Origin of the sequence: Sphingomicrobium sp. XHP0239 (assembly GCF_039555325.1) — a bacterium.
GTDB lineage: Bacteria > Pseudomonadota > Alphaproteobacteria > Sphingomonadales > Sphingomonadaceae > Sphingomicrobium > Sphingomicrobium maritimum.
In genome coordinates, this window is sequence record NZ_CP154608.1 from 893721 (window position 1) to 950268 (window position 56548).

At 64.2% G+C, this 56548-nt stretch carries 55 protein-coding genes, 2 tRNA genes and 1 other RNA gene (2 of these 58 only partly in view); 28 read left to right on the top strand and 30 right to left on the bottom strand.

Annotated features, from left to right (window positions below; all coding sequences use genetic code 11):
• The 4 genes from trmFO to WJT74_RS04550 form a co-directional block, all read right to left on the bottom strand.
• A protein-coding gene (trmFO, locus tag WJT74_RS04535) for a methylenetetrahydrofolate--tRNA-(uracil(54)-C(5))-methyltransferase (FADH(2)-oxidizing) TrmFO (protein ID WP_343347374.1) crosses the window boundary here: on the bottom strand, positions 1 to 1240 show its 5' portion. The gene continues 128 nt to the left of window position 1, outside the view; only the first 1240 of its 1368 coding nucleotides appear in the window; the start codon lies at positions 1238 to 1240; the stop codon falls past the left edge of the window.
• An 80-nt stretch (positions 1241 to 1320) separates the two neighbouring features.
• On the bottom strand, positions 1321 to 1794 hold the full coding sequence (locus tag WJT74_RS04540; RefSeq protein ID WP_343347376.1) for a host attachment family protein: 474 nt from the start codon (positions 1792 to 1794) through the stop codon (positions 1321 to 1323).
• 60 nt (positions 1795 to 1854) lie between these two features.
• Positions 1855 to 4641, bottom strand: coding sequence for a DNA gyrase subunit A (gene gyrA / locus WJT74_RS04545; RefSeq protein WP_343347378.1), 2787 nt, complete (start codon positions 4639 to 4641; stop codon positions 1855 to 1857).
• 129 nt (positions 4642 to 4770) lie between these two features.
• Positions 4771 to 5535 (bottom strand): YaaA family protein, encoded by a 765-nt coding sequence (locus WJT74_RS04550; protein ID WP_343347380.1) that lies wholly within the window; start codon positions 5533 to 5535, stop codon positions 4771 to 4773.
• A gap of 180 nt (positions 5536 to 5715) precedes the next feature.
• Here WJT74_RS04550 and WJT74_RS04555 point away from each other — a divergent pair, with 180 nt between their 5' ends.
• From WJT74_RS04555 to WJT74_RS04565, 3 genes are all read left to right on the top strand, one after another.
• A complete protein-coding gene (locus WJT74_RS04555; RefSeq protein ID WP_343347383.1) occupies positions 5716 to 6939 on the top strand; it encodes a tetratricopeptide repeat protein in 1224 nt (407 codons plus the stop codon).
• Between the two features lie 177 nt (positions 6940 to 7116).
• Positions 7117 to 8718 (top strand): sensor histidine kinase, encoded by a 1602-nt coding sequence (locus tag WJT74_RS04560; protein WP_343347385.1) that lies wholly within the window; start codon positions 7117 to 7119, stop codon positions 8716 to 8718.
• Between the two features lie 40 nt (positions 8719 to 8758).
• Positions 8759 to 8835, top strand: a tRNA-Ile gene (locus tag WJT74_RS04565).
• A 32-nt stretch (positions 8836 to 8867) separates the two neighbouring features.
• Here the strand turns inward: WJT74_RS04565 and WJT74_RS04570 are convergent.
• From WJT74_RS04570 to WJT74_RS04595, 6 genes are all read right to left on the bottom strand, one after another.
• A tRNA-Pro gene (locus WJT74_RS04570) sits at positions 8868 to 8944 on the bottom strand.
• 45 nt (positions 8945 to 8989) lie between these two features.
• A complete protein-coding gene (locus WJT74_RS04575) occupies positions 8990 to 9292 on the bottom strand; it encodes a hypothetical protein (protein ID WP_343347388.1) in 303 nt (100 codons plus the stop codon).
• A gap of 70 nt (positions 9293 to 9362) precedes the next feature.
• A complete protein-coding gene (locus WJT74_RS04580; RefSeq protein WP_343347390.1) occupies positions 9363 to 10793 on the bottom strand; it encodes a M28 family peptidase in 1431 nt (476 codons plus the stop codon).
• A 34-nt stretch (positions 10794 to 10827) separates the two neighbouring features.
• Positions 10828 to 11898 carry a PA0069 family radical SAM protein gene (locus WJT74_RS04585; RefSeq protein WP_343347393.1) on the bottom strand — a complete coding sequence of 357 codons (1071 nt, stop codon included), beginning with the start codon at positions 11896 to 11898 and terminating at the stop codon, positions 10828 to 10830.
• Between the two features lie 46 nt (positions 11899 to 11944).
• Entirely contained in the window at positions 11945 to 13663 is a 1719-nt protein-coding gene (locus WJT74_RS04590) for a lytic transglycosylase domain-containing protein (RefSeq protein WP_343347395.1), read from the bottom strand.
• Positions 13660 to 14442 (bottom strand): uracil-DNA glycosylase family protein, encoded by a 783-nt coding sequence (locus tag WJT74_RS04595; protein WP_343347398.1) that lies wholly within the window; start codon positions 14440 to 14442, stop codon positions 13660 to 13662. Before WJT74_RS04595 ends, WJT74_RS04590 begins: the two co-directional genes overlap by 4 nt.
• A 46-nt stretch (positions 14443 to 14488) precedes the next feature.
• Between WJT74_RS04595 and WJT74_RS04600 the strand changes: the two genes are divergently transcribed.
• From WJT74_RS04600 to WJT74_RS04620, 5 genes are read left to right on the top strand one after another with little or no spacing between them, the layout of a single operon-like run.
• The gene (locus tag WJT74_RS04600; protein WP_343347400.1) at positions 14489 to 16141 is read left to right on the top strand and encodes an electron transfer flavoprotein-ubiquinone oxidoreductase; all 1653 of its coding nucleotides are present in this window, start codon (positions 14489 to 14491) and stop codon (positions 16139 to 16141) included.
• Positions 16142 to 16148: 7 nt separating this feature from the next.
• Positions 16149 to 17810, top strand: a complete 1662-nt coding sequence (locus WJT74_RS04605; protein WP_343347402.1) for a tetratricopeptide repeat protein — start codon at positions 16149 to 16151, stop codon at positions 17808 to 17810.
• Positions 17779 to 18636, top strand: coding sequence for a 4-(cytidine 5'-diphospho)-2-C-methyl-D-erythritol kinase (locus WJT74_RS04610; protein WP_343347404.1), 858 nt, complete (start codon positions 17779 to 17781; stop codon positions 18634 to 18636). The genes WJT74_RS04605 and WJT74_RS04610 overlap by 32 nt, the downstream gene beginning before the upstream one ends.
• Positions 18637 to 18646: 10 nt before the next feature.
• Complete coding sequence (locus WJT74_RS04615) at positions 18647 to 19996, top strand: NAD(P)H-hydrate dehydratase (RefSeq protein ID WP_343347407.1); 1350 nt, start codon at positions 18647 to 18649, stop codon at positions 19994 to 19996.
• Complete coding sequence (locus tag WJT74_RS04620; protein WP_343347410.1) at positions 19993 to 21180, top strand: class I SAM-dependent RNA methyltransferase; 1188 nt, start codon at positions 19993 to 19995, stop codon at positions 21178 to 21180. The genes WJT74_RS04615 and WJT74_RS04620 overlap by 4 nt, the downstream gene beginning before the upstream one ends.
• Here the strand turns inward: WJT74_RS04620 and WJT74_RS04625 are convergent.
• Genes WJT74_RS04625 through WJT74_RS04635 form a run of 3 tightly spaced genes read right to left on the bottom strand, consistent with a single transcriptional unit; the run spans position 21177 to position 23973 of the window.
• On the bottom strand, positions 21177 to 21617 hold the full coding sequence (locus WJT74_RS04625; protein ID WP_343347412.1) for an MAPEG family protein: 441 nt from the start codon (positions 21615 to 21617) through the stop codon (positions 21177 to 21179). The two genes, WJT74_RS04620 and WJT74_RS04625, sit on opposite strands and share 4 nt — an antisense overlap.
• Positions 21618 to 21673: 56 nt before the next feature.
• Positions 21674 to 22750 carry a 1,9-bis(guanidino)-5-aza-nonane synthase gene (locus WJT74_RS04630; protein WP_343347414.1) on the bottom strand — a complete coding sequence of 359 codons (1077 nt, stop codon included), beginning with the start codon at positions 22748 to 22750 and terminating at the stop codon, positions 21674 to 21676.
• Positions 22751 to 22785: 35 nt separating this feature from the next.
• On the bottom strand, positions 22786 to 23973 hold the full coding sequence (locus tag WJT74_RS04635; protein ID WP_343347416.1) for a type III PLP-dependent enzyme: 1188 nt from the start codon (positions 23971 to 23973) through the stop codon (positions 22786 to 22788).
• A gap of 190 nt (positions 23974 to 24163) precedes the next feature.
• Here WJT74_RS04635 and WJT74_RS04640 point away from each other — a divergent pair, with 190 nt between their 5' ends.
• Entirely contained in the window at positions 24164 to 25108 is a 945-nt protein-coding gene (locus WJT74_RS04640) for a threonine ammonia-lyase (protein WP_343347418.1), read from the top strand.
• Positions 25109 to 25129: 21 nt separating this feature from the next.
• Here WJT74_RS04640 and WJT74_RS04645 read toward each other — a convergent pair whose 3' ends face one another.
• Positions 25130 to 25381, bottom strand: a complete 252-nt coding sequence (locus WJT74_RS04645; protein WP_343347420.1) for a hypothetical protein — start codon at positions 25379 to 25381, stop codon at positions 25130 to 25132.
• 55 nt (positions 25382 to 25436) lie between these two features.
• On the opposite strand from WJT74_RS04645, the gene WJT74_RS04650 reads away from it, so the two are divergent.
• Entirely contained in the window at positions 25437 to 25610 is a 174-nt protein-coding gene (locus WJT74_RS04650; protein WP_343347422.1) for a hypothetical protein, read from the top strand.
• Positions 25611 to 25614: 4 nt separating this feature from the next.
• Here WJT74_RS04650 and WJT74_RS04655 read toward each other — a convergent pair whose 3' ends face one another.
• Positions 25615 to 26271 carry an alpha/beta hydrolase gene (locus WJT74_RS04655; RefSeq protein ID WP_343347425.1) on the bottom strand — a complete coding sequence of 219 codons (657 nt, stop codon included), beginning with the start codon at positions 26269 to 26271 and terminating at the stop codon, positions 25615 to 25617.
• Between the two features lie 119 nt (positions 26272 to 26390).
• Between WJT74_RS04655 and WJT74_RS04660 the strand changes: the two genes are divergently transcribed.
• The 9 genes from WJT74_RS04660 (at position 26391) to WJT74_RS04700 (ending at position 36098) form a co-directional block, all read left to right on the top strand.
• On the top strand, positions 26391 to 27464 hold the full coding sequence (locus WJT74_RS04660; protein ID WP_343347427.1) for a cysteine desulfurase family protein: 1074 nt from the start codon (positions 26391 to 26393) through the stop codon (positions 27462 to 27464).
• Positions 27461 to 28549 carry a cysteine desulfurase family protein gene (locus WJT74_RS04665; protein WP_343347430.1) on the top strand — a complete coding sequence of 363 codons (1089 nt, stop codon included), beginning with the start codon at positions 27461 to 27463 and terminating at the stop codon, positions 28547 to 28549. Before WJT74_RS04660 ends, WJT74_RS04665 begins: the two co-directional genes overlap by 4 nt.
• Positions 28546 to 28878 (top strand): 2Fe-2S iron-sulfur cluster-binding protein, encoded by a 333-nt coding sequence (locus tag WJT74_RS04670; protein ID WP_343347432.1) that lies wholly within the window; start codon positions 28546 to 28548, stop codon positions 28876 to 28878. Before WJT74_RS04665 ends, WJT74_RS04670 begins: the two co-directional genes overlap by 4 nt.
• 95 nt (positions 28879 to 28973) lie before the next feature.
• An RNA gene (gene ffs / locus WJT74_RS04675) (signal recognition particle sRNA small type) lies at positions 28974 to 29067 on the top strand.
• 118 nt (positions 29068 to 29185) lie between these two features.
• Entirely contained in the window at positions 29186 to 30931 is a 1746-nt protein-coding gene (locus tag WJT74_RS04680; RefSeq protein WP_343347434.1) for a DNA polymerase III subunit gamma/tau, read from the top strand.
• Between the two features lie 8 nt (positions 30932 to 30939).
• On the top strand, positions 30940 to 31260 hold the full coding sequence (locus WJT74_RS04685; protein WP_343348102.1) for a YbaB/EbfC family nucleoid-associated protein: 321 nt from the start codon (positions 30940 to 30942) through the stop codon (positions 31258 to 31260).
• A gap of 48 nt (positions 31261 to 31308) precedes the next feature.
• Positions 31309 to 32943, top strand: coding sequence for a long-chain fatty acid--CoA ligase (locus tag WJT74_RS04690; RefSeq protein ID WP_343347436.1), 1635 nt, complete (start codon positions 31309 to 31311; stop codon positions 32941 to 32943).
• 144 nt (positions 32944 to 33087) lie between these two features.
• Complete coding sequence (gene ettA, locus WJT74_RS04695; RefSeq protein WP_343347438.1) at positions 33088 to 34767, top strand: energy-dependent translational throttle protein EttA; 1680 nt, start codon at positions 33088 to 33090, stop codon at positions 34765 to 34767.
• 125 nt (positions 34768 to 34892) lie between these two features.
• A complete protein-coding gene (locus WJT74_RS04700) occupies positions 34893 to 36098 on the top strand; it encodes a sensor histidine kinase (protein ID WP_343347441.1) in 1206 nt (401 codons plus the stop codon).
• Between the two features lie 50 nt (positions 36099 to 36148).
• Here WJT74_RS04700 and WJT74_RS04705 read toward each other — a convergent pair whose 3' ends face one another.
• The 5 genes from WJT74_RS04705 to WJT74_RS04725 all read right to left on the bottom strand — a co-directional run bounded on the left by WJT74_RS04705 (position 36149) and on the right by WJT74_RS04725 (position 38990).
• On the bottom strand, positions 36149 to 36658 hold the full coding sequence (locus WJT74_RS04705) for a hypothetical protein (RefSeq protein ID WP_343347443.1): 510 nt from the start codon (positions 36656 to 36658) through the stop codon (positions 36149 to 36151).
• A gap of 87 nt (positions 36659 to 36745) precedes the next feature.
• Entirely contained in the window at positions 36746 to 37324 is a 579-nt protein-coding gene (locus WJT74_RS04710) for a pyridoxamine 5'-phosphate oxidase family protein (RefSeq protein WP_343347445.1), read from the bottom strand.
• Between the two features lie 87 nt (positions 37325 to 37411).
• Entirely contained in the window at positions 37412 to 37666 is a 255-nt protein-coding gene (locus WJT74_RS04715) for a hypothetical protein (protein ID WP_343347447.1), read from the bottom strand.
• 13 nt (positions 37667 to 37679) lie between these two features.
• A complete protein-coding gene (locus WJT74_RS04720) occupies positions 37680 to 38210 on the bottom strand; it encodes a pyridoxamine 5'-phosphate oxidase family protein (protein ID WP_343347450.1) in 531 nt (176 codons plus the stop codon).
• Between the two features lie 60 nt (positions 38211 to 38270).
• Positions 38271 to 38990 carry an NYN domain-containing protein gene (locus WJT74_RS04725; protein ID WP_343347453.1) on the bottom strand — a complete coding sequence of 240 codons (720 nt, stop codon included), beginning with the start codon at positions 38988 to 38990 and terminating at the stop codon, positions 38271 to 38273.
• Between the two features lie 101 nt (positions 38991 to 39091).
• On the opposite strand from WJT74_RS04725, the gene WJT74_RS04730 reads away from it, so the two are divergent.
• Entirely contained in the window at positions 39092 to 39430 is a 339-nt protein-coding gene (locus WJT74_RS04730; RefSeq protein ID WP_343347455.1) for a YMGG-like glycine zipper-containing protein, read from the top strand.
• Between the two features lie 6 nt (positions 39431 to 39436).
• Here the strand turns inward: WJT74_RS04730 and WJT74_RS04735 are convergent, their stop codons facing one another.
• Positions 39437 to 40060 (bottom strand): carbonic anhydrase, encoded by a 624-nt coding sequence (locus WJT74_RS04735; RefSeq protein ID WP_343347458.1) that lies wholly within the window; start codon positions 40058 to 40060, stop codon positions 39437 to 39439.
• A 71-nt stretch (positions 40061 to 40131) separates the two neighbouring features.
• Here WJT74_RS04735 and lipA point away from each other — a divergent pair, with 71 nt between their 5' ends.
• Positions 40132 to 41043, top strand: coding sequence for a lipoyl synthase (lipA, locus tag WJT74_RS04740; protein WP_343347460.1), 912 nt, complete (start codon positions 40132 to 40134; stop codon positions 41041 to 41043).
• Complete coding sequence (locus WJT74_RS04745) at positions 41043 to 41504, top strand: type II toxin-antitoxin system RatA family toxin (RefSeq protein ID WP_343347463.1); 462 nt, start codon at positions 41043 to 41045, stop codon at positions 41502 to 41504. Before lipA ends, WJT74_RS04745 begins: the two co-directional genes overlap by 1 nt.
• Here the strand turns inward: WJT74_RS04745 and WJT74_RS04750 are convergent.
• Entirely contained in the window at positions 41465 to 41953 is a 489-nt protein-coding gene (locus WJT74_RS04750; protein ID WP_343347466.1) for a CinA family protein, read from the bottom strand. The two genes, WJT74_RS04745 and WJT74_RS04750, sit on opposite strands and share 40 nt — an antisense overlap.
• Positions 41950 to 43101: a bifunctional 2-C-methyl-D-erythritol 4-phosphate cytidylyltransferase/2-C-methyl-D-erythritol 2,4-cyclodiphosphate synthase gene (locus tag WJT74_RS04755; RefSeq protein WP_343347467.1), complete on the bottom strand. Its 1152-nt coding sequence runs from the start codon at positions 43099 to 43101 to the stop codon at positions 41950 to 41952. Before WJT74_RS04755 ends, WJT74_RS04750 begins: the two co-directional genes overlap by 4 nt.
• Positions 43102 to 43163: 62 nt before the next feature.
• Here WJT74_RS04755 and dusB point away from each other — a divergent pair, with 62 nt between their 5' ends.
• From dusB to hflX, 5 genes are read left to right on the top strand one after another with little or no spacing between them, the layout of a single operon-like run.
• Positions 43164 to 44189, top strand: coding sequence for a tRNA dihydrouridine synthase DusB (gene dusB / locus WJT74_RS04760; RefSeq protein ID WP_343347470.1), 1026 nt, complete (start codon positions 43164 to 43166; stop codon positions 44187 to 44189).
• 44 nt (positions 44190 to 44233) lie between these two features.
• Positions 44234 to 46489: a sensor histidine kinase NtrY-like gene (locus WJT74_RS04765; RefSeq protein WP_343347472.1), complete on the top strand. Its 2256-nt coding sequence runs from the start codon at positions 44234 to 44236 to the stop codon at positions 46487 to 46489.
• Positions 46489 to 47868, top strand: coding sequence for a sigma-54-dependent transcriptional regulator (locus WJT74_RS04770; RefSeq protein WP_343347474.1), 1380 nt, complete (start codon positions 46489 to 46491; stop codon positions 47866 to 47868). The genes WJT74_RS04765 and WJT74_RS04770 overlap by 1 nt, the downstream gene beginning before the upstream one ends.
• Complete coding sequence (gene hfq / locus WJT74_RS04775) at positions 47868 to 48290, top strand: RNA chaperone Hfq (protein WP_343347476.1); 423 nt, start codon at positions 47868 to 47870, stop codon at positions 48288 to 48290. Before WJT74_RS04770 ends, hfq begins: the two co-directional genes overlap by 1 nt.
• The gene (gene hflX, locus WJT74_RS04780; protein WP_343347479.1) at positions 48287 to 49576 is read left to right on the top strand and encodes a GTPase HflX; all 1290 of its coding nucleotides are present in this window, start codon (positions 48287 to 48289) and stop codon (positions 49574 to 49576) included. Before hfq ends, hflX begins: the two co-directional genes overlap by 4 nt.
• A 12-nt stretch (positions 49577 to 49588) precedes the next feature.
• Here hflX and mazG read toward each other — a convergent pair whose 3' ends face one another.
• On the bottom strand, positions 49589 to 50326 hold the full coding sequence (mazG, locus tag WJT74_RS04785) for a nucleoside triphosphate pyrophosphohydrolase (protein WP_343347482.1): 738 nt from the start codon (positions 50324 to 50326) through the stop codon (positions 49589 to 49591).
• A gap of 148 nt (positions 50327 to 50474) precedes the next feature.
• Between mazG and WJT74_RS04790 the strand changes: the two genes are divergently transcribed.
• Entirely contained in the window at positions 50475 to 51533 is a 1059-nt protein-coding gene (locus WJT74_RS04790; protein ID WP_343347484.1) for a serine hydrolase domain-containing protein, read from the top strand.
• A gap of 99 nt (positions 51534 to 51632) precedes the next feature.
• On the opposite strand, the gene WJT74_RS04795 is transcribed toward WJT74_RS04790, so the two are convergent.
• The 6 genes in view from WJT74_RS04795 to tmk are tightly spaced (at most 42 nt apart) and all read right to left on the bottom strand, a layout consistent with a single transcriptional unit that may run on beyond the window.
• Entirely contained in the window at positions 51633 to 52220 is a 588-nt protein-coding gene (locus WJT74_RS04795; RefSeq protein WP_343347486.1) for a retropepsin-like aspartic protease family protein, read from the bottom strand.
• Positions 52217 to 52981, bottom strand: a complete 765-nt coding sequence (locus tag WJT74_RS04800) for an MBL fold metallo-hydrolase (protein WP_432215234.1) — start codon at positions 52979 to 52981, stop codon at positions 52217 to 52219. Before WJT74_RS04800 ends, WJT74_RS04795 begins: the two co-directional genes overlap by 4 nt.
• Positions 52978 to 53766: a TatD family hydrolase gene (locus WJT74_RS04805; protein WP_343347491.1), complete on the bottom strand. Its 789-nt coding sequence runs from the start codon at positions 53764 to 53766 to the stop codon at positions 52978 to 52980. Before WJT74_RS04805 ends, WJT74_RS04800 begins: the two co-directional genes overlap by 4 nt.
• Positions 53763 to 55265 (bottom strand): methionine--tRNA ligase, encoded by a 1503-nt coding sequence (metG, locus tag WJT74_RS04810; protein WP_343347494.1) that lies wholly within the window; start codon positions 55263 to 55265, stop codon positions 53763 to 53765. The genes WJT74_RS04805 and metG overlap by 4 nt, the downstream gene beginning before the upstream one ends.
• Before the next feature lie 42 nt (positions 55266 to 55307).
• Entirely contained in the window at positions 55308 to 56291 is a 984-nt protein-coding gene (locus WJT74_RS04815) for a DNA polymerase III subunit delta' (protein WP_343347497.1), read from the bottom strand.
• On the bottom strand, positions 56288 to 56548 hold the 3' end of the coding sequence (tmk, locus tag WJT74_RS04820) for a dTMP kinase (protein WP_343347499.1). The gene runs 366 nt beyond the window's last position; the window shows 261 of its 627 coding nt (coding positions 367-627); its start codon lies beyond the right edge, outside the window; its stop codon occupies positions 56288 to 56290. The genes WJT74_RS04815 and tmk overlap by 4 nt, the downstream gene beginning before the upstream one ends.

Here is a 56548-nt window from a genome sequence, read left to right on the forward strand (position 1 = left end):
GGGGCATCAGGCCGAAGTTGATGTTCATGGGCTGATAGGTGCTGGCGTCCGCGCCGCCGGTGATATGACCGAGCAGCGCTCCGAAAGCGGTTTCGACGGGCGGGGCAGTGAACCGCTCTCCCTTCATCTCGGCCGCAGCGAAACGGGCTGCCATAAGTCCCACCGCCGCACTTTCGAGATAGCCTTCGCAGCCCGTAATCTGTCCTGCGAACCGGATGTGCGGCGCGGACTTCAGCCGCAACTGATCATCGAGCAATTCGGGCGAACGAATGAAACTGTTGCGATGAATGCCGCCAAGGCGGGCAAACTCGGCCTTCTCCAGACCTGGGATGGTGCGGAAGATTTCCTTTTGAGCACCCCATTTGAGCTTGGTCTGAAATCCCACCATGTTCCAGAGCGTGCCCAACGCATTGTCCTGCCGAAGCTGCACGACCGCGTGAGGCCAGCGACCGGTTCGCGGATCGTCGAGACCGACGGGTTTCATCGGCCCGTGCCGAAGCGTTTCCGGCCCGCGTTCGGCCATCACCTCGATCGGCATGCAGCCCTCGAAATAGGGGGTGTCCTTCTCCCATTCCTTGAACTCGGTCTTTTCCCCTTCGACCAGCGCGGCCACGAACGCGTCGTACTGCGCCTTGTCCATCGGGCAATTGAGGTAATCCTTGTCGCCGCCTGAAGCCGAAGCCTTGTCCCAGCGCGACTGGAACCAGGCGATGTCCATGTCCACGCTGTCGCGATGCACGATCGGCGCGATGGCATCGAAGAAGGCCAGCGCATCCTTGCCGGTCGCCTTGGCAATGCTGTCGGCGAGGGCCGTTCCCGTGAGAGGGCCGGTCGCGATGATCGTGAGGCCCGTTTCGGGAAGCGCGTCGATCCGTTCGCGAACGACCGCGATGTTCGGATGCCCTTCGACCGCATGCGTCACGGCGTCGGCAAACAGGTGGCGATCGACCGCAAGCGCCGATCCTGCGGGAACCGAGTGTGCATCGGCCTTCGCCATGATGACCGAACCCAGGCGCCGCATTTCTTGATGCAACAGGCCGACCGCGTTCGATCCCGCATCGTCGGAACGGAAGCTGTTGGAACAGACCATCTCGGCAAGCCGGTCGGTGTCGTGCGCGGGCGTGCTGTCGCCGCCGCCGCGCATTTCGGACAAGCGCACCTTCACGCCAGCCTCCGCGAGTTGCCAGGCGGCTTCCGATCCGGCGAGACCGCCACCGATGATATGAATTTGATGGGTCATGGCGTCGCGCCTTACCGCTTGATGGCGCGCAAAAAAAGGGCGACCCGCGGGCCGCCCTCTCGATCCGGTTGCAGGTTTACCTAGCTCAACACTTCGGGCGGCGCTTCCTTGGCGGTTTCGCCTTCGATGAGTTCCTCGATGTCCTTAAGCGGCTGGTTCGTCATCTCCTTGTCGATCTGGAGGATCGTGCGCTTCTCGGTCTCCTTGTGGAGCTTGGGACGAAGTTCGCCGAGCGCTTTCGGGGGAGCGATGATGACGAGCTGCTCGAATTCGTTCTTGAGCGCGCGCGAATTGACGAGGTCGGCGGCCTCGTGGACCCAGCGATCCTCCTCGAGCTGATGAAAATCGGTTTCCTCATAGGAGGAACGAGCGTTCGATCCCGAAGAGAAAACGCTGCCCGGCTCGTCGGTGCCAAGATCGCGGTCGGGGCTGTCGTCGCGGCGGCGTTTGGACTCCACCTCGAGGTTCATGTGCTCCGTGTCGCCTTCGTTGCGAAGGAACAGCATCTTGCGGCCGTCGGTGACGAGGACCAGCGTGTCGGTGGCGATACCCATGAAGAACTCCTGATTGTTGATCTTTTCGAACCAACGAGGAGCAGGGGGAAGCCGTTCCGTCTATTCGCCCTGCGGACCGGCCGCGCTATCGTCGCTCGTGTCCGCGCCCTCGGTCGGAGCGACCGTCTTTTCATCTCCTTGCAGATCGTCCGCTGCGGCTTCCTCGGCCACGTTCTCGGGCTCTTCTTCCTCGTCGATCAAGGCCACCGAGACGACTTTCTCGTTCTTGGAGACGTTGAAGATCGTGACACCCTGCGTATTGCGGCCCGCGATGCGGATGTCGGCGACGCTGGTGCGGATCATCTTGCCCTGGTCTGTCACGAGCATCAGTTGCTCGCCCTGCGCCACCGGGAAGCTGGCGACAACACCGCCGTTGCGTTCGCTGGTCACGATGTTCGCCACCCCCTGGCCGCCGCGGTTGGTGACTCGATATTCGAAGGTGCTGGTGCGCTTGCCGTAGCCGTTCTCGGTCACGGTCAGGAGGAATTCCTCCTTGTCGGCGAGACGTGCGTAGCGCTCGGCATCCAGCCCCGCGGCACCGTCATTGTCGCGCCAGACGGGAGAACGCAGATACGCCTCGCGTTCTTCCGCCGTCGAGCCGGTGGACCCCAGGATCGACATCGAAATCACCTTGTCGTCGCCCAGCAATCTGATGCCGCGAACGCCGGTCGAGGCGCGGCTGGCGAACTCGCGTACTTTGGTAGCCTCGAAGCGGATCGCCTTGCCGTCGCGCGTGGCGAGAAGCACGTCGTCGTCCTCGGTCAACAGATCAACGCCCACGAGCCGGTCGCTCGGCCGTCCATCTTCGCCCTCGTCGAACTTCATCGCGATCTTGCCGTTCGAGGGAACGTTGGTGAACGCATCCATGCTGTTGCGGCGGACGGTGCCGCCCTCCGTCGCGAACATCAGGTGCAGGCCGGCCCATTCCGCCTCGTCCTGCGGCAAGGGAAGGACTGTCGTGATCTTCTCGTCTTCGGCCAAGGGAAGCAGGTTGACCATCGGACGGCCCTTCGCCGCCGGACCGCCCTCGGGCAGCTTCCACACCTTCTTGCGGTAGACGATCCCCTTGTTCGAGAAGAACAGGACCGGGTTGTGCGTTGTCGTCACGAACAGGTTCGTGACGACATCCTCGTCCTTGGTGCTCATCCCGGCACGGCCCTTGCCGCCGCGCTTCTGTTCGCGGAACAGGGCGAGAGGAGTGCGCTTGATGTAGCCGGTGTGGGTCACCGTCACGACCATGTCCTCGATCTCGATCAGATCCTCGTCCTCGATGCCATCGGCAGCCGGCGCGAGTTCGGTCCTGCGGGGGGTCGCGTACTGATCCTCGACCTCGTCCAGCTCCTCGCGCAACACTTCGTAGAGCCGCGCGCGGTTGGACAGAATCTCGAGCAATTCCTCGATGGTGACCGACAGCTCCTTCAACTCGTCGCCGATCTCGTCGCGGCCGAGCTGGGTGAGGCGGTGCAGACGCAGTTCGAGGATCGCCTTCACCTGCGCTTCGGAGAGGCGGTAGCTGCCTTCGCCCTGCGTGGAGACGACGCCTTCGACCAGTTCGATGTAGGGGCGGATTTCCTCCATTCCCCACTCGCGCGCCAGCAGCTTTTCGCGGGCTTCGGCAGGCGTGGCCGATCCACGGATGATCGCCACGACCTCGTCCAGATTGGTGACGGCCACGACCAGACCCAGCAACAGGTGCGCCCGCTCGCGTGCCTTGGCGAGCTCGAACTTCGAGCGCTTGGTGATGACCTCTTCGCGGAACTTGACGAACGCCGCGATCATGTCGCGAAGGTCGAGCGTCTCGGGCTTGCCGCCACGGATCGCGAGCATGTTGGCCGCAAAGCTGGATTGCGCGGGCGTATGCCGCCACAGCTGGTTGAGGATCACCTCGGGCGTCGCGTCTCGCTTGCACTCGATGACGATGCGCACGCCCTCGCGGTTCGATTCATCGCGGATGTCCGCGACGCCCTCGATCCGCTTGTCCTTCGCGGCCTCGGCAATCTTCTCGACTAGCCCGGCCTTGCCCACCTGGTAGGGGATTTCGGTCAGCACGATCTGCTGCTTGTCGCCGCGCCCCTCCTCGATATCGTATTTCGACCGCAGCATCATCGACCCGCGACCGGTGGTGTAGGCCGCGCGAATCCCGCTGGCGCCGAGCAAGGAGGCGCCCGTCGGGAAATCGGGACCCTTCACATATTCCATCAGCCCTTCGACACTGATGGCTGGATCCTCGATATAGGCTTTGCAGGCCTGGATCACCTCGCCCAGATTGTGCGGCGGTATGTTGGTTGCCATGCCGACCGCGATACCGCCCGCGCCGTTGACGAGCAGATTCGGGAAGCGCGCCGGAAGCACGGTCGGCTCGCTTTCGGATCCGTCGTAGTTATCCTGGAAGGCGACCGTTTCCTTGTCGATGTCGCCGAGCAGGAAATTCGCGACCTTCGCGAGTCGCGCCTCGGTGTAGCGCATGGCGGCGGGGGGATCGGGGTCCATCGACCCGAAGTTCCCCTGACCGTCGACCAACGGGACCCGCAGACTCCAGTCCTGCGTCATACGCGCGAGCGCGTCGTAGATCGCGCTGTCGCCGTGGGGGTGGTACTTACCCATGACGTCACCGACGATACGGCTGGATTTGCGATACGGCCGACCTGCGACGTAGCCCGCTTCCTGACAGGCATAGAGAATGCGGCGATGGACCGGCTTCAATCCGTCACGTACATCCGGCAAGGCGCGGCTGACGATCACGCTCATCGCGTAGTCGAGATAGCTCGACTTCATCTCGTCCACGATCGAGATTGGTTCGATGTCGCCTGAGGGGACGGGGAGAGTATCGCCGGGGGTGTCGACCATGAGGCATCCTGCTAGATTCGGACCGGTCGCGGCCGAGAACCGGTGCGACTCAATTCAGGCCCGAAATCTAGCAGGGGGCCGCAGAAAGCGCCACGGCGAATGATGCGGTTGCCGTAAACGTAAAGAGTACTAGCCCTCGCGCACGAACAATGGCGCGTTCTCGTCCGAATCCTCTTCAGAGTAGCGCCAGCCATCCCGGTCGAAGTCGCGAAGCGCCTCGACGCTCTCGATCCGTTCGTCGCAGACCCAGCGCGCCATCGCGCCGCGCGCCACCTTGGCGGCAAAGCTCTGGAACTGGAGGCCTTTCGCCGTGCGCACCCGGAAGTCTGGCGCCACGATCGTGAGTTTCGTGGGCAATTGACCGCGAACGACATCGTAATATTCGTTGCTGGCAAGGTTGAGCAGGACGTTCGATCCTTCCTCCCGCAACTGTTTGCGCAATTCCTTGGCGACGGCATCTCCCCAATATTCGGTGAGCTTGCCTTCCTCGCCTTTCTCCGGCGACCATCCCGTTCCCATCTCGAGCCGATAGGGTCGCATTCGGTCGAGCGGACGCAGAAGGCCATAGAGTCCCGACAGGATGCGCACATGGTCCTGGGCATAGTCCATCGCGTCGTCGTCGATACTGGCCGCGTCGAAGCCTCGGTAGACATCGCCGGCGAACGTACGGATGGCGGGCCGCGTGTCGGTATCGAAATAATTAGCGTAACGTTCCTTGTTGAGGGTGGCGAGTTTGTCCGACACCCTCATGATGCGCTTCAGATCGTCGGCATCCAGGGTTTGAGCGGCACGGGCGATTTGCGCCGCCTTGCGCTCGAAGCGGGGAACGCTCGGTTCGTCGTCGTAGGGAGTATCGAGATCGAGGGACTTGGCGGGCGAAAGAATGATCAGCATGTCGGTCTCGCTAGCCGAAGCTGCGCCGAGCGTCAAAACCGCGATAAGACGGTATTTTCCGGCGATTTTCCGCAGCACTTGTCATCCCGTGTTCAGCCCGGCCTTGCTATAAGGGTGACAGACAAAGGGGGCGTGCGGTATGTCCGCCCCAACACCGAACATCGTTTCCAGGAGACCCGAATGAAAGCCGTTTTCACCGCTCTTACGCTTGCTCTGACCGGCACCGCCTTGACGGCGATGCCCGCGACCGCCAACGCGCAGGACGCCGAGCAGTACAAGCCGCAGTTCTCGCAGAAGGGCGGCCAGGCGCTCGCCAAGATCCAGACCGCGATGACTGACGGCCAGATGGATGCGGTCCCGGGTCTGATCACGGCAGCGGAGAATCAGGTCGAAACGGCCGACGATCGCTTCGTGCTGGGTCAGCTGAAGCTGAACTATGCGGTGGAGACGGAGAATCTCGCCGACATGTATGCCGCGCTCAAGATGATGCGCGACAGCAATTCGCCGCAGATCGACCGAGCCCGCCTTGGCGAACAGTTCCTGTCGGTGAGCGACACGGCCTACCGCGTCCCCAACTACGCGCTGTCGGCCGACATCGCGCGTGACGCCGTTGCGCTCGATCCGAACAGCAATCAGGCGGTGCTGTTCCTTGCCGACAGCATCTACAAAAGCGGCGACGCGCCCAAGGCGTTCGCGACGTACAAGCAGTATATCGATCAGCGTAACGCCGCGGGTCAGACGGTACCCGAGGAATGGTATCAGCGCGCGGTCGGCCTGGCCTACAACGAGAAGGTCCCGGGGATGATGCCGCTCGCCGCCCGTTGGGTGAGCGCCTATCCGACCGATGCCAACTGGCGCGAAGTCGTCGCGCTGCTTCAGGATGCCCGTCAGTACAGCGATGCCGAAGTGATCGACGTGCTGCGTTTCCAGCGCGCGGTGGGCGTCATGCCGCAGGCCGGCGATTATGCCTATCTGGCGGACCAGTTGCTGGCTCAGGGTTTCCCCGGCGAAGCCAAGGCGGTGATGGACGACGGCGTTGCCAAGGGTATCGTCGATCCGTCGAACAGCACCTATGCCGAAGTCATCCGTATCGCGAATGAAAAGGCCCGCGGCGATCGTGCCAGCCTCGACAGTGTCGAAGCCGCCACCGCGAACCAGCTGCGAGGGATGATCGCGACCGCCGATGCCTATTATGGCTATGGCGACTACGCCAATGCCGTGGCCATCTATCAGGCCGCTTTGTCGCGCGACGGCGTCGACGCCAATACCGTCAACCTGCGTCTCGGGATGGCCGCCGGCATGAACGGCGACATGGCCACGGCCAACGCTGCCTTCGATCGGGTGGGCGGCAATTACGACGCGCTCGCCGACCTTTGGCAGGCGTGGTTTGCAACGCAGGGCTGATCCGCCCGACGCGACCGATCGAGAAGCGCCGGAGCTCGTTGAGTTCCGGCGCTTTTTCTTTGTCGCACCGGCCTGTCCCGTATCGGGATGGTTAACGGGATCTTACTGTAAAGCGCGTAAGTCTTGTCCCACATCGCACCCTGTCGGATTCCCCGACGCGAGGAGTGATGGATCAGCGTGCGTTTCGACGACCGCCTTGCGACGCTGCTGACCCTGCCGCTGGCGGGGCCGCGCGACCGTGCGGTTCGCTGGCGCCAGTTGGTCGAACTGGCGGCGCGCGTGAGCGAGGCGGGAATGGAGGACGATGCGCCGATGGTCGCGGCGCTTGCGGTCATCCGGTCCGAGCGTGACGAAGTGCCGATCGACGTGCGAAGCGCGACGGGCCGCGCCATCGCGGGCAGGGCGCTCGGTCCGAAGATGCTCGCTCTGTTTGCCGAGGAGGAATTGTCGGTCGCCGCGCCGGTCCTCGCCGCGGCTTCGGTCAAGCCGGAACAGCGTGCCGCCTTGGTCGACGCGGCCGACGGGGCGACGCGGGCGTTCCTGCTCAATCTTTGGCCGGATCAGGACGGCGCCGATGCAGAAAGTCGGCGGTTGGGGGACGTGGTCGAGCGGCTGAAGGCAGCCCGCACCACGATTGGCGATGCGGTGGACGGGGAGACGCCGTCCGTAAAGTCACCACAGCCCGACGGAAATACAGGCACGTCCGACAAAGCAGACGGCGCGAACACCGCAATCCTCGACCGGGAAACCGTGGCGTCGACCACGTCGCGGCCGTCCGCCCGATCGTTTTCGCCTTCGACGAATGTCGATCGCGACGCCATCAAGGCGTTTCGCTGGGAAACGGGCGCGGACGGCGCAATCGACTGGGTCGACGGCGCACCCCGGACCGCGCTGATCGGTCAGTCGCTCGCCGCTGCGCCAGCGCTCGCCCCGCTGATCGGCGCCCGCCAGTCCTTTTCCGCAGTCGACAGCGCGTTCGCGGGGCTGCCCGGCGACTGGCAAGTCACCGGCACACCAGAATATGATCCGGAGAGCGGTCGGTTCCTCGGCTATAGCGGCGCCGCGCTGCGCAAACGGGCCGCGGCGAGCCGCCGGATGTCGCCGCCTCGCGAAACGGCCCTGCCGCTCGATCCCGCAGCGCTTCGTGAACTGGTTCACGAAATCAAAACGCCGCTCAATGCGATCATCGGGTTCGCGGAGATCATCGACGGACAGTATCTGGGCCCCGCGCACCGCCGTTATCGCGAACGGGCAGCACAGATCGTGACGCAGGCGCGTATCCTTCTGGAAGCCATCAAAGATCTCGATTTCGCCGCACGACTTCAGGGCGGGCGCGAAGAGGGAGATGCCGAACCGCTCGGCGACATTCTCAACCATCTTCGTCCCGTGATCGAAGCGCGGGCAGCGCGACGCGGTGTCGACCTCGACATCCCTCGCGACCGCGATCCGGTCTGCTCGACGAACGCTGAATTGTCGGCACGCCTTCTGGAACGCCTGATTGCGGCCCTCATCGACGTGACGCCCCACGGCGAGACCCTCTCGATCGCCATCGGTGCGAAGGAGCGTCACTGCTACGTCGCGATCGAGCGCCCGCGTGGGCTGGATCGCTATGACGAACGCGAGCTGTTCGACCCCGGCTTCTCGATCGACGATGACGATGATGCCCTATTGGGATTGGGATTTTCGCTCCGCTTGGTACGGGGATTGGCGCGCGTGGCCGGGGGCGACCTCGTCATCGACGATAGACATCTCACGCTTAGCCTCGTTCGCGCCGACTGACGCTTGGCGCGGCGACCGTCGCTCGCTAGGGGAGGCGTGGGGGCGCGTAGCTCAATTGGTTAGAGCCGGCCGCTCATAACGGCTTGGTTGCGGGTTCAAGTCCTGCCGCGCCTACCACCTTCTTTGGCCGCGCGCCGAAAGGGAAGGCATGGTCGGGGAGACAGGATTCGAACCTGCGACCCTCTGCTCCCAAAGCAGATGCGCTACCAGGCTGCGCCACTCCCCGAGGTCGCGAAGCCTCTATCAGGTCGAACCGCGACGAACCAGCGGCTTATTGGTCGTTCTGAGAATGGCCCTCGACACCGGACTCGATTTCGTTGGCCTCGGCGTCCAATTCCGCCTCGGCCTCATCGGCTTCCTGGCTGATCTCGGCCTGAGCACGATCGGTGGCGTTCTCGGCGCCTTCCTGAATATCATTGCCGACGTCGCGTGCGATGGTCCCGGCATCGTCGACAGCTTCGTTCACCTCGTCGCCGTCGACGTCGACGGTCAGGCTGTTGTCCTCGTCATCGGTGCTGACGCTGCACGCTCCGAGCAAGAGGAGGGCGGGAAGGGCAAAACTTGTAAGACGCATGGCTCAATCCTTTCATGCAAAGATGATCGCAAGATGTAACGCCGAACCGATCGGAAAGGCTCCGTAACGGCTATTCGACCGGGCCCGCCATGACCGCCAGCATCGCCGTCCACGCGGCGACATTCTGCTTCAGCTGCTCGGGATCGACCTTGTCGAGCGTGTCGTTGGAGGTGTGGTGCAAATCGAAGTAGCGCGTACCGTCCTGTCGCAGCGAGACACCGGGCGCTCCTTCGGCGCGCAGCGGACCGATGTCGGCGCCCCCCGCCTGATCATATTCGCCCGACGCAATCCCGAGCGGTGCCAGCGTTGCCCGCAGCCGGTCTGCCTCGGCACGCCGATCCGCGCCCAGATCGGTCGTGACTTTCCAGACCCGATCGGCACCGAAGTCGCTTTCCGCCGCGACGTGATAGTCGGTACCGTCATGGCGCTCGGCAAAATCGAGCCCGCCCCAGATGCCGACTTCCTCGGCGCCGTACCAGACGATCTCGATGGTCCGCTCCGGCCTCCCGGCGTCCATGATCCGCTTGGCGGCCGCTGCCACGATCGCGCAGCCCGCGCCATCGTCGAACACGCCCGGTGCATTGTCCCAACTGTCGAGGTGACAGGCGACCAGCACCTTTGCGGCATCGGGATCGCGGCCCAGGACCTCGGCGATGACGTTGCCGGATGTCTGCATCCCGATATGGCGCGGCGTCAGCACCAGCTGCATCCGCACCGGCCCGTTCGCGCGATCGAGCGCGCGCATCAACTGCTCCGCATCGGGCGCGGCGAGCGCGGCGGCGGGGATAGGGGCCACACCCTCGTCGAAATTGGTGTTGCCGGTGTGCGGTGTTCGATTGTTGTCGGTGCCGATCGAGCGCACGACGATTGCCGCGGCGCCGCGCTTGGCGGCTTCGTTGGGCCCGACCCAGCGCGGTGCTCCGAAGGGCATGGAATATCCCGACCCGTCCTGGTTGCGCGGCATGTTGTTGGAGATGAAAACGATCTTGCCCGACTGGTTCGCCGGCGCATCGGCGAGGAATGCGGCGTAATCCTCATATCCGACGACTTCGGCGGTCAATCCCTCGGCAGGGGTTGCGCCCGAATTGCCCAGCGCCGTCAACACCAGCTCCTGCGGGAAAGGAGCGACGATCCTTCCGCTCTCGGCACCGCGAACCCACGTCGGCATCTGGAATTCCTCGACCCGGACATTGGCGAAACCGATTTCGTTCAGACGGCGAACCGACCAATCGCGCGCCCGTTGTTCGGCCGGGGTGCCGCCCAGGCGCGGTCCGACTTCGGTCGTCAGTCCTTCTAGGATGTCCCATGCCAGTTCGTCGTCCATCGCGGCTCGGCCCAATTCCAGCGCCCGCGCGTCATAGGGGAGGTCCTGCGAACGCAACTGGTTGGTCGCCGCGGCGACCGCGTCCGACTGCCGTTCGGGCGAGGCTTGCTGCGCAAGGGCGGGGGAGGTGCTGGCGAGAGCGGCGGCGAGCGCGAAGCGCGAGAGCATCTTGGTCATGGCGCGCGACGCTAAACGGCTCTTTCCGGCCTGACTAGAGCAACCGCATCTGGTCGCCCTGCGGCGGGCGGAAAAGCGCGCAGTTCAGACGGAACTTCTCGCGGCTGAGGCCGTGATCGCGACACGCCTTGTCGAACCGTTTGGCGAAAAGTTCCGCCCAGACACCGGTGCCGCGCAGGCGGGAGAAGAAATTGGGATCGTTATCGCGCCCGCCGCGCAGGTCGCGGATGGTCGCCATCACCTTTCGCGACCGGTCGGGATAATGTTCCTTCAGCCATGCCTTGAACAAAGGCGCTACCTCGTGCGGCAAACGAACGGGAAGAAAGAAGGCACTGCGCGCACCGGCCTTCGCGCCGGCGGCGACGATCGCTTCCATCTCCATGTCGGTGATGTGCGGAATGACCGGAGAGATCGAAAGGTAGACGGGTACCCCTTCCTCGGCCAGCGCCTTGATCGCGGCCAATCGCTTGGCAGGCGCCGGTGCGCGCGGTTCGAGGGTTCGATGCGTCTTCGATTCGAGACTCGTTACCGACAGCGCCACCGCCGCCAACCCCTTGCGCGCTGCGGGAGCGATAAGGTCGAGGTCGCGGACCACCCGATCCGACTTGGTCGTGATCGTGAACGGGTGATCGAGCTCGGTCAGCGTCTCGAGCACCGCACGTGTCACCCGCCACCGCTCCTCGATCGGCTGATAAGGATCGGTGTTCGTCCCCATCGCGATCGGCCTGGCGGTGTAGCCCTTGCGACCCAGCGTCTCGTGCAACAACCGCGCGGCGTCGGGTTTGACGAACAGGCGGCTTTCGAAATCCACTCCCGGCGACAGATCGTGATAGGCATGCGTCGGCCGCGCGAAACAATAAATGCAACCATGCTCGCACCCTCGGAACACGTTGACCGACCGGTCGAAACCGATGTCGGGCGAGCTGTTCTTGGTAAGGATGGTCTTCGGCCGCTCGATCGTCACCGTTGTCCGGCGAGGGGCGACCCCGTCGACCCGTTCGACCTCGTCCAGCCAGTCGCCGTCGGCGACATGTTCCTTCAGATTGAAGCGGGTGGGGGTGGCATTCCGGGTCGCCCCGCGGCCCTTGGTCGATTCGATCGGCATACGTCCATGCTATCGAACCAATAAGAACAGAACAAGAACATCTATGCTATCTGGCGGGGAACCTCGGTGTGCGTCCCTGAACCAGATCGACCAGCGCGGGCGGAGTTGTTCCAGCCTCGGCGTGATAGACGAAATAGTTGCGTAGGACCGCGGGGATGTAGAAGCGCGTTTCCCAGTAGGGCAGGCTCTCCATCCACAACAGCGGATCTTCGCCCGGAATGCTCGCCCACCGCGCGACCGGGACCGGCCCCGCGTTGTAGGCCGCGATGATCCGCATCAACTCGTCGCCCGTCGCCCGATTGCTTCGCATCTGCTGGATGAACGCCTGACCATGATCGATATTGGTCTGCGGCCGCTTCAATTGATCGGCCGTGACCGTCTCGCCCCGCGCCCGGGCCGTGTCGCGCGCGGTCCCCGGCCGTACCTGCATCAGACCGACGGCGTCGGCGGGACTGACCACGGTCTCGCGGAAATCGCTTTCCTGAATGATGTGCGAGAAAGCCAGATACGGGTCGATCCGCCAGCCATTGTCGGGCGTGTAATCCGGGGCGGGATAGCGGTCGCGCGCATTGAGCAGCGTCCCGCGCGGTGCGTTGGTAGCGAGAAAATATTGGACGCCCAGGCCGAGTTCCGCCGCCTCCGCGACCAGGAGCCGGTGCTGGGCCGGATCCCCGATCCGCGCCTGATGCCGCAGCAATGCTTCGGCTTCCGCTCGCCGACCCATTGCCGCCAGCGATCTAGCGCGCTGGACATTGGGAAGAGCCGCTACCGCGCGTTCTTCGGTGGGAGAGGGATCCTGCACGCGTACCGGCAGCGCCCGCGGTTCGCCCAGTCGTTCGCGCGCCAGCTGTCCGTAGAAGGTTTCCGGATCAACGGCGGCTGCACGGTAACTTTGCGCGACACGCTCGGCCCTACCGCAGCGTTGGTTCGCGCGGGCTGTCCAATAATGTCCGGCGGCACCCAGTTCGCGGTCGCGCGTGCCAAGGGCCGCAAGGCGAAATCCTGTCGCGGCACTGATGCAATCGTTCTGCCGCCAGCTCGACAGCCCGAAGATCCAGGCGCTTTGCGCGCGCCACTCCGCAGTCCCTGCGGACAACCCCTCGAGCGCGATCCTCCGCGCGTTGGCGATGTCGCCGGCAACGTAATAGATCCACGCCACCCGATGCGATATCTCAGCCCAGGCCTCGCCCGAAAGGCCGCCGGTTTCGACGGCCGCCCGATAGATTTCTTCGCCGGCTCGACCGTCGTCGGCCTCGACTGCGGGGCCGAGCTGCGCGAGCAGATTTTCTACCTGTGCGCCGCCCACCGATCGGGCACGATAGCGCCGCGGCGCTCCGCCCAAGGTAACTAGCGTTCGTTCGCCCGGGACGCGCACCGTATCGCCGCCGCGATCCGCCGCGATGCGGGCGAGCGCCCCGGCCTGTGGCAATTCCGCAGACCGCTCGGCGACCCGCGCCGCCGATGGCCCGTCGATCCGCGGCGACCCGGCCGCGAGATAGAGCTCGGCCAACGCATAGTCGTGAAGCGGGTCGCTTCGATCCATCGCCGCGATGGACTGGCGAGCAACCTCCCATTGCTGCCGCGAAATGGCGTTGAGGATGGACGGCCAGTCGCGCTCGAGCCTGACCGGCACCTGCGCCGGAGAGGCGTCGGCAGGCGGCGTCGCTTCCTGCGGACGAGGCGCGAGCGGGTCGGCGTCCTGCGCCAGCGTCGGGGTCGCCGACAGGACCGATGCGGCCAGAGCCGCCATCACCAAACGCGTCATTCGTTCTCCATCAAGATCTGCAGGTCTTCCCACGCGAGCCGTTTGTCCTGTGGTCGATCCATCAGCCAGCGGGGGTGAAAGGTCGCTACCGCCGGGACCCCCTCGATGCGATGTGACTTGCCGCGCGCCTTGGCAAGCGGTTCGCCGAGCATTGCGCGCGCCGCGCCATCGCCGAAGAAAAGGAGACGGCCGGGTCGGTGCGTGGCGATCAGGCGCTTCATGGCGTCGACTAGGTCCGGCTCGACCGGTTCGCGCTCGGACTGTCCTTCCCGGAAAGCGGGATCGAGGAAGACGACGGGTGCACCCTCTTGGCCGATCGCGCGCAGCATCGCCGCGAGCAATGGCGCATGGGCCGCGCCGATCCCCGTTTCTGCTTCCACCGGGCGGGCGGCAATGACTGCCAGCCCGGTGTCGGGGGACAGCGCCGCGCCGACATGCTGGGCACCGAGCCGTTCAGAGCGCGTCTTGAGCCAACTGGCGATGGACTTTGCATCATCGGGGAGGTCGGGCGACGGCGAAGCGTTGCGCGCCGGCGGCTCTGGCCGTGTGTCCGATGCCGGAACCGGGGCCGCGGCGGGAGCTTCCACCGCCACCGGGACCGGCGATTTCCCCAGCGAACGCCACGTAGGAGCGGGCGACTGGACCGCCGCATCCACCCCTGCCTGGCGCCACCAGTCCAGTAGCGCCGCCGCCTCTCGCGGATCGATTCTCGTTCCCTCGCCCATTCGCCCCGCACGATTGGCGATGTTGACGGCGCGGTCAATTCGTTGGCACTGCACGGATAAGCCGAAACGAACGCAATGCGCGACCAAGGGATAAGAGCGAATGAGCGAACGGGAATCGATGCAATATGACGTCGTGATCGTCGGTGCGGGGCCCGCGGGCCTGTGCGCCGCGATCCGGCTGAAGCAGCTGGCCGCCGAGCAGGAGCGCGACATCAGCGTCGTCGTGCTGGAAAAAGGCTCCGAAGTCGGCGCGCATATCCTCTCGGGCGCGGTCATCGATCCGAAGGCCCTGGACGAACTCCTGCCCGACTGGCGCGAACGGGAGGACTGCCCGCTCAAGATCAAGGTGACGTCCAACCATCACTGGATTTTGTCGGACACCGGAAAGATGGGCATTCCGCACCTCTTCCTGCCCAGCTTCATGCACAATCGCGACACCTATACCGGAAGCCTCGCCAATCTTTGCCGCTGGCTCGCCGAGGTCGCCGAGGGAATGGAGGTCGAAATCTTTCCCGGCTTTGCCGCCGCCGAAGTGCTGTTCGACGACGACGGCAAGGTGAAGGGCGTCGCGACCGGCGACATGGGGATCGCGCGCGACGGATCGAAGCGTCCCGATTATCAACCCGGCATGGAGCTGCACGGCAAATACACCCTCTTCGCCGAAGGGGTGCGCGGCCACCTGACCAAGGAACTCACCAATATCTTCGATCTGCGAGCGGAATCGGGTCCGCAGGTCTACGGTATTGGAATCAAGGAGTTGTGGGACGTTCCTGCCGACAAGCATGAGCCGGGCAAGGTCGTGCATACGCAGGGTTGGCCGCTCGACGACGCCTGGGGCGGCGGATTTCTCTATCATCAGGACAATGGTCAAGTGGCGCTCGGCTTCGTCGTCGCGCTCGACTACGACAATCCCTATTTGTCGCCCTATCACGAATTCCAGCGCTGGAAGACGCATCCCGATATCCGCGCCGAAATCGAAGGCGGCAGCCGCGTCGCCTACGGCGCGCGCGCCATCAACGAGGGCGGGTGGCAGGCGATCCCGAAGCTCGCCTTTCCCGGCGGCGCGCTGATCGGTTGCAGCGCCGGTTTCGTCAACGTGCCGCGCATCAAGGGCAATCATACCGCGATGAAATCGGGGATGCTCGCGGCCGAACATGTCGCCGAGGCGCTAGGAGCGGACCGCCAGCACGACGTGCTGGAAGGCTACGAGCCCGCCGTCCGTTCGAGCTGGATCGGCGAGGAGCTCAAGAAGGTCCGCAATTCGCAGCCGTGGGTTGCCAAGGCGGGCGGGAAGCTAGGCACCGTTCTCGCGGGGGCCGACATGTGGCTCAACCATCTGAAGATCGGGACGCCGTGGACGTTGAAGCACACCCCCGATCATCTTCACATGAAACCGGCCGCGCATGCGCAGCCGATCGAATATCCCAAACCCGACGGCAAGCTGACATTCGACAAGCTGACGAACCTGTCCTTCTCCAACACTAATCATGAGGAGGATCAGCCGGTTCACCTGACGTTGAAGGACGACACGGTCCCGATCCAGGTGAATTACGATGTCTTCGCCTCGCCCGAGCAGCGCTATTGTCCCGCGGGCGTCTACGAGATCGTCGGCGAGGAGGAAGGTAATCCCAAATTGCAGATCAACGCGCAGAATTGCGTCCACTGCAAGACCTGCGATATCAAGGACATGACCCAGAATATCAACTGGGTTGTGCCCGAGGGCGGGGGAGGCCCCAATTATCCTAACATGTAGGATTCTGATGGCCGCCGCGCTGGTGGCGGGCCTTGCCGAGCCAGCCGAAGCGCAGCAACTTCGGTTGCGCTTCGTCGAGCCGTCGGGGCCGCTCGATCACTACGTCGACGCCCGCGCCGCCGATCTTCTGGGTCAGCAGGACCGCGCCGCCGAACGTTATGTCGACTGGGTCCGGGCCAGTACCGCACCCGACGCGGAGATGGAGCAACGCGCCGCGTCCGCCGCCATCGCCGCGGGCCGCTTCGATCTTGCCCGCCAGATTGCGGGCTCGAGTGCATCGCCCGACGAATTCGGCCTCGACCTGCGACTGCTGCAACTCGCCGACACGTTGCGCGAACAGGAATATGGCGAGGCGCTGTCGATCCTCATCGACGAGGACGCGCGGATCGGCCTCGATTTCATCGAACCGTTCGTGCGCGGCTGGATCGACGCCGAGACGCGCTCGACCGACCATGCCCGGCGCGCCGCCCGCCGGATCGCCGGCCTGCCCGAGGAACGCGCCCTGTTCCGGCAGCAAGCCGAGCAGGCAGCATTCCTCTACCTCGCTGCAGGCGATGTCGAAGAGGCCGCGCGATGGACCGACCCCGCGCTGTCGGCGGCCGGCCCGCGCGAGACACGGTTGAAGCTTGCCTTCGCCGATCGCTTCGCCACCCTCGGTCGCCCCGACCTCGCGACCGCCATCCTGGGCGGTACCGACCCCATTCTCGAGCGCGCGCGGAGCCGTATCGACGCCGACGAACCGCTGGACATGGCGGTCGCCACCCCTGCCGAAGCCTTGAGCGAACTGCTGCTCGGTATCGCGCTCGACATCGTGCGAAGCGGTAACCAGGGCGAGATGCCGCTGCTGCTCGCGCAGGTCGCCCGCGCCGCTGCTCCCGATAACGACTATGCCGCCATCCTGACGGGCGCTCTCCTCTCGCAAGCGGGTCGCCCCGATGCGGCACTCGCGCTCTACGGTGCGATCCCTCCGTCCTCCTTGCTCGCCAGTCAGGCCCGCGACAGCGAGGTCCAAGCGCTCGTTGCCGCCGACCGGCCCGCGGATGCCGTCCGCGTCGCCCGCGCTGCACTGGCCGCCAGCGACCGGCCTACACCGGGCGATCATGCGCGTCTGGGTGACGCGCTTTCGGCAGCGGGCAATCATGCCGACGCCGCCGATGCCTACGCCTATGCCCGTGGCGATCGCCGGGACGATTGGCAGCTCTATTTCCTCGAAGCTGCCCAGCGCGAACAGGCAGACGAATGGCCCGCCGCCCGTTCGTTGTTCCAGCACGCGCTCGCCCTAGCCCCCGATCAACCGCTCGTTCTGAACTATCTCGGCTATGCGATGCTGGAAGCAGGCGAGGACACGGGATTGGCCTCGGCGTTCATTCGCAAGGCCAGCGCACTTTCGCCCGACAGCCCCGCCATCACCGACAGTCTCGGTTGGGCGCTCTACAAGATCGGGGATGTCGACGGCGCGATCGAGGCGCTCGCCCGAGCAAGCCAACAGGCACCGTCCGATCCCGAAATTCACGAACATTATGGCGATGCCTTGTTCGCGGCGGGTCACCGTATGGATGCGCGCTTCGCCTGGAACGCAGCGCTCGTCTATGCCGACGAAGACGCCGCGCGAACACGTATCGAGGACAAGATCGCTTATGGCCTCGCGCCTGCCAACGCCGCGCCCTGAAGCGCCCGTCCCCCTGCGCGAACCCGCGCCCGCCAAGCTCAACCTCGCCCTTCACGTCCGTGCCCGCCGCGAGGATGGCTATCACGAACTGGAAACTCTCTTCGCCTTCTGTACCGACGGCGATTGGATAACGGGGACCAGCGTGTCAGCCCCGGCGCCCGGCTTTACGCTGGAAACCGAGGGCCCTTTCGGCGCGGAGCTCGGCTCCAATGACAATCTGGTCGAGAGGGCATGGTCCGCCCTCTCGCGGCATCAGCCGAAACCTCATCATACGGCTCTCAATCTCGATAAGCGGCTGCCGATCGCCAGCGGTCTCGGCGGCGGGTCGGCCGATGCAGCCGCGACGTTGCGATTGCTTACCTCGCTTTGGAAACTTGATCCGGCCCACGCACAGGATGTGGCGCCGACACTGGGCGCCGACGTCCCGGCGTGTCTGCTGTCGATGACCGCCCGAGGCGAGGGGGTAGGGGAGCGGCTCGTTCCCCTCGACCTGCCCGACCTGTCCGGGACACCCGTCTTGCTCGTCAATCCGCGCGTCGCACTGGCGACGCCGCAAGTGTTTGCAGGCTGGGACGGCAAGGATCGCGGTCCTCTTGGCGACGGCTGGCGCGAAGGACGCAACGATCTGGAGGCACCCGCCCGCGCGATCGCGCCTGTCGTCGGCGACGTGCTCGAATGGCTGCGCAAACAGGACGGCGTCGATCTCGCCCGCATGTCGGGCAGCGGAGCCACATGCTTCGGCCTGTTCGACAGCATCGAGGCACGCGATGCCGCCGCAGCGCGGATGCGCGGAGAATGGTGGCACATGGCGACCCGCCTGCGCTAAGGCCGCGCCCATGACCCGACCCATTCTTACCGCCGCCGAAATGCGCCGGCTCGAACAGACGGCCTTCGATGCCGAAACCGACGAACGCGCGCTCATGGAACGCGCGGGTCTCGCGCTGGCGCAAGCCGCGCTAGCGATGTTCGGACCTCGCGACACGATCATACTCGCGGGCACCGGCAACAACGGCGGAGACGGCTACGTCGCTGCTCGAGCGCTGGCCGACGCCGGGGCCTCCGTGCGGATCGTTCGCACCGGCGAACCGGGAACCGACACGTCCAAGGCCGCGGCCGGCGACTGGGCGGGCCCGACCGAAATGTTCGCTTCCGATACCGAAACTGCCGATCTGGTCATCGATTGCCTGTTCGGCACCGGCCTGTCACGACCCATCGAGGAGGATGTCGCAAATCCTGCTCGGCGGCTTCTGGGTGCAGCGGATCGCCGTATCGCCTGCGACCTGCCGTCGGGCGTCGTAGCCGATACGGGCGAAACGCTCTCCGATCTCGGGCCTTACGACCTCACGCTCGCGCTCGGCGCGATGAAGCCTGCGCACCGGTTGGCGCCGGCGATGCAGTCCTGCGGCCGGGTCGCCATCGCACCCCTCGGTCTCGAGCCGGAAAGCGACTGGTTCGAGATCGAACGTCCCGACCTGCCCAAAGGCGATCCGCTCGGCCACAAGTTCGATACCGGAATGGTCCATTGCCTGTCGGGCGCGATGCCGGGCGCGATCGCACTGTCCGCGCATGCCGCGGCGCGGGCAGGGGCCGGATATGTCCGCGTCTCGACGAGCCGAATAATCGACAACCTGCCCAGCAGCATCGTTCAGACCGAGGATGCTGGCGCCCTCGACGACGAGCGCATCGGCTGTCTGCTCCTGGGGCCGGGAATGGGCGACATTCCGCCGTTATTGACCGTCGCGCTGACCAAGACCCATCCGCTCGTCCTCGATGCGGATGCGCTCGGACACGTCGGCGAGCCCGAGCGTCTTCAGGGTCACGACGCAATCATCACCCCGCACGAGGGCGAGTTCCGCTCGCTGTTCGGCGAGATCGATGGATCGAAGGCCGATCGGGCGCTGATCGCTGCGCAGCGTTGCGGCAATGTTGTCGTCTACAAGGGGCCTGACACGCTCGTGGCCGCCCCCGACGGTCGTCTGGGTTTTGCCCCGCCCGCGCCGGCCGCACTTGCGACCGCCGGGACGGGAGATGTCCTCGCGGGGATGATCGCGGCCATGCGGGCTCGGGGCATGGATGCGTTCGACGCGGCCTGCGCAGGAGTCTGGCTCCACGGCCGCGCGGCCGAGGCGTGCCGCCATCCCCTCATCGCCGACGACCTGATCGCCGCTCTGCCGGCCGTCCTGTGAGCGAGCGGATCGTCCGCATTGCGGGGCGTGGCGACGGTGTGACCGACGCCGGGACATATGTTCCGCTTGCCGCGCCCGGCGACCGTGTCGAAGACGGCCGGGTCGTCGAACGGGGCGGCGGCTATCGCGAACCGCCGTGCCATCATTTTCCGCAATGCGGCGGCTGCCAGCTCCAGCATCTGACCGACGAAGCCTACGCCGAATTCTGCCGCGACCGCGTCATGGGTGCGCTCCAGCAGAAGGGCATCGAAACCGATGTCCTTTCCGCCCATGTCTCTCCGCCGCGATCCCGTCGCCGCGCGGACCTGAAGGCCCTCAAGCTCGGAAAGTCCGTGCTGATCGGCTTCACCCGGGAAAAGTCCCATCAGATCGTCGACATGCGCGAATGTCATGTGTTGGCGCCCGAGCTGTTCGCGATGCTCGACCCGCTTCGTGCGCTTCTGGCCGTTCTTCTGCCGCCACGTCGATCGGGCCGTGTCCAGATGACGCTCACCGACCAGGGCATCGACCTCATGCTGGGCGGCATCGATACCGATGGGCTGGAAGCCGCCGAGGCGCTTCCTGCTTTTGCCGCCAATCATGGACTGGCTCGGCTATCGGTCGATGACGGCTACGGAGCCGAACCTCGCTACGAGCCGCAACCGGTGACGATGACGCTTGGCGGGGTCGCGGTGCCCTTTCCGCAAGGCAGCTTCCTTCAGGCCACGGCCGACGGGGAGGCGGCACTGATCGCAGGCGTCGACGACGCGCTAGCGCAAAGTCCAGGGCCTATCCTCGATCTTTTTGCCGGGCTTGGCACCTTCGCACTCGCGCAGAACCGACCGGTCGAGGCCGCAGAAGCCGCCAAAGATGCGGTCGTCGCCTTGATGCAGGCGGCGCGGCGCGCGGGTCGTCCGGCCGAGGCCGTGCATCGCGACCTTTACCGTCGCCCCTACGACACAAAGGAGCTGGATCCTTTTACCGCCGTCATTCTCGACCCACCCCGATCGGGAGCGGAGGCGCAATGCCGGCAACTCGCGGCCAGCGCGGTTCCAACCATCGCGTTCGTCAGCTGCAATCCGGGTACCTTTGCCCGCGATGCCGCCATTCTCGTGGAAGGGGGCTATCGCCTCGATTGGGTGAAACCGGTCGGACAGTTCCGCTGGTCCACTCATGTCGAACTGGTCAGCCGCTTCTCGCGCTAGAGGTGATAGACGACCTCGATCGCTCCGTGGACCGTCAGTGCGATCAGGCACAGGCTCGATCCCACGAAGCCGATGGCGCGGACCTTGCCGAAGATCTGCTGAAGCGAGTGGATGATGCGGAAACCGACGTAACCCCACGCCAGCGAGACGTTCAGCCAATGATCGGATTGCATCAGGGCGAGCGCCGTGACGATGGCGTAGAACAACGTCGGCTGCTCGACGAGATGCTCGTAGTTCTGGCGCGGCCAGCTCGCCTCGCGCGGCAGATGCTCCTCGACATCTCGCGCGCGGGTGCCGGCAGGCATCTTGTTGACGTCGAAGCCCGAATGCGGCCGCCGCGCGGCCGTCTGTATCCGAATGATCGCCCAGAACAGGACGACGATCGTCCATGCCACCAACGCCACCATCGGCGCGATCAGCGAATATGGAATGTCCATTGAAAAGCCCCCCGCAACAAATCTTGCGGGGGGCTCCTTAGCGTAGGAAGTATCGGCTAGTCGAACATCTTCGCGAAGGCGCGCTTGGTGCGCTCCTTCCAATGCCCACGATGATAGGCGTCGCTGGCCAGGAGCGGCAGGACGCTCGTCGCTTCGGCGAACACCATCTGTTCGAGCGCGGTATCCACCTTGCCCCAGCTACAGGCTTCCTGAAGCGTCGAGGAGCTGCATGCCCCGTCGCGCACGTCCGCGACCGTGATCTGGACCGCATATTTGTGCATTTCCACGTCCTCGTGGCCGAGGATTTCGGCGCATACGACCGTGTCCTGCGCGAAGTTCTTCGGAACACCGCCGCCGATCATCAGCAGGCCCGTGGTCCCGGCCCTGATCTTGATATCGGTGAGCTCGCGGAAATCGGCGATGGCGTCGAGAACCATGTAGTCCTCGCCCGCTTTCATTCGGTCGACCTGGTGCTTCACCAGACCGAAACCCGCACTGGAATCGACGAATGCCGGACAGAAGATCGGAACGTCATATTCGTAGGCCAGCTTGACGAGGCTGTTGTCCTTCTTCCCGTTCTTCGTGAGATACTTGCCCATCTCGCGGATGAAGGCGCGGCTGGAATAGGGCTTTGCCTCGAGGCTGTTTGCGATCTCGGCGATCGTATGATCGGTATCCTGGAGCGCCTCCTCGTCGATATAGGTGTCGTAAATGCGGTCGATGTAAAGCGAGCGCAGCACCTTGTCGTCGGGGATTTCAAGGGCTTGGTAATGTTTGTGGCCAAGACCTTCGAAGAAATCCATGTCGACGATCGTGGCGCCGGTCGCGACGATGGCGTCGACCATGTTGTTGCGCACGAGTTCGGCATAGAGGTCCATGCAACCGCCCGCGCTGGTCGAGCCGGCGACGACGAGGATGACCGAGCAGTCCTTGTCCTCGAGCATCTGGTTATAGATGCGCGTGGCACGGGCCAGGTCACGGCTCGTGAAGCTCATCTTGCCCATCGCATCGATGACGGGACGCGCGTCGAACGACGTGATGTCGATATGCTCGACCGGGCTCTGCAACAGCTCGGCCTTCTTCTGACGGTCGATCTGATCCTCGTGCGGATGGGTGGCGATGTCATCGCTCATGTCGTGACTCCTTGTGATCTTGGTGAATGCGCGGCTTACAAGCGCACGACGTTGCTGGCGTCGTCGGGTTCCGGCCGTGCGCCATAGAGTGTCAGCATCGGTTCGTCCGACACGCGAACGACGTCCTCGACGCCGAAGCCGTTGAACCCAGTCCGCATCGCGTTGCCATACGCCCCGAGCATGCCGATCTCGATATAGTCGCCCGCCTTGATGTCGTCGGGAAGGAAGAAGGGGCCTTCCATCTTGTCCATGTCGTCGCAGGTCGGGCCGAAGAAGCGAAACCCTTTCAAGGGCGCCTCGCTCGGTTCGCTGCGCACGAGGCTGGTAGGATAGCGCCACCCCACGTGCGCGGCATCGAAGAGCGCCCCGTAGGCGCCCTCGTTGATGTAGAGCGTATCGCCTCGCCGCTGCTCGACGCGCGCCAGGACGCTCGAATATTCGGCGCACAGAGCACGGCCCGGTTCGGCCCACAGTTCGGCGGAGTAGCTGATCGGCAGATCCTCGAATTTTTCATGGATCATCTGGAAAAAACCGTCGAGGGCCGGAGGCTCCATGTCGGGATAGGCGCTCGGAAAGCCGCCGCCCACATCGACGATGTCGATCGTCACGGCGCTGTCGATGATGGCTTGACGGACCCGTTCCATCGCATCGCCGAACGCCGCCGGGCTCATCGCCTGACTTCCGACATGAAAACACAGGCCCAGCGCATCGGCGACCTGCCGCGTTTCCATCAGCAATTGCGTCAGTTCTTCAGGCTCCGCACCGAACTTCGCAGCGAGGCTCAGCTTGGCATGGTCCGACGACACCCGCAGCCGTACCAACAGGTTGAGATCGGTCGCCCCGCGCGTACCGCGGCGGATTTTCTCGAGCTCATCGAGGCTGTCGAGGCTGAATGTCTTCACGCCGTGGCAGAAATAGGCTTCCTCGATCGCTTCCTCGGCCTTGACCGGGTGCATGAAACACAGGGTCGCCTCGGGAAGCGTTTCGCTGACGAGCCGAACCTCGCCCATCGACGCGACGTCATAATGGGTAATGCCCGCTTCCCAGAGGACGTGGAGAAGGTCGGGATCGGGATTGGCCTTTACCGCATAAAGGCTTTTGCCCGGAAACTTCTCGACGAAGAAACGCGCAGCGCGGAATGCCGCGTGCGGACGGATCAAGGTAACGGGAAGGATGGGCCTGCGGGCCTGGACTAGCCCCAGCGCGGAATGATGGTCGTGCAATTCACGGGACCTCCGAAATGTCCGGCCTCTTACGGCCTGTTCAACACTTGCTGCCTTGCGGAAGTCCCATGGGGCAGCCGGCGCGCTATATGGCGCTTTCCATGGCGATGTAAAGTGGCTTAACACCGACGACGAAACGCCCCGCGCCAAGCCAACGACTTCTCTTTGACAATGAAAGGCTTAGCGAGCCATGAATGTTCCGACCCGCGACGATGTAAAAGACGCCGCAAAGCGGATTGCGGGCGCGGTCGAGCGCACCCCGCTGACAACCCACGCAATCGGCGATGCGAACGTACGGATCAAGTGGGAAAGCAGACAGACGGGCGGTTCGTTCAAGTTGCGCGGCGCATCGAATCGATTGCTGGCCTTGTCGGACCAGGAACGCGCTCGCGGCGTCGTCGCCTTTTCCAGCGGCAATCACGCCCGCGGTGTCGCCATCGCCGCTCGGCGGCTCGGCATCCGTGCCACGATCGTCATGCCGGTCGATGCGCCCGGGGTGAAGCTGGAGGCGACCAGAGCCGAAGGCGCGCGGATCGTGACCTACGATCGAATGACCGAAAGCCGCGAGCAAATTGCCGCGCGGATTGCCGCGGACACCGGCGCCACGCTCGTCCCCAGCTTCGATGATCCCTTCATCATCGCAGGGCAGGGGACGGTCGGCCTCGAACTTCTCGAACAGTCCGACGAGCCCGTCGAGCGGATCCTCGTCTGTTGCGGAGGCGGTGGGCTTTCGGGAGGGATTGCGCTGGCATGTCCCGAAGCGGAAATCGTGGTGGTCGAACCGGTCGGCTGGGACGACATGGCGCGCAGTATCGCGGCCGGCACGCCGCAGTCGGTCGGCGACGACCCGCCACTCACCCTGTGCGACGCCATTCAGACCTTCCGCCCCGCCGAGGCTACCGTCGCCATTCTGCGTGACGCGGGCGCGCGCGGCGTTCAAGTGAGCGAAGCGTCGGTACGGGAGGCGGTTCGATGGGCGCACGAGCGATGCGCCGAGACCGTCGAGCCGGGTGGCTCGGTCGCACTTGCTGCGCTTCTGTCAGGGGTGATCGAACCGCGAGACGGCGATATCGCGATCGTCAGTGGCGGCAACGTCGATCCGGCGCTACATGACCGATTGGTCGCGCGCGACTAATCGTCGGAGCTACGAAAACCGCTAGGCTACCTGGGCGCGATAGGGGCCGGGATCCATCCGCGCCGGACTGGACCGTTCGACCGCCTGGATCAATTCTTCTAGTTCCGCAGCGAGGATCTGCAGTTCGGCGGCCAATGCCTTGGGATCGGCTTCCTCCATGCCCGCGGAGGCATCGAGCAGCGTTTCCAGCATCATGGAGATGCAGGGCAGGATCGTCTCCTCGATCCGTTCGAAGGCTTCCTCGAGCCGAACTTCGGGGCTAGTCGTTGCCATGCCCACCGCGAATAGACGCGAGAGGGTAAAGAAAGCATGAACTTCCGGGGAAACGATGCCACCGCTTGCCACCGCCGCCCTGTCGTTCGCCATGGTCGCCGCTTTCCTGCTGGGCGCCGTCGGCCTCTCGCAGGTGCGCAAACCTGATCGCCAGACCCGCCAGCGCGGCTGGCTGATGGTGGCGATGGCGATCATCCTCGTCGCCAACGTGCTGATCTGGACGGTCTAGACGATCAGCGGATCGGGCAATCCGGGTCTAGGCGATAGTCGAGATAGGTGTCGATTTCCTTGAACAGCTCCGGAATCTCGTCCGCGAAGAAATGGTTCGCGCCTTTGATTTCCTTGTGTTCGATCGTGATGTGCTTCTGCGTCCGTAACTTGTCGACGAGCTTCTGCACGCCCTGCGGCGTGACGACCTCGTCGGCCGTGCCCTGGATGATGATGCCGCTGGCGGGGCAGGGGGCGAGGAAGCTGAAATCGTACATGTTCGCGGGCGGAGCGATCGAAATGAATCCGCGGATTTCGGGGCGGCGCATCAGCAACTGCATCCCGATCCACGCGCCGAAACTGACCCCCGCGACCCACGTCACCTCGGCCTCCGGGTGAACCTGCTGGACCCAATCGAGCGCGCTGGCCGCGTCCGACAACTCGCCGATGCCATTGTCGAACGTCCCCTGACTCTTCCCGACGCCGCGGAAGTTGAACCGCAAGGTCGCGAACCCGCGCCGCACGAAATCCTTGTGCAGCATCTGGACGATCTGGTTGTTCATCGTGCCGCCGGCCTGCGGATGGGCATGCAGGATCAGGGCGACGGGCGCACGCGGCCGCGGACCGGGGGTGAAACGGCCTTCGAGACGGCCCTCGGGTCCGGGAAAAATCACTTCAGGCATGGGATGACCTTGGCTATGATACAAAGTTGCACGAAAGAGGCGATCCGTGCGCGTGTGCCCTATATAGAGGCGCAATCGCGCGGCGCAATCGCGAGTCGCCACGCGCAAGAGGGGATCCAATGACCATCGAACGGCTCTATTTCGACCATGCCGCCGCCACGCCGCTGCATCCCGAAGCGCGCGCCGCGGTGACGGCGGCCTTCGATTGCTGGGCCAATCCCAACAGCCCCTATGCCGAGGCGCGCGGCTGCCACAAGATCCTCGAAGATGCCCGCCGCACGATCAAGCGAAAGCTAAATTGGGATCACGACCTCCTCTTCACCAGCGGCGCGAGCGAGGCGATTGCGCTGGCCGCCCGAAACGCTCGGGTACCGCGGCGAATCTTCGGCGCGACCGAACATGACGTCGTTCCGGCGAATTTCGGCAACGACGCCGTCAAGCTGCCGGTCGACCGAGATGGCATCGTCGACATGGACACGCTTGCCGACGCTCTGGACGGCGATCCGGCGCTCGTCGGCGTTCAACTCGTGAATAACGAGACCGGCGTCATCCAACCCATCGACGCAATCCGCGACGCGGTTCACGCCGCAGGGTCACTGCTCCTATGCGATGCGGCGCAGGCCGGGGGCAAGATCGCGCTGCCCGATGCGGACATGATCGCCATCTCGGCCCACAAGCTCGGCGGTCCGCCCGGCATCGGCGCACTGCTTGTGAAGGACCTCGCGATGCTCGAACCCGTGGGAGGCCAGGAAAAAGGCTACCGGCGCGGTACGCAGAACGTGCCCGCAGCCGCCGGTTTTGCCGCCGCGCTCGAAGCGGGGCGCTATTTCGAGGCGATGCCGCGTCATGAAGCCCTCCGCCAACGCCTTGAAAACGCGGTGAAAGAACGGGGCGGCGTCATTATTGCCGAGACTGCCCCCCGCATTCCTACGATCGGCGGAATCGCCTTTCCGGGCACGAAGGCGCCGACCTTGCTCGTGCAACTCGATCTGGCCGGTGTCGCCGTCTCGGCCGGCTCGGCCTGCTCATCGGGAGCGATGAAGGGCAGCCGTGTCGTCGGCGAAATGGGGCTGGAATCGCAAATCCACGAAGCCTTCGTTCGCGTGAGCTTCGGCCCCGATACGGGCGAGGCCGACATCGATGAATTGCTGGTCCGCCTCGACAATATACTGAAGCGCGCCCGCGCCGCGTGATCTACCTCGATTATCAGGCCACCACGCCCCTCGCTCCCGAGGTGCGTACCGCAATGGAGCCGTGGCAAGACGAGAAGTTCGCCAATCCCCACGCCCCTTATCGCGCGGGGCGAGAGGCCGCCGTCGCCATCGAGATTGCCCGCAACCAGGTCATGGAAACGCTCGGCCGCGACACCGGTACGCTCGCCTTCACGGGATCGGCGACCGAAAGCCTCAACTGGGCCATTCGCGGCATTCTGCCCGAGCAACGCGCCCATATCGTCACGCTCGCGACCGAACATGCCGCCGTGCTCGACACGGTCGCCTTCGCGGGGCGACGCCATGACGTCACGGTTCTACCGGTCGAGACCGACGGCATCGTCGATCTGGATCGAGTAAAATCGGCGCTCCGTCCCGATACCGCGCTGGTCGCGGCGATGCTCGTCAACAACGAGATCGGGGTGATCCAGCCCGTCGCCGAGATTGCGGCGATCGCGCACGAGGCAGGTGCGCTCATGCTCTGCGACGCGGTTCAGGGCTTGGGGAGGGTGCCGATCCCCGAGGGTCCCGACATGATCGCCGTGTGCGCGCACAAGATCCACGGCCCCAAGGCCATTGGAGCACTGTGGTTGGGTGACGGCGTCACGCCGGAACCCCTGATCCACGGCGGTGGACAGGAGAAAGGCATGCGCTCCGGGACTCTGAGCCCCGCGCTCTGCGCCGGCTTCGGTATGGCGGCGCAACTGGCGCGGCAGCGTTTCGAGAAAGATCGTGCCCACGTCGAAAGTCTGTGGGAAATCGCGCGCACCATTTTGTCGGACTGGCACCTCAACGGCAGCGTCGACCACCGCTATCACGGCAACCTCAATCTGCGGCGCGAAGGGCTCGATGCAGCGCGCCTTTTCGCCGACCATCGCGATATCGCCTTCTCGCTCGGCAGTGCGTGCGCCAGCGGATCGGGGCGTCCGAGCCACGTCCTTCGCGCCCTCGGCCTTTCGGACCGCGAGGCCCGAAGCTCGATCCGTTTAGGCTTCGGTCGCTATACGGATCCCGACCGCTTTGCCGACGCCCTTCGACAGCTCGACCAAAGCGCCAAAAAACAATGACCTGCATCCGTTTCCTCAAGACCGACGGCAGCCTCGATCGAGAGGTGGACGCCGCGCCCGGCAAGCGCCTTCTCGACGTCGCGCAAGCGGCCGGTCAGCCGCTCGAAGGCACGTGCGAGGGGGCGATGGCCTGTTCCACGTGCCACGTCGTCGTCGACCCCGCGGACTTTGCCGCCCTCCCGCCCGCGAGCGAGGAGGAAGACGACCTCCTCGACTTTGCTCCCTACGTCACCGCCACCTCGCGCCTCGCCTGCCAAGTGGAGGTTCCTGCCGACGGCACGCTGACCGTCCGGATGCCCGGCAAGCATACCGACTGGAGCAAGTCCTAGCCTCTTGCTTCGGAACGGAGCGCCTGGCCGTCCGAGCCGGTTGGGAGGGGTTCATGACCGACTTGCATCGCGGCGCCCGCATTGCCATATGGCGTCTCGGAAGTCGGCGGACGATCTGTCCGTGAACCTGGTCAGGCCCGGAAGGGAGCAGCCACAGCGGTTTCGGTCGGGTCGTCGGCTTCCACCCCTATACATCCGTCACGGCGCATGCGTTTCTGTCCTGCGCTTGGACCGGGTAGTCGACGCCGATCCCGACGAAGTCCGGAAGCCGCTACGCAAGCCATCGCGGTCCTGCTAGCCTCGGCACGTGACCGACGATTCGCCCGACATTCCCACCGAGATCGACGCCGGGCCAGGCCTCGGCCTCGACGAACCCGAACAGCCGCAGGCGTCCGAGAATGCCGCCTATCAGGTACTCGCGCGCAAGTATCGACCGACGACCTTCGACGAACTGATCGGCCAGGATGCGATGGTACGCACGCTGGCCAACGCGATCGAAAGTGACCGCATCGCGCACGCCTTTCTGATGACGGGGGTGAGGGGGGTCGGAAAGACCTCGACCGCGCGGCTCATGGCGAAGGCCCTCAATTGCATCGGTCCCGACGGCAATGGCGGCCCGACGATCCACCCGTGCGGCGTCTGCGAGCCGTGCCAGGCGATCGCCGAGGGTCGCCACATCGACGTGATCGAGATGGACGCTGCCAGCCACACCGGCGTCGACGACATGCGCGAGATCATCGAGGCGGTGCGTTATTCCTCGGTCTCGGCGCGATACAAGATCTACATCATCGACGAAGTCCACATGCTGTCGAAAAGCGCGTTCAACGCCCTGCTGAAAACTCTCGAGGAACCGCCCCCCCACGTCAAATTCCTGTTCGCCACGACCGAGGTCGACAAGGTCCCCGTGACCGTCCTTTCCCGTACCCAGCGGTTCGACCTCCGGCGCATCTCCGCCGATCAGCTCGCCGACCATTTCGCGGGGATCGCCGAGAAAGAGGGCATCGCCGTCGAGCCCGACGCACTCGCCATCATCGCGCGCGCTGCCGAAGGATCTGTACGTGACGGCCTGTCGCTGCTCGACCAGGCGATCGCACACGGCGGCAAGGAGGTCAGCGCCGCCGAAGTCCGCGACATGCTCGGCCTTGCCGATCGCGGCCGGGTACGGCGGCTGCTCGATCTTCTGATGGACGGCGACGATGCGGGCCTGCTCGCGGGCCTCGACGAGGCGCACGAACTGGGCCTCGAGCCTGCCTCCCTGATGCGCGGCCTGCTCGACAGCCTCCATGCGATCAGCCGCCGCAAGGCCAGCGGCAAGGATGACGTCCTCCGCTCGACGGAAGAACGCGCCGCCATCGCCGCGGACGCCGAAGCGATGGGCTGGCCCCAGCTGCATTCGCTTTGGCAATTGCTCCTGAAAGGGCTGAAGGACGTTGAGGTCGCTCCCGACCCGCGCGAAGCCGCCGATATGGCCTTGCTTCGCGCCGTTCATGCAGCGGGGATGCCCGATCCCGGTGCGGTCATCGATGCGCTTAATGGGGGCAGGGCGCCCCCTGCGCCCGCCAATGCCAGTCCAGATCTCGCACCGGCCCCGACTCGGGCGCCGCCCGCAGCCGCATCAACGATCGCCGAACCGCAGAAGAGTCCGGCCGAAGCGCCGCCCCGCGCGACCGCCGACCGTTCGCACGCGGGACTGCCGCCCACCTTCGCCGATTTTCATGCCCTCATCGACCGCGATACGGCCAACGCGCTGCTCGCCGTCGAACTGCATGACAAGGTGGGAGTCGTCGCATACGATCCGCCCTGCCTGACGCTTCAGCCGAAAGCTCCGCTCGACGGCGATTTCGCGCGCTCGTTGGCGAAGGCCGCCGAAGGAATGACCGGCCGAGCGTGGACCGTGTCGCTTGAACGGCAGGGGGGCGGCCCCAGCCTCGCCGAACAAGCGGTCATGGCGAAACAGGCCGACCGCGATGCCGTCATGCAATCCCCGATGGTGAAGGCGGTAACCGACGCCTTCCCCGATGCCGAACTCACCGACATAAAGGACGCAAGCTAATGCCCGAAATGCCCGACATGAACGCCATCATGGAAATGGCGAAAAAAGCGCAGGAAGATCTCGCCAACGCCCAAGCCAATCTCGACAAGATCGAGGTCGAGGGTTCGTCCGGCGGCGGGATGATCAAGATTCGCGCCAGCGCCAAAGGACGCATCATTCGGGTCGAGATCGACGACAGCCTGATGAAGCCCGACGACAAGGGCATGCTCGAGGATCTTGTCGCCGCCGCCTTCAACGATGCCAAGATGAAAGCCGATCAGGCCGCGGCAGAGGAAATGCAGAAAGCCACCGGCGGTCTCCAGATGCCGCCCGGCTTCCAGATGCCTTAGCGGTATCGCCCCTTCATTAAGGCAAACCCACTTCAGGAGAGTGACGCCATGACCATCCGCCTCGGTACCCAGCAGGACTGGCCCCTCAACGTCATGCGGCTGGTCGACCATGCCGCCCGAGAACATGGGGATCGCGAGGTCGTGTCCGCTTGGGCCGACGGCAGCATGACGCGCACCAACTGGGCCGAAATCGCCACCAGATCGCGCAAGTTGGCGTCCAAGCTGCAATCGCTTGGTATCGAGCGGGGCGACCGGATTGCAACACTGGCGATGAACCATGAACGTCATCTGATCAGCTGGTACGGCACGATCGGCATGGGCGGTGTATTGCACACCCTCAACCCGCGCCTCTTTCCCGAACAGCTCGCCTACATCGTCAATCATGCCGAAGATCGCGTGATGCTCTACGATGCCATGATGAAGCCGCTGGTCGACGCCATGCGCGACAAATGGCCGAGCATCGAACATTTCGTCGTCTACGATCCGCCGGAGGGATGGGAAGGCGACCCGAGCTTCGAAGAGTGGATTGCGGACGGCGACGAAGATTTCGAATGGGTCGAGGCGGACGAGCGCGATCCCATCGGCCTTTGCTACACCTCCGGGACCACAGGCAATCCGAAGGGCGTCATCTACGAACATCGCGGGATGATGCTCCACGCGCTGGCCGAGGTGCAGCCCGACTGCTTCGATCTCGCCAAGCGCGACTGCGCATTGCCGATCGTGCCCATGTTTCATGCCAATGCCTGGGGCCTTCCCTGGGCCGCCCCGCTGGTGGGGTGCAAGATGGTGCTCAGCGCCGATTACACTGCCAAGCGCATGGTCGACCTGTTCCGCGAGGAGAAGGTTACCCATTCCGCGGGCGTTCCCACCATCTGGGTCGATATGATCGCCCATATCGAGAAATCCGGCGACGAGCTCGGTTCGCTCAAGATGGTGACGATCGGCGGATCGGCCGCGCCGCGCGCCATGATCCGCTGGTTCCGCGAACGCGGGGTCGAGGTCGGCCACGCCTGGGGAATGACCGAACTGTCACCCATCGGCACGCTCGCGGGCAAGCCGCACGGCTGGGACGAGATGAGCGACGAGGAGCAGGTCGATTATACCGCGCGGCAGGGCAGGGTGCCTTTCGGCATCGAAATGCGGATCGTCGACGACGACGGCAAGGTCCTGCCGCGCGATGGCAAGGCGACGGGCGATCTGCAGGTCCGCGGACCGTGGACCATCGAACGCTATTTCAAGGCAGACGAGCCTGCGGTCGACGGGGACAATTGGTTCTCGACCGGCGACGTCGCCGCGCTGCATCCCGACGGTTCCATGCAGATCACCGACCGCTCGAAAGACGTCATCAAGTCCGGCGGCGAATGGATCAGCTCGATCGAACTCGAGAACGCCGCCATCGGCGTCGACGGCGTGGCCGAAGCCGCCTGCATCGGAATCTTCCACCCCAAGTGGGACGAACGGCCGTTGCTTGTTTGCGTAAAGAGCGAAGGCAAAGATCCCAGCGCGGACGACGTCATCGAAGGCATCCGCGACCAAGTCGCCAAATGGTGGCTCCCCGACGCGGTCGAGTTCGTCGACGAACTACCGCATACCGCGACCGGAAAATTGTCGAAAAAGACGCTTCGAGAACAGTTTATCGACTATAGCTTCGATGGTGTCGAAGCGATGGCTGGGCGCGACTGACAAGTTGACTGCCGGTAAAGGCTAAAGCTCGGGAATCGTTCGCCGCGCCGTGGATCCCCGTTCCGCAGCGGGGAGACTGGAATATCGCGCCTGCATTCGCTACCTGCGCATCAACTCAACTCCCATCGTAGGAATTCGCGACCCATGGCCGCCCAATATGCTTTCGTCATGAAGGACATGACCAAGTCCTTCCCCGGTGCCAAGGCGCCGGTCCTCTCCAACATCAACCTGCAATTCTATCAGGGTGCCAAGATCGGCATCGTCGGCCCGAACGGCGCGGGCAAATCCACCCTGATGAAGATCATGGCGGGGATCGACACCGACTTTCAGGGCGAAGCCTGGGCGGGCGAGAATATCTCGGTCGGCTATCTGGCGCAGGAGCCGCAGCTCGACGAGAGCAAGACTGTGCTCGAAAACGTCAAGGACGGCGCGCGCGATGTCGCCGACAAGGTCGACCGCTTCAACGCCATCAGCAACGAGATGGGCGATCCCGGTCCCGACACCGACTTCGATGCACTGATGGCCGAAATGGGTACGCTCCAGGAAGAGATCGACGCGGTCGATGGCTGGACCTTGGACAATCAGCTCGAAATCGCCATGGAAGCCTTGCGCTGCCCGCCTTCCGACGCGTCGGTGGAAAATTTGTCGGGCGGCGAGAAACGCCGGGTCGCGCTGACCCGCCTGCTGATTCAGAAGCCCGACATTCTGCTGCTGGACGAGCCGACCAACCATCTCGACGCGGAAAGCGTCAACTGGCTCGAAAACCATCTCAAGGAATATCACGGTGCGGTGCTGATGATCACCCACGATCGCTACTTCCTCGACAATGTCGTTGAATGGATCCTCGAGTTGGATCGCGGCAAGTATTTCCCGTACGAAGGCAATTATTCGACCTACCTCGAGAAGAAAGCCAAGCGCCTCGAGCAGGAAGCGCGTGAAGAAAGCGGGCGACAGAAATCGCTCAGCCGCGAGCTCGAATGGATCCGGCAATCGCCGAAGGCGCGCCAGACCAAGTCCAAGGCCCGTATCCGCAAGTTCGAGGAGCTTCAGGAAAGCCAGGGCAATCGCAAGCCTGGCAAGGCGCAGATCGTTATCCAGGTACCCGAACGCCTCGGCGGAAAGGTCATTGAGATCGAGAACGTCACCAAGGCCTATGGCGACAAACTGCTGTTCGAAGATCTCTCGTTCTCGCTGCCCCCCGGCGGAATCGTCGGGGTCATCGGCCCCAACGGTGCCGGCAAGTCGACGTTGTTCAAGATCATCACCGGACAGGAACAGCCCGACAAGGGCAAGGTCGAGATCGGCGAGACCGTGCGTCTGGGATACGTCGACCAGTCGCGCGACGACCTGACGCCGACCAACAATGTCTGGGAGGAAATTTCCGACGGTCTGGATTACATGGAGGTCAACGGCCACGAAGCATCGACGCGCGCCTATGTCGGCGCGTTCAACTTCAAGGGCGCCGACCAGCAGAAGAACGTCGGCAAGTTGTCGGGCGGCGAACGCAACCGCGTGCACATCGCCAAGATGCTCAAGCAGGGTGGCAACGTCCTCCTGCTGGACGAACCGACGAACGATCTCGACGTCGAAACGCTGGGTGCGCTGGAGGAAGCCATCGAGAATTTCGCCGGCTGTGCCGTGGTAATCTCGCACGACCGCTTCTTCCTTGATCGCCTCGCGACTCACATCCTCGCGTTCGAAGGCGACAGCCATGTCGAATGGTTCGAAGGCAATTTCGAAGCCTATGAGGAGGACAAACGCCGTCGCCTCGGCGATGCCGCGGATCGACCGAGCCGCGTCAGCTACAAAAAGCTCAGCCGCTAAAACGTATCGATAAGGGGCGGGGTATCCGCCCTTTATTCCCTAACCTCAGTAGCTTATGGTCACCAATGAATCGGGTGACAGGGTGACGCGGCGTTCGCCGAATTGCCGATGGGTAGGGGGACATTTTGGCTGAGATCGAACAGCCCGCGGGCACGCAGGACCACGAGTCCGACCAAATCCATTACCGGCTGGAGCAGCAGCGCTTCCTCGCCGAGTTCGGCACCGCGGCCCTTCGGTCGACGAGCATCGAAGAAATCCTCGATTGCGCTGCCGAGTTCGCGTCGAAGGGGATGCGTTCCCGCTTTTCCAAACTGCTGCGCTACCGTGAGAAGACCGGCGATCTCCTCCTGGTCGCCGGGGTAGGTTGGGACGATGGCGTCGTGGGTCACATGACCCTGCTTCACGATGATGCAAGCCCGGCTGGCTATGCCTTCAATCACGACTCCTCGGTGATCTCAAACCACCTTTCGGAAGAGGATCGGTTCCGGACCCCCAAATTCATGTCCGACCACGGCATCGAACGCGCGATCAACATCCTCATCAAGGTGAAGGATCGCAAGTGGGGCGTCCTCGAAGTCGACAGCAAGCATGACGGCCAGTTTTCCAAGGACGATCTTGCCTTCATGCAGGCGCTGGCGGACCTCGTGGGGGTAGCCATCGGGCGTCAGGAGAAAGAGGAGCGCCTGACCCAGGAAGCACGCTATCAGACGATGCTCAACCGGGAAGCTTCGCACCGGGTGAAGAACAGCCTCGCGCTTATCACTTCCATGCTTCAGCTGCAGTCGAACGGCGCCGACGCGAATACCGCGCGGGCGCTCAAGAAGGCGCAGGATCGCATCGGCACGATCGCCAACGCTCACGACCTTTTGTGGCAGAGCGATAAGCTCGGCTCGGTCGAGATCGGCGAGATGATCTGCAAGGTTAGCGAGAACCTCGAGGAGGAAGGCAGGGTGAGCTGCGAGGCCAGCAATCTGCCCAATATCACCGTGCCCGCCGAAATCGCGATCCCGATCGGAATCATCGTCAACGAGCTCGTCACCAATGCGATCAAATACGCCTATCCAGTTGGCGAAGGCACCGTTTACATCGAGGCATTCGACGAAAAAACCCTCTACCGCGTCATCATCTGTGACCATGGTCGAGGCATGCCAGAAGATTTCACCCTCGAGGGCTCGCACCACGGAAGCCTTGGCATGCGGTTGATCTCGGCGCTCGTCCGCCAGCTGAAAGCCGATATCCGGTTCGAGGATAACAGTCCCGGCACCCGTGTCGTGCTCGAAGTGCCGATCGGAGATCGAACTTCGGCCACCGTCGCGGAGCAATCCGCCTAGACCTAACGCCGCCGGCTCTATGATCCGTCAAGAACCGCGCGATAGCAGGGCTATTCCTTCTTGCGCCGCGGCTTCCTGTTCGGGGAGGATTTCCCGCCCTCCGCGTCATCGTCGGCTTGTGAATGGTCGCGATCGATTTCCGCGTCGTCCCCCAGCGTCAGGTCCACGTCGTCTTGCGCGGCCGCTGCGTCAGCGGCTTCCTCTGCCGCCATTCGCGCTTCCTCGGCAAGGGTCTCGACCCGCATCCGTGCCCGCTCCATGCGTCGTTCCAGACGCTCGGCCACGCGCTGCGCTCGTGCGGCGGCCTGAGCCGCGCGATGCGCCGCTCTCTGTGCACGCACTTGCGCATCATTGCGAACATCGTCGGAAAATTCGCGTGCTTCGTCGCGCCCATGGTCGCGCATTCCGGCAGCGCAATCCTTCGCCTCGCGATGCGCTTCCCACGCGCGTGCCCGATTTTCGGCGATTTGCTCACCCATCGCCCGCACGAACTCGTCGCGTGCCATCATCGCCGCTTCGCGAAATGCCCGGAACGGATCGTCCTTGCCATACCTACCCATGCCATACCTCCATCTGTTGCCCTGTCCTACGACAGCAATACACCAGATGGGTATCTATTTTGGCGCGTCAAGGGATCGGAGAGCGCATCACACGGCAAGCCAGCGCGCGTCCGTTCCGTCCCACACCGCGCGCCGATGTCCATCATGGGCGAGATACAGCCAGTCGACCTCGGCGATGTCGACGATCAGCACGCAAAAATTCTCTCTCGCTTCGGCTTCCAGGCGCTCGTCGCTCGGTTGTTCGTCGCGCACGTCTTCAGGCAGGTTGGGGGAGGGGCCGTCCACTTCTGTCCCCGGCGGCACGGGGGCGAGATAGCAGCGCCGTGCGAAATTGTTTCCCGTCGCCCACGACGCCGCGGCCGTGGGCCCGTCGCGTTCGATGCGCGCAGTCCCGCGCACCCGTAGCTGCACCTTGGCGTCCTTGTCGTAGAGCAGGACCCCCGCTCGCGGATCGGCCTCGAAAGCCGCAATCTTCGGGCTCCGCACGTCGCTATGGAAGCGAAGCGTCATCGCCTCCGCATCGAAATCGCGGAGCACCATGGTACGGACCTCCGCATTCGCGCTGGCCACCGCAGGCACGTGCATCGGGCTCCTTCGGTTCTGGGCCGCATCGGTCAGTCGCGCAGCAATATCGGCAATGACGTCGTCGAGGGAAGCGATCTCCATCCGCCCGCCCTAGGCCGCGCGCTCGGAAAGAAAAAGGGCCGACCCGACGGCCGACCCCTTGTTCCTTTTCCGATGGTTGGCGCTGGCTCAGCTGTTGCCACGTCCACCCGGAAGCGGCGGAACCGGCGTTCGTTGGCCGTGCGCGATATCGTCTTTCTTGTTGACGCCTTCGCTGGCTTCGGGGTCGCGAACCCGCTCTTCGCTCGCTTGGGTGCCGACATCGGTCTGGATGTCGCCACCGCTCCGGCTCTGAAAGCTCGGAGTTTCGAGGCTGCGTTCCAGCATCTCGCTGTCGTCGTTCTGTTTGGCCGTCTCGGCCCTGCGGTTGAGATCCTTGCTCATCGTTCGTCCTTTTCTAAAGCTGCACGTCGGCGCGATTGTCGGAATATTCGGGCTTTTCGCTGTCGCCGGTCACGAAATGGATGGCTGCCTGGAGAAGATGTTCGGCACCTTCGTTTTCCCAAACGTTCGCCTCGGTCGTGTCGAAGCGCAGCAGCACCAGATTGGGGTTGTTCTTGTCACCGTCGAACCAGGGGGCGATCATCGCGTTCCACAGCCGGTCGATCACGGCGCGGTCGTTGTCGACCACCAGCGTTCCGTGAATGTGCGCGAACACGTCGTGGCCCTTCGACTGGAAGGACGCGATCGCGCCCTTGCTGCGCTGAATGTCGGTATAGAGGCTCTCGCGCTTGTCGGCGAAGAAATAGATGGTCCGATTGCTTTCCTCGCCATCGATCTGGACGGTCATCGGACGCGTCCGGCTGTCCTCGACGCCCTGCAAACCCAGCATGACGAACGGGCTGTTCCCGTCCAATGCCTTCCACAGTTTCTTTTCGAGCCGCGCCTTCGTTTCGGCGGGGTTTTCCGTGTCGTTCTTGAAGAACATGCAAAATCTCCTTTTTCCTTGGTTTCCCAACGAAAGAGGAGAGGGGGCCGTTCCGTCGTCCTACCGCAGCCGTTTCACGACCAGCCGCCCGTCGGAACCCTTCTTGACGTCGAAATTGTCGAGGTCGCGGATCAGATCGGACAGGCGTGTATAACCGTAGTTGCGTACCGCGAAGGACGAGACGGCCTTGGCCCGCTGGCCCAGTTCGGACAGCGGAGTGAAGCCTTCCTCATCGCGCTTGGACTGCTTGTAGGCATTACCGAGGATGTCGAGGAGGTCCTGGTCGACGCGTTGGTCGAGCGGCGCTTCATCCTCGCCATTTTCCTTCGCCAGCTTGGCCGTATCGTAGAAACGCGTACAACCCTGCTGGAAGCTGGTCGGCGCCTTCTGCGTCCCGAAGCCGTAGCAGGGGATTCCCCCCTCGCGGATCCGCTGAGCGAGCGGTAGGAAATCGCTGTCCGAGGACATGATACCGAACGCACCAATGGTGCCGCGATGGAGCAGGTCCATCGCTTCGATCACCATCTTCATGTCGGTCGCCGACTTGCCCTTGACGATATCGAACTGCTGAACCGGTACCAGGCTGTGCCGCCCGGTCAGATCCGCCCAGCCGCGAAGGCTGTTCTTGCGCCAGTTGCCGTAGACACGGCGGATATTGATCTCGCCCCATTCGGCCAGCACCGTCAGCACCTCGTCCAGATGGTCAGGACTGGCGTTATCGGCATCGATCAGAAGCGCGATATTCAGCTCTTCGTCGCCGCGATCGTTTCGCCTGCTCATCGTTCGTTCACTCCCATCCGTCTCACATAGCGTCTCGGCGGCGGAACGAAACCCCGTGCCGCCGCGTCATTCCTGAAGTATTCGTCCAAGGAGACCCACCAATGAAGAAGATTCTCATTCCCGCGATGGCTGCCGGCCTCATGGTGACCGGTTGCGCCACCAACGACCCCTATGGCTACAACGACCCCTATGCCCGCGCCGACAATGATCAGCGCGACCGTGCGCTGCGCGGTGCCGCCATCGGCGCGGCTGCCGGTGCCGTCGCAGGCGCCGTGGTCGACGGTGTGTCGGTTGTCGAAGGCGCCGCTGTCGGCGCTGCCGGCGGTGCGGTGATCGGTGCGGTCATCAAGGGCCGTCAGTATTACCGCGATACGCGCGGCTACTGCTATTACGTCGATGGGAACGGCAATCCCGTCTACGACTACGACACCGACTGCTAGTCGCGTCTATTCTTCGCGAAAATCGCCGCTTTCCTCGTCGAGGACGGTAAGACGACCTTTCGCGATCCCGAAGTGGCAGCCGTGGAGCGAAAGCTTCGCGGCTGCTTCTCGTTCGGCGACGTAGGGATAGGAACGCAAGTTTGTTAGGCTGTGGCGGATCGCCGCCTGTTCCAGTCCCAGTTGCTTGTCCTCGATCGTCTCGTCCGCGACCACAGCGTCGCGCGGTTCCTTGATCAGTCCGATCCAGTCGTCGACGAAACTGCGCCCCGGCTGACCGAGGTCCGCGCCGGACAGCGCGGCACCGATCCCGCCACAACTCGCGTGACCCATGATCACGATATGACGAACGCCTAGACCGAGCACGCCGAACTCGATCGCCGAGGCAACGCCATGAAGCCCCGGGCCCTGATCGTACGGCGGCACCAGGTTCGCGACATTGCGCACCACGAAGGCGTCGCCCGGTCCGATGTCGAAGATCGCGCCCGGATCGACACGGCTGTCGCAACAGCTGACGATCATCACCGGGGGCGACTGCCCGTCGGCGAGTTCGGACCAGCGTTCACGCTGGCGCTGATAGTCCTGGCGGCGAAAACGGTAATAACCGTCGAGCAGTGTCGTAAAAGCGTTCATACGCCGCTCGCTACTCCCACGGCCTTCACATAGGCAAGCCCCATCGCTATCTCGGCCCCATGAACACGCCGATGACCCCCGAACGTAAGCGCAAGCCCGACTGGATCCGAGTGAAGGCCCCCGTCAGCGAAGGCTATAACGAGACCCGAAAACTCATGCGCGAATTGGGTCTCGCGACCGTTTGCGAGGAAGCGGCCTGTCCCAACATCGGCGAATGCTGGACCAAAAAGCACGCCACGGTGATGATCCTCGGCGACACCTGCACCCGCGCCTGCGCCTTCTGCAACGTGAAGACGGGCATGCCGATGCCGGTAAATCCGCTGGAGCCCGACAATGTCGCGATTGCCGCGGGGAAGATGGGTCTGAAGCATATCGTCATCACCAGCGTCGATCGCGACGACCTGCCCGACGGCGGCGCCGACCAGTTCGTTAAGGTTATTCAGGCCCTGCGCCGCGAGACGCCCGACACGACCATCGAGATTCTCACTCCCGATTTTCGCGGCAAGCATGAACAGGCGATCGAGAAGATCGTGGCCGCGCGTCCCGATGTCTTCAACCACAACCTCGAAACGGTGCCGCGGCTCTATCCGACGATCCGCCCCGGTGCCCGCTACTACGCGTCACTGCGGCTACTGGAGCGGGTGAAGAGCCACGACCCGTCGATCTTCACCAAATCGGGCGTGATGCTGGGCCTCGGTGAACAACGGCTCGAGGTTCACCAGGTGATGGACGACATGCGCTCGGCCGACGTCGATTTCCTGACGATGGGCCAGTATCTCCAACCAACGCCGAAGCATGCGAACGTCGAGGAATTCGTGCCCCCCAAGACGTTCGATGCCTATGCCTCGATCGCGCGCGCCAAGGGCTTCCTGATGGTCGCGGCAAGTCCGCTCACGCGTTCGAGCTATCATGCGGGCGACGATTTCGCCGAAATGCGCGCCAATCGCGAGAAGAAGCTGGCGCGGGCAGGAGCTTCTGCCTGATGCCTCGCCACAGCGAGACGCGCTATCTTCCCTATAGCCCCGAACAATTGTTCGACCTCGTCGCCGATGTTCCGAGCTATCCCCAGTTCCTGCCGTGGGTCAGCGCGATCCGCGTGCGCTCGTCGAGCGACACCGAGATGGTCGCGGACATGGTCGTCGGCTTTAAGGCGTTCAAGGAACGTTTCACCAGCAAGGTGACCAAGAATCGCCCCGATCACATCGCGGTCGATTACATCGAGGGGCCACTGAAGTTTCTCCACAACGAGTGGCGATTCGAACCCGACGGAGAGGGCGGAACGCACCTCAACTTCTGCGTGGATTTCGCCTTCAAGAACCGGATCTTCGAAAGCGTCGCGGGTCAAATGTTCGATCGAGCGCTGCGCCGCATGACCGACGCCTTCATCGAGCGTGCCGATCAACTCTACGGCAACGACAGTGCCAAGGCCGCCAGCGCCGCCTGACGCTGGATCGTCGCGCGGTCGGCGGTCGGGCTGAACTGCTCGAGCCGCGCGTTCGCCCCGCCGTCCGTCGCGATCGCGAACCACACCGTTCCGACCGGCTTGTCCACCGAACCACCGCTCGGCCCCGCAACGCCGGTGATCGCCACTGCCCGATCGGCGCCCGAACGGACGAGCGCCCCCTCCGCCATCGCGATCGCCACGTCTTCGCTCACCGCCCCGGCGGTTTCGAACAGCACCGGGTCCACCCCCAGCATCCGCATCTTCGCTTCGTTCGAATAAGTGACGTAGCCGGCGACGAAGACATCCGAAGACCCCGGCAGCGCAGTCATCGCGGCGGACACCAACCCGCCCGTGCAACTCTCGGCGAACGCCAGACGCTCGCCCGCGTCGCGGCAGGTGTCGAGAACTCCTCGTGCCCGTTCGAGCAGATCGGACGGGAGGTTGCTCACGCAGCGGCCATGCGGATCGTCGCGATTGCCTGGCAGGCGATACCCTCGCGCCGGCCCGTGAAGCCAAGCTTCTCGGTGGTCGTCGCCTTCACGCTCACCGCACCCATCGCCAGATCGAGAATCTCCGCAATCCGTTCGCGCATCGCCTCGCGGTGCGGTCCGATCTTGGGCGCCTCGCAGATCACGGTTGCATCGACATGATCGATGATGCCGCCTGCCGACCGGACAAGCTGCGCCGCATGGGCGAGAAACTGGTCGGACGCCGCCCCCTTCCACTGCGGATCGCTCGGCGGAAAATGCTCGCCGATATCGTCCATTCCCGCCGCGCCTAGCAGGGCATCGGTAATCGCATGAAGAAGCACGTCCGCATCCGAATGACCGGCCAGTCCCCGATCGTGCGCGATCTCGATCCCGCCCATCATGATCGGCCCGTCGCCCGCAAAGGCGTGGACGTCATATCCCATGCCGGTGCGCGATATCATGTCCGTCTCCATTCGTGTTGCGGCGCGGCGCCAGTCGGCAGGCACCGTCAATTTGTCGAGCAGCGGATCGCCCGCCACCGTCGCCACCCTATGCCCCGCGGTGAGAAACAGGCTCGCCTCGTCAGTCGGGGAAGAGGCGTGATCGTCCTGCCGCTCCATCATTTCAATCAGTGTCGCTAAACGGAAGGCCTGCGGTGTCTGGACCCGCACCAACCCCTCCCGATCCTCACCTCGCTTGAGGTCGCCATTGTCGCCGCGACGCGCGACGGTATCGGAAACATTGAGGACCGGAACCACAGCGTCGTTCGTGCGGAGCGCCTCTACCAGTCGATCCACGACCCCGGCAGGACAGAAGGGTCGCGCGGCATCATGAACGAGAACCCACTCGCTTTCCACCGCTGCAAGACCCGCGCGCACACTGTCGGTTCGCATCGCTCCGCCTTCGATCAAGGGGCCCACGTCACGATTCCCGAGTGCGCTGAGCGCCATCGTCTCCTGCCCCGGGCCGATCACGACGCGCACCGCGTCGATCGCAGGGTGGGGGAGGAGGGCGTCGACCGCGTGCGACAGCACCGCCTTGTCGGCCAGTATCGCATATTGCTTCGGCACGTCCGCGCCCATGCGCGTGCCGGACCCGGCGGCGACGATCAGTGCGGTGATGCCCATGTCGCCGCCATGCCGCGCAAAGTTTTGCCTGTGAAGGCTTTTTGCGCTATCGGCGCGCCACCATGAGCCGCCTTCAGCCTATTTCCATCGGTCCGATTCAGATCGCCGAACCCGTCATCCTCGCGCCGATGACGGGCGTGACCGACGTGCCGTTCCGAAAGCTCGTCAAGCGCTTCGGCTGCGGCCTGACGGTCAGCGAGATGATCGCGTCCGAAGCGATGATCCGCGAGACTCGCCAGAGCCTTCAAAAGGCCACGTGGGACCCCAGCGAAGAACCCGTCTCGCTCCAGCTAGCGGGCTGCGAGCCCGAGCGGATGGCCGAAGCCGCCAAGCTCAACGAACAGCGTGGTGCCGCGATAATCGACATCAACATGGGCTGCCCCGTGAAGAAAGTCGTCAACGGCTATGCCGGAAGCTCGCTGATGCGCGACCTTCCCCTCGCCGCGCGGCTGATCGAGGCGACGGTCAAGGCGGTCGATGTTCCCGTCACGCTCAAGATGCGCATGGGCTGGGACCATTCCAGCCTCAACGCCCCAGAACTGGCGCGCATCGCCGAGGATCTCGGTGTCCGTCTCATCACCGTCCACGGCCGCACCCGGTGCCAGATGTACAAGGGCAGCGCGGATTGGTCCTATATCGCGAACGTAAAGGCAGCGACGTCGCTGCCGGTCATCGTCAACGGCGACATTAATTCGATCGAGGATGCCCATGACGCGCTCGACCAGTCGAACGCCGACGGCGTCATGATCGGTCGCGGTGCCTACGGCAAACCCTGGCTGCTGGGGCAGGTCATGGCCGATCTCATGCATGGCCAGACCGTCCCGGACCCCGACATGCAGACGCAGCTCGACACTATTCTCGAACAGTATGAGGCCATGCTTGACCTCTACGGTGCCCGGGTCGGGGTCGCCTGCGCGCGCAAGCACATCGGCTGGTACACCAAGGGTCTCCATGGCTCGGCCGAGTTCCGCCACGGCGTCAACAGCCAGGAAGACCCCGCGGTCGTGAAGACCCTTCTGCGCGACTTTTACGCGCCGTTCATCGACGGCAGTGCCAGCGCCGAAACCCCCGTTCGCGACGCCGCCTAAAACTGTGTTTTTCATGCAACGCTTCCGTGCTAGGCGGGAGATGCATGGACGCAACGACCCGTGATTCTCGCTTGGAAGAGCCCGCACCCGCACCGCGCGTGACCCCGAGCCCGCGCATGCGCATCGCGACGCTGGTCGCGGCGATCGTCCTGATTGCGACGATGGCCTATTCGGCGGACTTGCTGCTTCACGATCATGGCTCGCCGCAGCTTTTGAGCCCACCGATGATCGCGCTGCTGATGGTCGGCAATCTCATTCCCGCGATCATCCTGCTCGTCCTTCTCTCCCGCCTGATCGCCCGGCGTCGCGGCGTGAAGCAGGGTGCGGGCGAGGGACAGCTACACATGCGCCTCGTCGCGCTCTTCTCGATCATTGCGGCGGTGCCGACCGTGGCCGTCGCGATCTTCGCCTCGCTGCTGGTTCAGTCCAGCCTCGAATTCTGGGCGTCGGAGCCGGTCGAGACCATGCTTCGCGATTCGGTAGAAATCGCCAAGACCACCTTCGATACCGAAGCGTTTGACGTCGCCACGGAAACCGCGCTGATGGGCGGCGACCTCGTGGCCGTCCTCCCCGAAACCGATCCGCGCGGACCGGAATTCAACCAGCTTCTCGTCGATCAGACCTACGCGCGCGAACTTTGGGAATCCGCGATTTTGCGGATCGACGGAGACGAGATCGAAGTCCTTTCCGCCGTGAACCTTACCGAGCTCCCGATTGATCGCGCGCAGTTGCTCGACGCGCGAAATAAGCTGGATCCCGAGACCCCGGTCTCACTCGAGGTGCCGGGACGGATCGCCTTCCTCGCCGATTTGCCCAATGTCGACAACGGCTACACCTACGCCGCCCGCAATATCGGCGAGGAGCTGACCGCCAACATCAACCGGGCGGAGAATATCGACACGACCTACGACGAGACGATCGAACAATCGATCGAGAACCAGTTGCAGTTCACGCTCGCGCTCTTCTTCGGCGCCATCCTGATCGTCGCGCTCGCCATCTTCGCCGCTTTGACCCTGGCGGACCGTATCGGACGCCCCGTGGGGCAACTCGTCGCCGCCGCCGGGCGGGTGGGGCAGGGGGACTTCACCGCACGCGTCCCGCCCCAGCCCAGTCTCGACGAAATCTCCACCCTCGCGACCGCCTTCAACCAGATGACCTCGCGGATCGAGGAGCAGACGGGCGCCCTGCTCGACGCCAACGAACTGTCCGACCTCCGCCGCGCCTTCATCGAGGCGGTGCTGGGGTCGGTCACTGCCGGCGTCATCGCGGTCAACGACGACCATCGGATCCAGCTCATCAACCGCTCTGCGGCCATGCTCCTCGGCGATGCCGAAGAGGATCTGGTCGACAAGCGTCTCGCCGACCTGTCGACCGAACTTGACGAGATCATGCGCGGCACCGCTGCCGAGGCCAGCGTCGAACTCGCGACCGAGGGCGGTTCGCGCATTCTCGCGGTCAAGCGGGTCCGGTACGAAGAAGGGACCGTCATCACCTTCGACGACGTCACCGATCAGCTGTCCGATCAGCGCCGCGCCGCCTGGTCCGACATCGCGCGTCGCATCGCGCACGAGATCAAGAACCCGCTCACTCCTATCCAGCTTGCCGCCGAACGGTTGCAGCGCCGCTACGGCGACACCGTCCCGGCGGACGACGAGATCTTCGCGCGTCTCACCGACACGATCGTCCGTCAGGTCGGCGACCTTCGCCGCATGGTCGACGAATTCTCCAATTTCGCGCGTATGCCCAAGCCGGTTTTTCGCGACGAGAATATCCACGACATCGCCCGCGCCGCGCTGTTCCTGCACGAAGTGGCGCATCCCGGCATCCATTTCTCGATCGATCCGCCGCACGGCGAGATCCGAATGGTCGCCGACCGGCGCCAACTGGCGCAGGCGCTCACCAACATCGTGAAGAATGCGGTCGAGGCGATCGAGGCGCGACGCAAGGCGGGCGGCGATCATTCCGACGGCGACCGTATCCTTCTCTCCGTCGCGCGCGAGAATGGAGAGGTCATCATCGATCTTGATGATACCGGGATCGGACTTCCGGCGGAACGCGAACGGCTTACCGAGCCTTATATGACGACGCGGGTTCGTGGCACGGGACTGGGGCTCGCCATCGTGAAGAAGATTGTCGAGGAGCATGAAGGACAGATCGCCTTCCTAGACCGCGCGGGAGGGGGCACGCAGGTCCGCATCCGCTTCGACGCCGCCAAGCTGGAGGAACGCGCGTCGGGAGAACCCGCCGCTCCGCTGGTGAGGGCCGGCGAGGACCATGAATATGACGAGGACGATGCCTGATGGCGCTTGAGATACTGGTAGTCGATGACGAAGCCGACATCCGCGACCTCGTCGCCGGGGTGCTCGAAGACGAGGGCTACGAGGTCCGCACTGCCGCTTCCAGCGAGGCCGCACTCGAGGAAATCGGGCAGCGTCGGCCGCATCTCGCGCTGCTCGACGTCTGGCTCCAAGGGTCCAAGCTCGACGGTCTCCAGCTGCTCGAAGAGGTAAAGAAGCGCGATCCCTCGATTCCCGTCCTGATGATCTCGGGCCACGGAAATCTCGACACCGCGGTGGCCGCCGTCGCGGCCGGTGCGGTCGATTTCATCGAAAAGCCCTTCGAGGCGTCGAAACTTCTCCATCTCGTCGAGCGCGCGACCGAAACCGACCGTCTCCGCCGCGAGAACGAACATCTCAAGCGTCAGCAGCTGCGCGAGGAACAGCTTGAAGGCACGTCGAGCTCGATCAACGGCGTCCGCGCGACCCTCAAGCGCGTCGCCCCGACCGGCAGCCGCGTGCTCATCACCGGCCCGGCGGGCGTGGGCAAGGAAATCGCCGCGCGCATGATCCACGGCTGGTCGCCCCGATCGCGCGGGCCGTTCATCACCGTCTCGAGCGCGATGATGGCACCCGAGCGGGTCGAAGAGGAACTGTTCGGCGTCGAGGAAAACGGCGCCGCGCGCCCGGGCTTTCTCGAACAGGCCCATGGCGGCACGCTGTTCCTCGACGAGATCGCCGACATGCCCGCCAATACGCAGGCAAAGATCCTGCGCGTCCTGACCGATCAGAGCTTCACCCGCGTCGGCGGCGATCGTCCCGTCAAGGTCGACGTGCGCGTCCTGTCCGCCACGTCGCGCGACCTCAAGGAGGAGATCGAGGAGGGCCGTTTTCGCGAGGACCTTTTCTATCGGCTCAACGTCGTCCCCGTCGACATTCCGCCGCTCAACGAGCGGCGCGAAGACATTCTGGTGCTTGCCGAGCATTTCCTTGCCCGCTTCGCCGCCGAGCGCCGCATCCGTCCCCCGCGTGTGTCGGACGAGGCGATGGCCACGCTCCAGGCGCACGACTGGCCGGGCAACGTGCGCCAACTGCGCAACATCATCGAACGCACCATGATCCTCACCCCCGGCGACCGCGCCGACTGCATCGAGGTCGATCTGCTGCCACCGGAGGTGACCGAGGCGCAGGGATCGGGCAATGGTGCCACATCGACCGTCGCGATGATGGGATCGCCGCTGCGAGAAGCGCGCGAGAATTTCGAGCGGGAATATCTACGCGTCCAGATCCGCCGCTTTTCGGGCAATATCTCGCGCACCGCCGCATTCATCGGCATGGAGCGTTCGGCCTTGCACCGGAAACTGAAGGCACTCGGCATCACCGAAAAGCGCGACAAGAGCTGATGGCCTCTGTCCCCGATCTTCAGGACCAGTTCCTGAACGGCGCCCGCCGCGGCGGCACCCCTGTCAGCGTCTTTCTCGTGAAGGGGGTCCGCCTGCAGGGGCAGATCAGCGGCTTCGATGCCTACAGCTTCACGCTGCGTCGCAACGAGACCGAACAACTTGTTTACAAACAAGCCGTTTCGACGATCCTCATCGCTCAGGCGCATCAGCCCGATATCATTCCCTCCGCTCGCCGCGGCGACCGTCAGGACGAATTCCTCGGCCGCCGGCACGGTCAGCGCGTGGCGCTCTATCTCGTCAATGGTGTCTCGTTGAAAGGTGACCTCGTCGCGCACGACATCTACTGCCTCCTCCTTTCCAGCGAGGACGGGCGCCAGCTGGTCTTCAAACACGCCCTCTCGACCGTGTCGGACGCCTCGTGAGCGTCTTCGACCGCGAGGACAACGGGGCAGGGGGCCAGCGCGCCGTTCTTGCCGTGCCCGTCGTTGCCGGACATCCGCAGAGCCGCGATGCCGAGGCCCGTGCCGACGAAGCCGAGGGACTGGCGAACGCCATCGGCATCGACATCGCCGACACACTGTCCTTCAACGTGCGCAAGGTCCGTCCCGCCACGCTGTTCGGCGGCGGTCAGACGGATGAAATTGCCGCCGCGACCGCCGCCGCCGATGCCAAACTTCTGATCGTCGATCATTCGCTTTCTCCCGTTCAGCAGAAGAAGCTCGAGGAACGCACAAAGACCAAGGTGATCGACCGCACCGGACTGATCCTCGAAATCTTCGGCGAACGGGCCGCCACCGCAGAAGGGCGGATGCAGGTCGAGCTCGCCCATCTCGACTATCAGGCCGGCCGTCTCGTGCGGTCCTGGACCCACCTCGAACGCCAGCGCGGCGGCTTCGGCTTCCTCGGCGGCCCCGGTGAGACCCAGATCGAGGCCGACCGCCGGCAGATTCGCGACCGCATGGCGCGTATTCGCAAGGAGCTGGAGCAGGTCAAGAAGACCCGCGGCCTCCACCGCGATCGGCGCCAGCGCGCGCCATGGCCCGTCGTCGCGCTGGTCGGCTACACCAACGCCGGAAAATCGACGCTCTTCAACCGGTTGACCGAGGCTACGGTGATGGCGGAAGACCTCTTGTTCGCCACGCTCGACCCGACGATGCGCTCCGTGAAGCTGCCCGGCCACGAGAAGGTCATCCTTTCCGATACCGTCGGGTTCGTCTCCGACCTCCCGACACAGCTGGTGGCTGCCTTCCGCGCCACGCTGGAGGAAGTCGCGAGCGCCGACCTCATCCTCCACGTTCGCGACATCTCGCATCCCGACAGCGATGCCCAGGCGAACGACGTCGACGAAGTCCTCTCCGACCTTGGCCTGGCGGAAGACGATGCGCCGCCGCGGATCGAAATCTGGAACAAGATCGATCGGCTTGAAGGCGACACCCGCACCGCGCTTCTCGCGCAGGCGGAGCGCGAAGGCGCGCTTCCGATCAGCGCCGTCAGCGGGGAGGGGATCGACCATCTGCGCCGGACTCTCGCCGCTGCGCTCGACCCCGACCGTGCCCGGCACGAGATCGACCTGCCCGTTTCCGACGGCGCGCGGATCAGCTGGCTGCACGCCAACGGCAATGTCCTGTCCAGCGAAGCCGAAGGGGAAACGCTCCATATGGCGGTCGAACTGTCGAGCCTCGACTGGGACCGCTTCAACGCCCTCTGAGGCGAAGTCGCTCTATTCGCGATCCTTGGCGGCCCGCCACAGCTCTTCCTTTTCGTCGAGGTCCATGCCCGCGAAACCCGGCGCGCGCTCGATGCTGCGAAAGCGCCGCTCGAACTTGTGAGTGGCCTTGCGAAGAGCGTCTTCCGCGTCGATCTTCAGAAATCGTGCGAGGTTAACGACCGCGAACAGAAGGTCGCCCAACTCCTCTTCCCGATGCGTGTCGTCCCGTGCCTCGGCCAGTTCGGCCAGTTCCTCGTCGATCTTGGCCCTGGCACCGCTGGCATCGGGCCAGTCGAACCCCGTCCTTGCCGCGCGCTTCTGCAACTTCTGCGCCCGTTCCAGCGCGGGGAGGGCGAGGGCGACTCCCGCGAGCGCACTCTGATCGTCCTTCTCCGCCCGTTCCGCGGCCTTGATCTCCTCCCAGCGATGATGACCGCTACCCGGATCATCGCCGAACAGGTGCGGATGCCGCCGCTCCATCTTGTCGCTGATCCTTTCGATGACATCGTCGAAATCGAAATCGCCGCGCTCCTCCGCCATGCGCGCGTGAAAGACCACCTGCAGTTGCAGATCGCCCAGCTCGTCGGCCAGCTCTTCCATGTCGTCGCGCTCGATCGCGTCGACCACCTCGTAGGCTTCTTCGATCGCGTATCGCGCGATGCTGCGATGGGTCTGGACCCGGTCCCATTCGCACCCCGTTTCGGGGTCGCGAAGCCGCGCCATGATCGTCTTCAGTCTCTCGATGCTCATCGCATCTTCATAAGGCAGGAGAGATCAAAGTCGACCCGCACCGCATCATGACGTCACCAGCACCGACCCCTCTGTCCGAGGAACAAAAGGCCCATCCATCTCCTTGATAATCTGACCCTTTCAGACGGAACATCCAAAAGGACGATCCTTGCGCTTTCCCCTTCTTCTTGCCGCGCTGACGCTTCTTTCCTGCGACAACGAGCCCACGATGGCCGTGGCCGCGTCGGAGGACGCTCGCACGACCCGCGAGGCGACGACCACCGGCCTCGATCCCGAGCAGGTCGACCAGCTGATCGAGCGCGCCGCATCGCTTTCCACGCTCGAAGGGTTGCTGGTTCTTCGCGACGGCGAGACCTTAATCGAGGAACGGTTCAACGGGGGTCCGCCGCTGGATGCCGCCGTCAACATCAAGTCGGCGTCGAAGTCCGTCATTTCCGCGCTGGTCGGCATCGCCATCGACCGCGGGATCCTCGACGGTACAGACCAGAAGGTGCTGAGTTTGCTTGCCGACGACGCCCCCAGCGACCCCGATCCGCGGCTACGCGAACTCGATATCGGCCACCTCCTGTCGATGCAGGCGGGGCTGGAGCGGACCTCAGGCGACAATTACGGTCGCTGGGTGTCGAGCGGCGATTGGGTCGACTACGCGCTCTCGCGCCCGTTCGTGGCCGATCCGGGCGGCCGCATGCTCTATTCGACCGGCAGTACGCATCTGTTGTCCGCGATGCTGACCGAAGCCTCGGGCCGCTCAACGTGGGAACTGGCGCGCGACTGGCTGGGAATGCCGCTCGACATCGCCATCCCGCAATGGGAGCGCGATCAGCAGGGCATCTATCTCGGGGGCAACCAGATGTCGATGAGCCCGCGCGGCATGGCCCGGTTCGGAGAACTCTATCGCCTCGGCGGTACGATATCGGGCAATGAGATCGTTCCCAGCGACTGGATCGAGGCCAGTTGGACCCCGCGAACCCGTTCGCCCTGGAGCGGGGAGCAATATGGCTATGGCTGGTTTCTTACCAACCTGGCGGGTCACCCGGTCCGCTACGCGTGGGGTTATGGCGGCCAGATGATCTTCATCGTCCCCGATCTTGCGTTGACCGTCGTGATGACGTCGGACAGCAACGTCGCGCGCGGCAGCGATCACATCGACGATCTCCGCGCGCTTCTGGCTGAGCAAATCATCCCGGCAGCCGAGAAAGGGGCGTGATCGGTCAAGGCGGAAAACCGGCTACGAGCGATAATCCATAAGTCCGATAATACATATTATGTAAAGTAGTAGAAGCCGCCGAAGGCATTCGCTTGCGATCTACTGCTCGAGCACCAGCCAGCGCCCCTCGACTCCCCATCGCTCCAGCGACGACAGGAAATTCATGCCCAAGACGTTCATGTCTTCCTGATCGGTAACGTGCACCGCCATGTCGTGGCGAACGATCGGCCCGAGTGCCAGTCGTTCGGCGCGTCCGCGCGACACGCGCACCACGCCATTGCCCGTCCGGACCATCTGGTCGCGCCGCGGATTGATCGACACGCCCGCCGCCACGGCCGCGGGCCGTCCCAGGGTCGTCATCGTCGCTCCGCTGTCGACGAGGAAGTTGACCGGCGTGCCGTTGACGTCGGCCTCGACCCAGAAATGCCCGTCGATCGCCATCGGGATCCGCACTTCGCTCGAAGCCGTGATCGGCGCGCCGGTCACTTCCGATTTCAAGCGGTCGCCGACCATTCCCAGATCGTCGCGGAACGTGAAGACGATGAAGCCGGCACCGAAGATCACCACCCATGCCGCCGCCATCCGAAGCAGGCGCAGGATGGGTTCCTTGCGGGTCAGCAGCGCCGAGACGATGATCGCCGCCGCCATGAGGATATAGACACCGCCGAGCATCCAGTCGTTGGTCAAAGGATCACTTCCATTCCGTCGTAAGCAGGCACCGCCCAATCTGGCAGCTCCTCGCTTAACTGGGCATGATCCATGCTGTTATCCAGATGCGTGAGGATCAGCCGCCCGACGCCAAGCTCGCGCGCCGCGTCCAGCACCATCTCCAGATGCGCATGCGTCGGATGGGGTTCGCGACGAACGCAATCGCATAACCATATGTCGACGCCGCGATACAGCGCGCGCATGTCCTCGGTCATCGTCTCGAAATCGATGGCGTAGGCGAACGATCGGCCGTTCCGGTCGAAGCGGATGCCCAAGCTGGTGATCCCGCCGTGCGGCTGGTCGACGAAGGACAGACGGCCGCCGCCCCAATCCATCGGACCTTCGATCGGATGTTCGGTGAACAATGCCTTGTAGAGGCCGCGATCCTCGAAGGCATAGCCGAACCGCGCCTTCAACCGCTCGAGCGTATCGGCCCGCGCATGGATTGGCACCCGCGCGCCGCCGTTCCAGCGACAGGCGCGCAAGTCGTCGATCCCGTGACAATGGTCGGCATGGTCGTGCGTGATGATGACGTCATCGACCGTGCCGACCTCGGCATCGAGCAATTGTTCGCGCAGATCGGGACCGCAATCGACCAGCATCCGCTGGCCGTCGCCTTCCATCAGGATTGCCGCACGCCGCCGTCTGTTGCGCGGGTCTTCTGGATCGCACGCGCCCCAGTCGTTTCCGATTCGCGGAACCCCCGACGATGTACCGCTGCCAAGGACGCGGATTTTCACGATGCTACGGGCTTGGCCTTGTCGAACAGCCGGAAGAAGTTGGCAGTCGTCTGCGCCTTGACGTCATCCATGGTGGAATCGCGCAAATCCGCCACGAATTCGGTGGTGTCGACGACGAATGCGGGCTCGCACGTCTTCCCGCGGTTCGGCACCGGCGCCAGAAACGGGCTGTCGGTTTCGACGAGGTAGCGATCCTCGGGAAGCGTCTTCGCAGTCGCCTGCAAGTCCTTGGCGTTCTTGAAGGTCACGATCCCAGAGAGCGAGATATAGAAACCGAAATCGAGCGCTTCGTCCGCCAGCCATTGCGAACTGGTGAAGCAATGGAGCACTCCCCTCACCCCGCCCTTGTCGACCGCGCGGCGCAAGATCGTGGCAGTATCCTCTTCCGCCTCGCGGGTGTGGACGACGAGCGGCAGACCCGTCGCTCGCGCCGCCTCGATATGCGCTTCGAAGCGTGCCTTCTGCGCGTCGCGGTCGGACTTGTCGTAATAATAATCCAACCCGCATTCGCCGATCGCCACGACCTTGGGGTGCGCCGCCGCCTCGATCAGCGCCTCCACTCCAAGATCCGGGTGATTGTCGGCCTCGTGGGGGTGGACGCCGATGGTGGCCCAGACATCCTCGTTCCGCTCGGCAGTGGCGACGATGTCGTCCCATTCGCGCTGTCGCGTCGAGATGTTGAGCATTCCGGTCACGCCGCGCGCCCGCGCCGCGTCCAGAACCTCGTCCTGTCGCTCGACCAGGCCCTCGTAATTCAAATGGCAATGACTATCGATCAGGCTCACGCGCCCACCTCCTCGATCTCCAGACGCGGGAAGACCGGCACGGGTTTCGCGATCTTGCCGTCTTCTCCTGGCACCAGCTGATCGAGCACCGCCTTGGCGCCTGTCGGCACCACGGGCGCGATCGCGTCCGCGAGCGGTTCGATCGCCGCCGCCAGCGTGCCCAGAACCGCAGCCATTCGCTCGGGGTCGCTTTTCTTCAGCGCCCAGGGTGCCTGCTCGTCGACATAGGCATTGCAGGCGTAGACGGCGCGCAACCACGCCTCGATACCCTTCTCGAACGCCCAGGCCTCGAACTGCGCTGGCAATTCTACCTCGCACGCCGTGCGAACCGTTTCCAGCAGGGCGCGGTCCTCGCTCGCGTCCCCGGCGGGCGGCACCGCCCCGTCGAGGTTCTTGTGGATCATCGACAACGTCCGCTGCGCCAGATTTCCGAAACTGTTGGCCAGCTCCGCGTTCACGCGGGTGACGAGGCTATCCTCGCCGACGCTTCCGTCCTGCCCGAAACTGACCTCGCGAAGAAGGTAATAGCGCAGCGAATCCACGCCGTGGGTGCGCGCCATTCCCATCGGGTCGACGACATTGCCGAGACTCTTCGACATCTTGACGCCCCCCTCGCCCAGCAGGAAGCCGTGCGCATAGACCTGGCGCGGCAGGTCGATCCCCGCGCTCATCAGGAAGGCCGGCCAGTAAACCGCGTGAAACCGGATGATGTCCTTGCCGATCAGATGACAATCCGCGGGCCAGAACCGGTCCCACCGTTCTCCGCCCCCCGGATAGCCGACACCGGTAATGTAGTTGGTCAGCGCATCGACCCAAACGTACATGACATGATCTTCATCGCCCGGCACCTTGACGCCCCAGTCGAGGCTCGCGCGGCTGACCGACAGATCGCGCAATCCGCCTTCGATGAACGCCACGATTTCGTTGCGGCGACTGGTGGGTCGGATGAAATCGGGATGCGCCGCGATATGCTCGAGCAGCGGTTTCTCGTATTTCGACAGCTTGAAGAACCAGCTTTCCTCGACCTGCCATTCGACCGGCGTGCCCTGGGGCGAAAGCTTCGCGCCCCCCTCGCCTTCGACGATCTCCTTCTCGTCGTAGAAGGCCTCGTCGCGAACCGAATACCACCCTTCGTATCGATCCTTGTACAGATCGCCGTTCGCTTCCATGGCGCGCCAGATTGCCCGGCTGGCAGCATGATGATCCTCGTCCGTGGTACGGATGAAGCGATCATAACTAATATTCAGATCGTCGCACATCACCTTGAACATGCTGGACATCTTCGCGCCAAGCTCGGCGGGCTCGATGCCCTGCTCGCGCGCGGTCTGCGCCATTTTCAGCCCATGCTCGTCGGTACCGGTCTGGAAATAGACGTCGCGCCCCTGCCCCCGCCGGAAACGCGCCATGACGTCGGCGGCAATCGCCTCGTAGGCGTGGCCGATATGCGGTGCGCCGTTGGGATAGGAAATGGCGGTGGAGAGATAATAGGGCTGGCTCATGTCCCTCGAGCGACTAGCCCGCGGCGAAGGTCGGAGCAAGCGTCACGCCTCGACGGCTCCCGCCCGCGCCAGTGCGCCCGCCATCGTGTAGATGGTGCTGGCCGGATCGGCCGACAGTCGCGGAGCGAGGCGTGCGGTCGCCCGCACCTCGCCATAGGCGTCGATCAGCGCCATCCGACGCGCCCCATTGGCCTCGCGGGCCTCGGCAGCCACCAGTCCCGGCAGCATGTCGAGGAACGACGCATACCGTTCCGCCGCCGCCTTGGTCGACAAGGTTTTCGCCAGTTTCGCACGGACCGCCGTCGTCGGGTCGCCGTCGCGCATCAACGCCACCACCTGCGTCGCGAGCGCGCTCAGATCCTGTTCGGCAATGGCGATCGCCCGCCCCGCAGAGCCCTGCCCCAGCGACACGAGCCGCTTGCGCTCCGCAGCGCTGTCTTCCGGCCGTTCCTTCTCGAGAACCGACGTCATGGCGTCATCGGCAAGCGGGATGAAATCGAGCCGCCGACAGCGCGAGCGGATCGTCGGGAGAAGCCGCCCCGGTGCGTGCGACACCAGAAAGAACAATGTCTTGGCGGGCGGTTCTTCCAGCATTTTCAGAAGAGCGTTGGCGGCGCTCGCTTCCATGTCGTCGATACTGTCGATTACCACCGTGCGCCACTCGCCCATCGACGGCGTGATCGCGAAAAGGCCGGCGAGTTCGCGCACCTGTTCGACCGAAATGTTGCGCGCAAGGGCCGTGCCGCTCTTGTTCATCCCCCGCTCGAGCCGTCGGAAATCGGGATGCGACCCAGCGGCGAGCAGACGAGCGGTGGGATGATCGGGGTCGAGGTCCAGTCCCTCCCCTTCGGGCGGGCGCGCCGAGGCTTCCGCCAGCACACGCGCCGCCGCCGCGGTCGCGAAGGTCGCCTTACCCACCCCCGCCGGTCCGGCGAGCAACCAGGCATGATGCGGCGTCTTCCCGCGCCATGCGTCAAGAAACCGCGAGACCGCCTTGTCCTGCCCGATCACCGGCGCGCCGCTCATGGGAGCACGTCCGCCAATTCGTCGATCAGCCGCTTCGTGACGTCATCGGGCGCCCCGCTCGCATCGATCAGTCGCACCCGGTCGGGCTGCGCCTCGGCTATGGCACGAAAGCCTCGTTCGACCTTGTCATGATATCGGCCGTCCCGATCACCGATCCGGTCGCCCCGTTGGTCGCGGGCGCGAGCACGCCTGCCGCCCTCCCCGCCCTCGAGCATCAGGACCAACGTCCGGTCGGGAAAGAAGTCTTCCGAGCCGAA

Bases quoted from the DNA above. Each gene is read 5' to 3' on its own strand.
- WJT74_RS04540 (WP_343347376.1), bottom strand. From the start codon at position 1,794: ATGGGTATCGCCACCGACACGCTGGTCCTCGTCACCGACGGCCGCAAG.
- gyrA (WP_343347378.1), bottom strand. From the start codon at position 4,641: ATGGTCGACACCCCCGGCGATACTCTCCCCGTCCCCTCAGGCGACATC.
- WJT74_RS04550 (WP_343347380.1), bottom strand. From the start codon at position 5,535: ATGCTGATCATTCTTTCGCCCGCCAAGTCCCTCGATCTCGATACTCCC.
- WJT74_RS04555 (WP_343347383.1), top strand. From the start codon at position 5,716: ATGAAAGCCGTTTTCACCGCTCTTACGCTTGCTCTGACCGGCACCGCC.
- WJT74_RS04575 (WP_343347388.1), bottom strand. From the start codon at position 9,292: ATGCGTCTTACAAGTTTTGCCCTTCCCGCCCTCCTCTTGCTCGGAGCG.
- WJT74_RS04580 (WP_343347390.1), bottom strand. From the start codon at position 10,793: ATGACCAAGATGCTCTCGCGCTTCGCGCTCGCCGCCGCTCTCGCCAGC.
- WJT74_RS04585 (WP_343347393.1), bottom strand. From the start codon at position 11,898: ATGCCGATCGAATCGACCAAGGGCCGCGGGGCGACCCGGAATGCCACC.
- WJT74_RS04590 (WP_343347395.1), bottom strand. From the start codon at position 13,663: ATGACGCGTTTGGTGATGGCGGCTCTGGCCGCATCGGTCCTGTCGGCG.
- WJT74_RS04600 (WP_343347400.1), top strand. From the start codon at position 14,489: ATGAGCGAACGGGAATCGATGCAATATGACGTCGTGATCGTCGGTGCG.
- WJT74_RS04605 (WP_343347402.1), top strand. From the start codon at position 16,149: ATGGCCGCCGCGCTGGTGGCGGGCCTTGCCGAGCCAGCCGAAGCGCAG.
- WJT74_RS04610 (WP_343347404.1), top strand. From the start codon at position 17,779: ATGGCCTCGCGCCTGCCAACGCCGCGCCCTGAAGCGCCCGTCCCCCTG.
- WJT74_RS04615 (WP_343347407.1), top strand. From the start codon at position 18,647: ATGACCCGACCCATTCTTACCGCCGCCGAAATGCGCCGGCTCGAACAG.
- WJT74_RS04625 (WP_343347412.1), bottom strand. From the start codon at position 21,617: ATGGACATTCCATATTCGCTGATCGCGCCGATGGTGGCGTTGGTGGCA.
- WJT74_RS04630 (WP_343347414.1), bottom strand. From the start codon at position 22,750: ATGAGCGATGACATCGCCACCCATCCGCACGAGGATCAGATCGACCGT.
- WJT74_RS04640 (WP_343347418.1), top strand. From the start codon at position 24,164: ATGAATGTTCCGACCCGCGACGATGTAAAAGACGCCGCAAAGCGGATT.
- WJT74_RS04645 (WP_343347420.1), bottom strand. From the start codon at position 25,381: ATGGCAACGACTAGCCCCGAAGTTCGGCTCGAGGAAGCCTTCGAACGG.
- WJT74_RS04650 (WP_343347422.1), top strand. From the start codon at position 25,437: ATGCCACCGCTTGCCACCGCCGCCCTGTCGTTCGCCATGGTCGCCGCT.
- WJT74_RS04655 (WP_343347425.1), bottom strand. From the start codon at position 26,271: ATGCCTGAAGTGATTTTTCCCGGACCCGAGGGCCGTCTCGAAGGCCGT.
- WJT74_RS04660 (WP_343347427.1), top strand. From the start codon at position 26,391: ATGACCATCGAACGGCTCTATTTCGACCATGCCGCCGCCACGCCGCTG.
- WJT74_RS04670 (WP_343347432.1), top strand. From the start codon at position 28,546: ATGACCTGCATCCGTTTCCTCAAGACCGACGGCAGCCTCGATCGAGAG.
- WJT74_RS04685 (WP_343348102.1), top strand. From the start codon at position 30,940: ATGCCCGACATGAACGCCATCATGGAAATGGCGAAAAAAGCGCAGGAA.
- WJT74_RS04690 (WP_343347436.1), top strand. From the start codon at position 31,309: ATGACCATCCGCCTCGGTACCCAGCAGGACTGGCCCCTCAACGTCATG.
- ettA (WP_343347438.1), top strand. From the start codon at position 33,088: ATGGCCGCCCAATATGCTTTCGTCATGAAGGACATGACCAAGTCCTTC.
- WJT74_RS04705 (WP_343347443.1), bottom strand. From the start codon at position 36,658: ATGGGTAGGTATGGCAAGGACGATCCGTTCCGGGCATTTCGCGAAGCG.
- WJT74_RS04710 (WP_343347445.1), bottom strand. From the start codon at position 37,324: ATGGAGATCGCTTCCCTCGACGACGTCATTGCCGATATTGCTGCGCGA.
- WJT74_RS04715 (WP_343347447.1), bottom strand. From the start codon at position 37,666: ATGAGCAAGGATCTCAACCGCAGGGCCGAGACGGCCAAACAGAACGAC.
- WJT74_RS04720 (WP_343347450.1), bottom strand. From the start codon at position 38,210: ATGTTCTTCAAGAACGACACGGAAAACCCCGCCGAAACGAAGGCGCGG.
- WJT74_RS04725 (WP_343347453.1), bottom strand. From the start codon at position 38,990: ATGAGCAGGCGAAACGATCGCGGCGACGAAGAGCTGAATATCGCGCTT.
- WJT74_RS04730 (WP_343347455.1), top strand. From the start codon at position 39,092: ATGAAGAAGATTCTCATTCCCGCGATGGCTGCCGGCCTCATGGTGACC.
- WJT74_RS04735 (WP_343347458.1), bottom strand. From the start codon at position 40,060: ATGAACGCTTTTACGACACTGCTCGACGGTTATTACCGTTTTCGCCGC.
- lipA (WP_343347460.1), top strand. From the start codon at position 40,132: ATGACCCCCGAACGTAAGCGCAAGCCCGACTGGATCCGAGTGAAGGCC.
- WJT74_RS04745 (WP_343347463.1), top strand. From the start codon at position 41,043: ATGCCTCGCCACAGCGAGACGCGCTATCTTCCCTATAGCCCCGAACAA.
- WJT74_RS04755 (WP_343347467.1), bottom strand. From the start codon at position 43,101: ATGGGCATCACCGCACTGATCGTCGCCGCCGGGTCCGGCACGCGCATG.
- dusB (WP_343347470.1), top strand. From the start codon at position 43,164: ATGAGCCGCCTTCAGCCTATTTCCATCGGTCCGATTCAGATCGCCGAA.
- WJT74_RS04765 (WP_343347472.1), top strand. From the start codon at position 44,234: ATGGACGCAACGACCCGTGATTCTCGCTTGGAAGAGCCCGCACCCGCA.
- WJT74_RS04770 (WP_343347474.1), top strand. From the start codon at position 46,489: ATGGCGCTTGAGATACTGGTAGTCGATGACGAAGCCGACATCCGCGAC.
- hfq (WP_343347476.1), top strand. From the start codon at position 47,868: ATGGCCTCTGTCCCCGATCTTCAGGACCAGTTCCTGAACGGCGCCCGC.
- mazG (WP_343347482.1), bottom strand. From the start codon at position 50,326: ATGAGCATCGAGAGACTGAAGACGATCATGGCGCGGCTTCGCGACCCC.
- metG (WP_343347494.1), bottom strand. From the start codon at position 55,265: ATGAGCCAGCCCTATTATCTCTCCACCGCCATTTCCTATCCCAACGGC.
- WJT74_RS04815 (WP_343347497.1), bottom strand. From the start codon at position 56,291: ATGAGCGGCGCGCCGGTGATCGGGCAGGACAAGGCGGTCTCGCGGTTT.